Source organism: Angustibacter aerolatus, from assembly GCF_054776675.1.
The window spans coordinates 1-57,671 of the sequence record NZ_BAAHBM010000005.1 but is presented as its reverse complement, the minus strand read 5'-3'; the positions used below and the strand labels follow the sequence as shown (position 1 = coordinate 57,671).

At 74.2% G+C, this 57,671-nt stretch carries 55 protein-coding genes and 1 riboswitch (1 of these 56 running past the window's edge); of the genes, 48 read left to right on the top strand and 7 right to left on the bottom strand.

The window, feature by feature from the left end:
* From ACYVI6_RS02470 to aroB, 18 genes are all read left to right on the top strand, one after another.
* Window positions 1–713, top strand: the 3' portion of a protein-coding gene (locus tag ACYVI6_RS02470) for a shikimate dehydrogenase (protein ID WP_460444849.1). The gene continues 124 nt to the left of window position 1, outside the view; only the last 713 of its 837 coding nucleotides appear in the window; its start codon lies beyond the left edge, outside the window; the stop codon is at window positions 711–713.
* Window positions 714–800: 87 nt separating this feature from the next.
* Window positions 801–2,468 (top strand): GspE/PulE family protein, encoded by a 1,668-nt coding sequence (locus tag ACYVI6_RS02465; protein WP_460444848.1) that lies wholly within the window; start codon window positions 801–803, stop codon window positions 2,466–2,468.
* Between the two features lie 101 nt (window positions 2,469–2,569).
* Complete coding sequence (locus tag ACYVI6_RS02460; RefSeq protein WP_460444847.1) at window positions 2,570–3,811, top strand: type IV pilus twitching motility protein PilT; 1,242 nt, start codon at window positions 2,570–2,572, stop codon at window positions 3,809–3,811.
* Window positions 3,812–3,821: 10 nt separating this feature from the next.
* Window positions 3,822–5,042 (top strand): type II secretion system F family protein, encoded by a 1,221-nt coding sequence (locus ACYVI6_RS02455; protein WP_460444846.1) that lies wholly within the window; start codon window positions 3,822–3,824, stop codon window positions 5,040–5,042.
* Between the two features lie 223 nt (window positions 5,043–5,265).
* Window positions 5,266–5,700 (top strand): type II secretion system protein, encoded by a 435-nt coding sequence (locus ACYVI6_RS02450; RefSeq protein ID WP_284287176.1) that lies wholly within the window; start codon window positions 5,266–5,268, stop codon window positions 5,698–5,700.
* A 112-nt stretch (window positions 5,701–5,812) separates the two neighbouring features.
* Window positions 5,813–6,247: a type II secretion system protein gene (locus tag ACYVI6_RS02445; protein ID WP_284287175.1), complete on the top strand. Its 435-nt coding sequence runs from the start codon at window positions 5,813–5,815 to the stop codon at window positions 6,245–6,247.
* Between the two features lie 55 nt (window positions 6,248–6,302).
* On the top strand, window positions 6,303–6,725 hold the full coding sequence (locus ACYVI6_RS02440) for a type IV pilin protein (RefSeq protein ID WP_460444845.1): 423 nt from the start codon (window positions 6,303–6,305) through the stop codon (window positions 6,723–6,725).
* 148 nt (window positions 6,726–6,873) lie between these two features.
* Window positions 6,874–8,178: a carboxypeptidase-like regulatory domain-containing protein gene (locus ACYVI6_RS02435; protein WP_460444844.1), complete on the top strand. Its 1,305-nt coding sequence runs from the start codon at window positions 6,874–6,876 to the stop codon at window positions 8,176–8,178.
* On the top strand, window positions 8,178–8,945 hold the full coding sequence (locus ACYVI6_RS02430; protein ID WP_460444843.1) for a PulJ/GspJ family protein: 768 nt from the start codon (window positions 8,178–8,180) through the stop codon (window positions 8,943–8,945). Before ACYVI6_RS02435 ends, ACYVI6_RS02430 begins: the two co-directional genes overlap by 1 nt.
* A 61-nt stretch (window positions 8,946–9,006) precedes the next feature.
* Complete coding sequence (locus tag ACYVI6_RS02425) at window positions 9,007–10,788, top strand: hypothetical protein (RefSeq protein ID WP_460444842.1); 1,782 nt, start codon at window positions 9,007–9,009, stop codon at window positions 10,786–10,788.
* Between the two features lie 40 nt (window positions 10,789–10,828).
* Window positions 10,829–11,629 carry a prepilin peptidase gene (locus ACYVI6_RS02420; protein WP_460444841.1) on the top strand — a complete coding sequence of 267 codons (801 nt, stop codon included), beginning with the start codon at window positions 10,829–10,831 and terminating at the stop codon, window positions 11,627–11,629.
* Between the two features lie 124 nt (window positions 11,630–11,753).
* Window positions 11,754–12,812 (top strand): type IV pilus assembly protein PilM, encoded by a 1,059-nt coding sequence (gene pilM / locus ACYVI6_RS02415; protein ID WP_460444840.1) that lies wholly within the window; start codon window positions 11,754–11,756, stop codon window positions 12,810–12,812.
* On the top strand, window positions 12,809–13,519 hold the full coding sequence (locus ACYVI6_RS02410) for a PilN domain-containing protein (protein ID WP_460444839.1): 711 nt from the start codon (window positions 12,809–12,811) through the stop codon (window positions 13,517–13,519). The genes pilM and ACYVI6_RS02410 overlap by 4 nt, the downstream gene beginning before the upstream one ends.
* Before the next feature lie 4 nt (window positions 13,520–13,523).
* Window positions 13,524–14,180: a type 4a pilus biogenesis protein PilO gene (pilO, locus tag ACYVI6_RS02405; protein WP_460444838.1), complete on the top strand. Its 657-nt coding sequence runs from the start codon at window positions 13,524–13,526 to the stop codon at window positions 14,178–14,180.
* A gap of 13 nt (window positions 14,181–14,193) precedes the next feature.
* A complete protein-coding gene (locus ACYVI6_RS02400) occupies window positions 14,194–14,943 on the top strand; it encodes a flagellar basal body-associated FliL family protein (protein ID WP_460444837.1) in 750 nt (249 codons plus the stop codon).
* 85 nt (window positions 14,944–15,028) lie between these two features.
* Window positions 15,029–16,222, top strand: a complete 1,194-nt coding sequence (aroC, locus tag ACYVI6_RS02395; RefSeq protein ID WP_460444836.1) for a chorismate synthase — start codon at window positions 15,029–15,031, stop codon at window positions 16,220–16,222.
* Window positions 16,222–16,728: a shikimate kinase gene (locus ACYVI6_RS02390; RefSeq protein ID WP_460444835.1), complete on the top strand. Its 507-nt coding sequence runs from the start codon at window positions 16,222–16,224 to the stop codon at window positions 16,726–16,728. The genes aroC and ACYVI6_RS02390 overlap by 1 nt, the downstream gene beginning before the upstream one ends.
* Window positions 16,725–17,804, top strand: coding sequence for a 3-dehydroquinate synthase (gene aroB / locus ACYVI6_RS02385; RefSeq protein WP_460444834.1), 1,080 nt, complete (start codon window positions 16,725–16,727; stop codon window positions 17,802–17,804). Before ACYVI6_RS02390 ends, aroB begins: the two co-directional genes overlap by 4 nt.
* 70 nt (window positions 17,805–17,874) lie before the next feature.
* Here aroB and ACYVI6_RS02380 read toward each other — a convergent pair whose 3' ends face one another.
* Entirely contained in the window at window positions 17,875–20,064 is a 2,190-nt protein-coding gene (locus ACYVI6_RS02380) for a hypothetical protein (protein WP_460444833.1), read from the bottom strand.
* Window positions 20,065–20,312: 248 nt separating this feature from the next.
* On the opposite strand from ACYVI6_RS02380, the gene efp reads away from it, so the two are divergent.
* From efp to ACYVI6_RS02365, 3 genes are read left to right on the top strand one after another with little or no spacing between them, the layout of a single operon-like run.
* The gene (gene efp / locus ACYVI6_RS02375; RefSeq protein ID WP_460444832.1) at window positions 20,313–20,873 is read left to right on the top strand and encodes an elongation factor P; all 561 of its coding nucleotides are present in this window, start codon (window positions 20,313–20,315) and stop codon (window positions 20,871–20,873) included.
* A gap of 10 nt (window positions 20,874–20,883) precedes the next feature.
* Window positions 20,884–21,291 carry a transcription antitermination factor NusB gene (nusB, locus tag ACYVI6_RS02370; RefSeq protein WP_460444831.1) on the top strand — a complete coding sequence of 136 codons (408 nt, stop codon included), beginning with the start codon at window positions 20,884–20,886 and terminating at the stop codon, window positions 21,289–21,291.
* 60 nt (window positions 21,292–21,351) lie between these two features.
* Window positions 21,352–22,575 (top strand): site-2 protease family protein, encoded by a 1,224-nt coding sequence (locus tag ACYVI6_RS02365; RefSeq protein WP_460444830.1) that lies wholly within the window; start codon window positions 21,352–21,354, stop codon window positions 22,573–22,575.
* A gap of 54 nt (window positions 22,576–22,629) precedes the next feature.
* On the opposite strand, the gene bldD is transcribed toward ACYVI6_RS02365, so the two are convergent.
* Window positions 22,630–23,136, bottom strand: a complete 507-nt coding sequence (gene bldD / locus ACYVI6_RS02360) for a transcriptional regulator BldD (protein ID WP_460444829.1) — start codon at window positions 23,134–23,136, stop codon at window positions 22,630–22,632.
* 275 nt (window positions 23,137–23,411) lie between these two features.
* Here bldD and pyrR point away from each other — a divergent pair, with 275 nt between their 5' ends.
* The 21 genes from pyrR to ACYVI6_RS02255 all read left to right on the top strand — a co-directional run bounded on the left by pyrR (window position 23,412) and on the right by ACYVI6_RS02255 (window position 45,893).
* Entirely contained in the window at window positions 23,412–23,990 is a 579-nt protein-coding gene (gene pyrR, locus ACYVI6_RS02355; RefSeq protein ID WP_460444828.1) for a bifunctional pyr operon transcriptional regulator/uracil phosphoribosyltransferase PyrR, read from the top strand.
* Window positions 23,987–24,961, top strand: coding sequence for an aspartate carbamoyltransferase catalytic subunit (locus ACYVI6_RS02350; RefSeq protein ID WP_460444871.1), 975 nt, complete (start codon window positions 23,987–23,989; stop codon window positions 24,959–24,961). The genes pyrR and ACYVI6_RS02350 overlap by 4 nt, the downstream gene beginning before the upstream one ends.
* Entirely contained in the window at window positions 24,958–26,283 is a 1,326-nt protein-coding gene (locus tag ACYVI6_RS02345) for a dihydroorotase (protein ID WP_460444827.1), read from the top strand. The genes ACYVI6_RS02350 and ACYVI6_RS02345 overlap by 4 nt, the downstream gene beginning before the upstream one ends.
* Window positions 26,280–26,789, top strand: a complete 510-nt coding sequence (locus ACYVI6_RS02340) for a PH-like domain-containing protein (RefSeq protein WP_460444826.1) — start codon at window positions 26,280–26,282, stop codon at window positions 26,787–26,789. Before ACYVI6_RS02345 ends, ACYVI6_RS02340 begins: the two co-directional genes overlap by 4 nt.
* On the top strand, window positions 26,786–27,901 hold the full coding sequence (carA, locus tag ACYVI6_RS02335; RefSeq protein WP_460444825.1) for a glutamine-hydrolyzing carbamoyl-phosphate synthase small subunit: 1,116 nt from the start codon (window positions 26,786–26,788) through the stop codon (window positions 27,899–27,901). The genes ACYVI6_RS02340 and carA overlap by 4 nt, the downstream gene beginning before the upstream one ends.
* Window positions 27,901–31,200 (top strand): carbamoyl-phosphate synthase large subunit, encoded by a 3,300-nt coding sequence (gene carB / locus ACYVI6_RS02330; protein WP_460444824.1) that lies wholly within the window; start codon window positions 27,901–27,903, stop codon window positions 31,198–31,200. Before carA ends, carB begins: the two co-directional genes overlap by 1 nt.
* Window positions 31,201–31,202: 2 nt before the next feature.
* Window positions 31,203–32,291, top strand: a complete 1,089-nt coding sequence (locus tag ACYVI6_RS02325; protein WP_460444823.1) for a quinone-dependent dihydroorotate dehydrogenase — start codon at window positions 31,203–31,205, stop codon at window positions 32,289–32,291.
* Window positions 32,288–33,148 (top strand): orotidine-5'-phosphate decarboxylase, encoded by an 861-nt coding sequence (gene pyrF, locus ACYVI6_RS02320; RefSeq protein ID WP_460444822.1) that lies wholly within the window; start codon window positions 32,288–32,290, stop codon window positions 33,146–33,148. The genes ACYVI6_RS02325 and pyrF overlap by 4 nt, the downstream gene beginning before the upstream one ends.
* A 211-nt stretch (window positions 33,149–33,359) precedes the next feature.
* Window positions 33,360–33,680 carry an integration host factor, actinobacterial type gene (gene mihF, locus ACYVI6_RS02315; RefSeq protein WP_460444821.1) on the top strand — a complete coding sequence of 107 codons (321 nt, stop codon included), beginning with the start codon at window positions 33,360–33,362 and terminating at the stop codon, window positions 33,678–33,680.
* Window positions 33,677–34,249, top strand: a complete 573-nt coding sequence (gmk, locus tag ACYVI6_RS02310) for a guanylate kinase (protein ID WP_460444820.1) — start codon at window positions 33,677–33,679, stop codon at window positions 34,247–34,249. Before mihF ends, gmk begins: the two co-directional genes overlap by 4 nt.
* A gap of 87 nt (window positions 34,250–34,336) precedes the next feature.
* A complete protein-coding gene (rpoZ, locus tag ACYVI6_RS02305) occupies window positions 34,337–34,600 on the top strand; it encodes a DNA-directed RNA polymerase subunit omega (protein ID WP_460444819.1) in 264 nt (87 codons plus the stop codon).
* Window position 34,601: 1 nt separating this feature from the next.
* Entirely contained in the window at window positions 34,602–35,876 is a 1,275-nt protein-coding gene (coaBC, locus tag ACYVI6_RS02300; RefSeq protein ID WP_460444870.1) for a bifunctional phosphopantothenoylcysteine decarboxylase/phosphopantothenate--cysteine ligase CoaBC, read from the top strand.
* A 46-nt stretch (window positions 35,877–35,922) separates the two neighbouring features.
* A complete protein-coding gene (gene metK, locus ACYVI6_RS02295) occupies window positions 35,923–37,128 on the top strand; it encodes a methionine adenosyltransferase (protein ID WP_460444818.1) in 1,206 nt (401 codons plus the stop codon).
* A 489-nt stretch (window positions 37,129–37,617) separates the two neighbouring features.
* Entirely contained in the window at window positions 37,618–39,642 is a 2,025-nt protein-coding gene (locus tag ACYVI6_RS02290; RefSeq protein ID WP_460444869.1) for a primosomal protein N', read from the top strand.
* 64 nt (window positions 39,643–39,706) lie between these two features.
* Window positions 39,707–40,654: a methionyl-tRNA formyltransferase gene (gene fmt, locus ACYVI6_RS02285; RefSeq protein WP_460444817.1), complete on the top strand. Its 948-nt coding sequence runs from the start codon at window positions 39,707–39,709 to the stop codon at window positions 40,652–40,654.
* A gap of 413 nt (window positions 40,655–41,067) precedes the next feature.
* Window positions 41,068–42,414: an RsmB/NOP family class I SAM-dependent RNA methyltransferase gene (locus ACYVI6_RS02280; protein WP_460444816.1), complete on the top strand. Its 1,347-nt coding sequence runs from the start codon at window positions 41,068–41,070 to the stop codon at window positions 42,412–42,414.
* An 89-nt stretch (window positions 42,415–42,503) separates the two neighbouring features.
* Complete coding sequence (gene rpe, locus ACYVI6_RS02275) at window positions 42,504–43,160, top strand: ribulose-phosphate 3-epimerase (RefSeq protein WP_460444815.1); 657 nt, start codon at window positions 42,504–42,506, stop codon at window positions 43,158–43,160.
* Window positions 43,161–43,261: 101 nt separating this feature from the next.
* Window positions 43,262–43,390, top strand: a riboswitch (FMN riboswitch).
* Between the two features lie 151 nt (window positions 43,391–43,541).
* Window positions 43,542–44,252: a nicotinamide mononucleotide transporter family protein gene (locus ACYVI6_RS02270; RefSeq protein WP_460444814.1), complete on the top strand. Its 711-nt coding sequence runs from the start codon at window positions 43,542–43,544 to the stop codon at window positions 44,250–44,252.
* Window positions 44,253–44,274: 22 nt separating this feature from the next.
* On the top strand, window positions 44,275–44,538 hold the full coding sequence (locus tag ACYVI6_RS02265) for a phosphoribosyl-ATP diphosphatase (RefSeq protein WP_460444813.1): 264 nt from the start codon (window positions 44,275–44,277) through the stop codon (window positions 44,536–44,538).
* Window positions 44,539–44,589: 51 nt separating this feature from the next.
* The gene (hisG, locus tag ACYVI6_RS02260; RefSeq protein WP_460444812.1) at window positions 44,590–45,438 is read left to right on the top strand and encodes an ATP phosphoribosyltransferase; all 849 of its coding nucleotides are present in this window, start codon (window positions 44,590–44,592) and stop codon (window positions 45,436–45,438) included.
* Window positions 45,435–45,893: a PH domain-containing protein gene (locus ACYVI6_RS02255; protein WP_460444811.1), complete on the top strand. Its 459-nt coding sequence runs from the start codon at window positions 45,435–45,437 to the stop codon at window positions 45,891–45,893. Before hisG ends, ACYVI6_RS02255 begins: the two co-directional genes overlap by 4 nt.
* 4 nt (window positions 45,894–45,897) lie before the next feature.
* Here the strand turns inward: ACYVI6_RS02255 and ACYVI6_RS02250 are convergent, their stop codons facing one another.
* Genes ACYVI6_RS02250 through ACYVI6_RS02240 form a run of 3 tightly spaced genes read right to left on the bottom strand, consistent with a single transcriptional unit; the run spans window position 45,898 to window position 48,737 of the window.
* Window positions 45,898–47,103: an MFS transporter gene (locus tag ACYVI6_RS02250; RefSeq protein WP_460444810.1), complete on the bottom strand. Its 1,206-nt coding sequence runs from the start codon at window positions 47,101–47,103 to the stop codon at window positions 45,898–45,900.
* Window positions 47,096–48,283: an FUSC family protein gene (locus tag ACYVI6_RS02245; protein ID WP_460444809.1), complete on the bottom strand. Its 1,188-nt coding sequence runs from the start codon at window positions 48,281–48,283 to the stop codon at window positions 47,096–47,098. Before ACYVI6_RS02245 ends, ACYVI6_RS02250 begins: the two co-directional genes overlap by 8 nt.
* Window positions 48,252–48,737 carry a uridine kinase family protein gene (locus tag ACYVI6_RS02240; protein WP_284287130.1) on the bottom strand — a complete coding sequence of 162 codons (486 nt, stop codon included), beginning with the start codon at window positions 48,735–48,737 and terminating at the stop codon, window positions 48,252–48,254. The genes ACYVI6_RS02245 and ACYVI6_RS02240 overlap by 32 nt, the downstream gene beginning before the upstream one ends.
* Before the next feature lie 109 nt (window positions 48,738–48,846).
* On the opposite strand from ACYVI6_RS02240, the gene ACYVI6_RS02235 reads away from it, so the two are divergent.
* Window positions 48,847–49,689, top strand: a complete 843-nt coding sequence (locus ACYVI6_RS02235) for a DUF4184 family protein (RefSeq protein ID WP_460444808.1) — start codon at window positions 48,847–48,849, stop codon at window positions 49,687–49,689.
* Window positions 49,690–49,698: 9 nt separating this feature from the next.
* Window positions 49,699–50,469, top strand: coding sequence for an imidazole glycerol phosphate synthase subunit HisF (gene hisF, locus ACYVI6_RS02230; protein ID WP_460444807.1), 771 nt, complete (start codon window positions 49,699–49,701; stop codon window positions 50,467–50,469).
* Window positions 50,470–50,504: 35 nt separating this feature from the next.
* Here the strand turns inward: hisF and ACYVI6_RS02225 are convergent, their stop codons facing one another.
* Window positions 50,505–51,137 carry a TIGR03085 family metal-binding protein gene (locus tag ACYVI6_RS02225; RefSeq protein ID WP_460444806.1) on the bottom strand — a complete coding sequence of 211 codons (633 nt, stop codon included), beginning with the start codon at window positions 51,135–51,137 and terminating at the stop codon, window positions 50,505–50,507.
* A gap of 53 nt (window positions 51,138–51,190) precedes the next feature.
* Between ACYVI6_RS02225 and ACYVI6_RS02220 the strand changes: the two genes are divergently transcribed.
* Complete coding sequence (locus ACYVI6_RS02220; RefSeq protein WP_460444805.1) at window positions 51,191–53,149, top strand: ABC transporter ATP-binding protein; 1,959 nt, start codon at window positions 51,191–51,193, stop codon at window positions 53,147–53,149.
* Window positions 53,150–53,205: 56 nt separating this feature from the next.
* Entirely contained in the window at window positions 53,206–54,999 is a 1,794-nt protein-coding gene (locus ACYVI6_RS02215; RefSeq protein ID WP_460444868.1) for an ABC transporter ATP-binding protein, read from the top strand.
* A gap of 4 nt (window positions 55,000–55,003) precedes the next feature.
* On the opposite strand, the gene ACYVI6_RS02210 is transcribed toward ACYVI6_RS02215, so the two are convergent.
* Window positions 55,004–55,534 carry a DinB family protein gene (locus tag ACYVI6_RS02210; protein WP_284287121.1) on the bottom strand — a complete coding sequence of 177 codons (531 nt, stop codon included), beginning with the start codon at window positions 55,532–55,534 and terminating at the stop codon, window positions 55,004–55,006.
* A gap of 65 nt (window positions 55,535–55,599) precedes the next feature.
* On the opposite strand from ACYVI6_RS02210, the gene hisI reads away from it, so the two are divergent.
* Window positions 55,600–56,046 (top strand): phosphoribosyl-AMP cyclohydrolase, encoded by a 447-nt coding sequence (gene hisI, locus ACYVI6_RS02205; protein WP_460444804.1) that lies wholly within the window; start codon window positions 55,600–55,602, stop codon window positions 56,044–56,046.
* Entirely contained in the window at window positions 56,043–57,590 is a 1,548-nt protein-coding gene (locus ACYVI6_RS02200) for an anthranilate synthase component I (protein ID WP_460444803.1), read from the top strand. Before hisI ends, ACYVI6_RS02200 begins: the two co-directional genes overlap by 4 nt.
* Window positions 57,591–57,671: the final 81 nt, after the last annotated feature.

Sequence of the window (57,671 nt, the reverse complement as noted above, 5' to 3'; positions counted from 1 at the left end):
CGGCCCTGCACGCGTTCGTCACCGGGCTCGACGACGAGTGGGCCGGCCTGTCGCTCACGATGCCGCTGAAGCGCCTGGTGCAGCCGCTGCTCGACGCGGTGGACGAGCCGGCGCGGGTGACCGGGTCGGTGAACACCGTGGTGCTGTCGCCCGGACGCCGGACCGGCTCGAACACCGACGTCCACGGGGTCGTCGCGGCGCTGGCCGAGGGCGGGGTGACGGCGCTGGCGCCGGGGGAGTCGGTGGTGCTCGGCGGCGGTGCGACGGCGGCCTCGGCGGTCGCCGCGCTCGTGGGCCTCGGTGATCGCGCCCCGGTGCTCGCCGTCCGCGACCCCGCGCGAGCGGGCACGGCGGCCGCCGTGGCGCAGGCCCTGGGTGGCCGCGCACGGGTCGTGACGTCGGCCGAGGCGCCGGCGCTGCTCGGCACGGCCCGGGTCGCGGTGAGCACCGTGCCGGCCGCCGCCGCCGCGGCGACCGCCGACCTGGTGCGTGCCGCCGGACCGCTCGGCGGGGTGCTGCTCGACGTCGTCTACGACCCGTGGCCGACCACCCCGGCGGGCGCGTGGCAGCAGGCGGGGGGCACGGTCGTCGACGGCTTCGCGATGCTGCTGCACCAGGCCGGCCGGCAGGTCGCGGCCATGACCGGCCGCGAGGTGACGGGCGACGTGCTCACCGCGATGCGGGTCGCGGGCCGGCGCGCCCTCGACGGCTGACCGCGGGGTCGTTGCCTCCTCAAGGCTCGGCCCGGGACGGCCGATAGGCACACCGGAGTCGTCCGACCAACGCCGGAGGGTGCGCGAATGCAGCTCGTCGACATCCTGCTCGCCGACGGGCTCGTCGACGAGCGGCAGCTGGACGCTGCGTACGAAGAGCACCAGCGACAGGGCCGCAGCCTCGGCCGCGTGCTCGTCGAGCACGGCGTCATCACCGAGGCGCAGCTCGTGGCGGCCCTCGCCCAGCAGATCGGCCTGCCGTTCGTCGACCTGCAGGAGGTGCAGGTCGACGCCTCGGCGACCGCCCGCGTCCCCGGCGCGGTCGTGCGCCGGCACACCGCCATGCCCATCGGCTACGGCGACGACGGCAAGCTGCTGGTCGCGATGGCCGATCCGGGCAACGTCTTCGCGCTCGACGACTTCCGGCAGATGACCGGGCTCGACGTGCGGCCCGTGGTGGCCACCCGCGGCGACCTGCTGGCGGCCATCGACCGGTACTACCGGGCGGACGCCGACCTCGACGACCTCACCACCGCCCTCGGCGGTGACGCCGCCGAGGAGGAGGAGCTCAGCAAGGTCAAGGAGATCGTCGACGACGCGCCGATCGTCAAGTACGTGAACCTGCTGATCATGCAGGCGATCCAGGACCGCGCCTCCGACATCCACCTCGAGCCCAGCGAGCACGACCTGCGCGTGCGGTACCGCATCGACGGCGTCCTGCACGAGGTCATGCGCTCGCCCCGCGCGATCCAGTCCGGCGTCATCTCGCGGCTGAAGATCATGGCCGACATCGACATCGCCGAGCGGCGCGTCCCGCAGGACGGCCGGCTGTCGGTGAACGCGAACGGCCGCAAGATCGACCTGCGCGTGGCCACGCTGCCGACGGTGTGGGGCGAGAAGGTCGTCATGCGCATCCTCGACAACTCGACCGCGAGCCTCGACCTGGCCGACCTCGGCTTCAGCGCCGCGAACTACGAGCGGTTCTCGAAGAGCTGGGTGAAGCCCTACGGCATGATCCTGGTGACCGGGCCCACCGGGTCGGGCAAGTCGACGACGCTCTACGCCACGCTGAACATCGTCAACAAGCCCGAGGTCAACGTCATCACCGTCGAGGACCCGGTCGAGTACCGGTTGCCGGGCATCAACCAGGTGCAGGTGAACGTGAAGGCGGGCCTGACCTTCGCGGCCGCGCTGCGCTCGATCCTGCGCTCCGACCCCGACATCGTGCTGCTCGGCGAGATCCGCGACCACGAGACCGCGCAGATCGCCGTCGAGGCGTCGCTGACCGGTCACCTGGTGCTGTCGACGCTGCACACGAACGACGCGCCGTCCGCGATCACCCGGCTGACCGAGATGGGCATCGAGCCCTTCCTGGTCGGCTCGGCGCTGGACTGCGTGCTGGCGCAGCGGCTCACCCGCAAGCTGTGCTCGCGGTGCAAGGAGGCCTACGTGCCGGACGCGCAGGACCTGCTGCGCGTGGGGTTCCCGTTCGACCCGCTCGACTCGCTGCCGCAGCTGTACCGGCCGGTCGGCTGCTCGTCGTGCTCGCGCACCGGCTACAAGGGCCGGGTCGCGCTGCACGAGGTGATGAGCGTGGGGGAGCAGATCGAGCGGCACACCGTCGACCGCGCCTCGGCCGCCGTCATCGGCGCCACCGCGCGCGAGGAGGGCATGTCGACGCTGCGCCAGGACGGCTGGCTCAAGGTGCTCGAGGGCGTCACCAGCATCGAGGAGGTCCTGCGCGTCGTCGCCTGACGACTGCGCGGGTCCGCTCTCAAGATCGTCCGCAGGCAGGCCGATGACCTGCTGAAGCAACCGTGCCGGACGCCGCCTGCGTCCGTCCTGAGGGGAGTGCCGTGAGCACCATCGGGCAGCCGTACGTCCCGGAGCAGTTCGCGTTCAAGGGCGTCGAGGAGTCCCACGTGCCGTTGACGACGGGTCCGCTGCCGGCGGCGCCGACCGTGGCGATGATGGCCCCGCAGGTCGCCTCCTCGGCCTACAAGCGCGCGTCGACGGAGCAGTCGAGCGAGCAGGACGTGCCGATCAACGAGCTGCTGATCGACATGATCGCGACCGGCGCCTCCGACCTGCACCTCACCTCCGGCGCCCCGCCCATGGTGCGCACGAAGGGCGAGTTGCGGCCGCTCGGCGAGCACGAGGTCATGACGCCGCCGGTGCTGCAGCGCTCGATCTACGCGATGCTCTCGCAGAAGCAGCGCGAGCGGTTCGAGAACGAGCTCGAGCTGGACTTCGCCTACTCGGTGCCCGGCCGCGCGCGCTTCCGCGTGAACGTGTACCGCCAGCGCGAGGCGCTCGGCGCCGCCTTCCGCCTCATCCCGTACGAGATCAAGGGTCTCGAGGACCTCGGCGTGCCGCCGTCCGTCAGCAACTTCGCCGGGCTTCCGCGCGGCATGGTGCTCGTCACCGGCCCGACCGGCTCGGGCAAGTCGACCACCCTCGCGGGCATCATCGACCTGGCCAACCGCACCCGGCACGAGCACATCATGACCGTCGAGGACCCCATCGAGTTCCTGCACCGGCACAAGGGCTGCCTGGTCAACCAGCGCGAGGTCGGCGAGGACACCAAGTCCTTCTCGAACGCGCTGAAGCACGCGCTGCGGCAGGACCCCGACATCATCCTGGTCGGCGAGATGCGCGACCTCGAGACCATCGGGGTCGCCCTCACCGCCGCCGAGACCGGCCACCTCGTCTTCGCCACCCTGCACACGCAGGACGCCGCGCAGACCATCGACCGCGTCATCGACGTCTTCCCCTCGGAGCAGCAGCAGCAGGTGCGGGTGCAGCTCGCCGGCGCCATCCAGGGCGTCGTCTGCCAGACGCTGTGCAAGACCCGGGACGGCCGCGGCCGCGTCGTCGCGACCGAGGTGATGGTGGCGACCCCCGCCATCCGCAACCTCATCCGCGAGGGCAAGACCCACCAGATCTACAGCTCGATGCAGGCCGGCGCGAAGCACGGCATGCACACCCTCGACCAGCACCTGGCCGAGCTCGTGCGCACCAACCAGATCACGTACGAGCACGGCCTGGAGAAGTGCCACCACGTCGAGGACTTCAACCGCCTGCTCGGCCGGATCTAGGGAACGCGCCATGTCGACACTCACGTTCGAGTACGCCGTCCGCGACCGGGCCGGCAAGCTCGTCAAGGGCACGCTCGAGGCCGAGAACCAGGGCCAGGTCGTGCAGAAGCTCAAGACCATGGGCTACGCCCCGGTCAGCATCACCAAGACGAACTCCGGCATGAACAAGGAGATCACCCTCCCCACCCTGGGGAACCCGGTGAAGCTCAAGGACCTGGCGGTCATGGCCCGCCAGTTCGCGACGATGATCAACTCCGGTCTGTCGCTGCTGCGCGCGCTGACGATCCTCGCCGACCAGACGGAGAACAAGCCGCTGCGCGAGGCCCTGGCCTCGATCCGGGCGGACGTCGAGGGCGGCACCTCGCTGTCGTCGGCCATGGCCAAGCTCCCGAAGATCTTCCCGCCGCTCATGATCAACATGTGCCGGGCCGGCGAGGTCGGCGGCTTCCTCGACACCGTGCTGCTGCAGATCGCCGCCAACTACGAGGCCGAGGTCAAGCTGCGCGGCAAGATCAAGTCGGCCATGACCTACCCGACCGTGGTGTTCTGCATCGCGATCGTGGCCGTCATCGGCATGCTGCTGTTCATCGTGCCGATCTTCGCCAAGATGTTCACCGACCTCGGCGGCGAGCTGCCGGCACCCACCAAGGTGCTGGTGCTGCTGAGCTCGGTGGCGAAGGTCGGTGCGCCGGTCGGCATCGTGGCCCTGATCGTCTTCAGCATCCTGTGGCAGCGCATCAAGCACAAGGACGGCGTGCGCATGTTCGTCGACCCGCTGAAGCTCAAGATGCCGGTCTTCGGCACGCTGTTCAGCAAGGTCGCCCTGAGCCGCTACACCCGCAACCTCGGCACGATGCTGCGCTCCGGCGTGCCGATCCTGCAGGCCCTCGACATCGTCGGCGAGACCAGCGGCAACATGGTGCTGGTCAAGGCCTCTCGCGACGTCCAGGAGAGCGTGCGCCGCGGCGACTCGCTGAGCCAGCCGCTCACCGAGCACTCGGTGTTCCCGCCGATGGTGGTGCAGATGCTCGCCGTCGGTGAGGACACCGGCGCCATGGACACCATGCTGCACAAGATCTCGGACTTCTACGACCAGGAGGTCGAGGCGACGACCGAGGCCCTCACCAGCCTCATCGAACCGCTCATGATCGCGGTGCTCGGCGGCATCATCGGGTCGATGATCATCGCCCTCTACATGCCCATCTTCAAGGTGTTCGACCTCATCAAGTAGCGCTCCGCAGCACCTGCCGGCACCCACGAGGGGTGACGGGCCACCCGGCCCGTCACCCCTCGTGCGCGTTGCGGCCGGCGCTGCGCCGAACGGGGAAAAGTTCCCGGATCCGGGGCTCAAGTCCTGGCCCCAGCCACCGAAACACTATCTGTCAGCGAGCCACCGACCCGACACCGGATGCGGGAACACAAGGTCGGCTCAAGAACTTGAAGGAGAGCAGCAGATGCTCGCTCGCATCCGCAAGGCCCAGGAGGAGAACGAGGGCGGCTTCACCCTCATCGAGCTCCTGGTCGTCATGATCATCATCGGCATCCTGGCCGCGATCGCCATCCCGGTCTTCCTGTCGCAGCGCGCCAAGGCGCAGGACACCGCGACGAAGGCCGACGTCTCCACGCTCGGCAAGGAGATCGCCACCTACTTCGTCGACGGCACCGCCACCCCGACCATCGCCCTGACCGCCGGCCGCTACGTGGTCAACGGCACGGACGCCGGCAAGGTGTCGAACGGCGTCGTCGCCAAGCAGATCAGCCCCACCGGCATGACCTCCGCCGCCTGGTGCGTCGGCCTCACCAACCCGAACGGCGCCACCAAGGACTACAAGTACTCGGCGCAGAACGGCCTCGAGTCGGGCAACTGCACCAGCCCGACCGCTCCGTGACGCACTGAGCGACAGCTCACCCCGAGGGCGGGCACCGCACACGCGGTGCCCGCCCTTCGTCCGTCCCGCCCCGCACCACCCGCCCCGCAACAGTTCCCGTCAGGAGAAGCCCGTGCTGGCCCGCATCCGCAAGGCCCAGGAGGAGCGTGAGGGTGGCTTCACCCTCATCGAGCTCCTGGTCGTCATGATCATCATCGGCATCCTCGCGGCCATCGCGATCCCGGTCTTCCTGTCGCAGCGCGCCAAGGCGCAGGACACCGCGACGAAGGCCGACGTCTCCACGCTCGGCAAGGAGATCGCCACCTACTTCGTCGACGGCACCGGCGTCCCCACCATCGCCATCACCGCCGGCCGCTACGTCGTGAACGGCACGGACGCCGGCAAGGTCTCCAAGGGCGTCGTGTCCGCGCAGATCGTCAGCACCGGCATGACGCAGAAGGCCTGGTGCGTCGGCCTGACGAACCCGAACGGCTCGCAGAAGGACTACGAGTACTCGGCGCAGAACGGCCTCGAGGCCGGCACCTGCACCAGCCCGACCGCTCCCTGACCGACGCACCACCCGACCTGCTCCGCACCGACCCGTCACCGACCGGAGGACCGCCGTGATCACCAGCATTCGCCGTCGCCAGGGCGACGAGGGCTTCACGCTCATCGAGCTCCTCGTCGTCATGATCATCATCGGCATCCTCGCCGCGGTGGCCATCCCGGTGTTCCTGTCGCAGCGCGCCAAGGCGCAGGACACGGCGACGAAGGCCGACGTGTCGAAGCTGGGCAAGGAGCTGGCCACCTACTGGATCGACGGTGCCGCGGCGCCGACGGTGACGGTGGCCGCCGGGCGGTACCTGGTCGGCACGAACGACGTCGGCAAGGCCAGCAACAGCGTGACGGTGAAGACCACGAACGTGGTGGACTCGGCGCACTGGTGCCTGGCGCTGCAGAACACCGCCGGCTCGACGCAGGTCTGGAAGTACTCGGCTCGCAGCGGGCTCGGCAGCGGTGACTGCGCGGCAGCCGACGTCGCCTGACGACGCGCCACCAGCGGGGCCCCGTCCGGTCGGACGGGGCCCCGCTGCGCTTCCCGGGTGAGGGCGGTTCAAGCCGAGGGGGCACCGAGCCGATGACCGGTCGGAGCGCAGGTGCACCAGCACCCGCGCGCAGTCCCTGGAGGAAGACGTGCTGCTGCCACCTGACGTCCGCGAGGACGACGGCTTCAGCCTCATGGAGGCGGTCGTCGCGCTGCTGGTGCTCGCCGTGACCGCCGTGAGCGTCGCCGGCCTGCTGACGAACACGCTGGACGCCGCGCGCGGCAACACGCAGCGCACCGCGGCGTCGGAGGTGGCCGGCAACGTGATGGAGGCCGTGCGCAACCAGTCGGCCGACGACATCCCGGACGGCCGCACCGTGATCGGCAACCAGTTCGTCGACGGCACGCAGTACAACGTCGTGCAGGACGCGGCCTACGTGCCCGCGGCCGGCGGCGCCACCTGCGCCGGCGGCGGCGCCCCCGCCTACAAGCGGGTCGCGGTGACCATCTCGTGGCTGCAGGACGGCCGCACCCGCACCATGCGCAGCGACACCCTGCGGGCCCTCACCTACGGCAACGACGCCCTGACCGGCGGCGCCGTCGCGGTGAAGGTGCTCGGCTCCGACGGCAAGGGCCAGCCCGGCCTGCCGGTGACCCTCGCGCCGAGCCCCACCGGTCCCGTGGTCGGCACCAGCACGACGGACGACGACGGCTGCGTGGTCTTCGCCGGCCGCACCGCCGGCAACTACCGGGCGACCGTGACCACCGGCGGGTACGTCGACGTGGACGGCAACAGCATCGCCTCCAGCGGCGAGTTCGGCATCGTCGGCGGCCAGACGACGTCGACGACGATCACCTACGAGAAGGCGGCCGCGCTGGCCGTGTCGCTGAGCGGCGCGCAGGACGCGACCGCGACCGTGCCGGCCCTGCTGCCCATGACGATGTACAACACCGACCGCTGGTCGGGCACGCAGTACCGCGTCTACCGCGACTGCACGATCGTCGGCGGCGCGCTCTGCTTCACCGGCAACGCCGGGCCGACCCCGCCGCCGAACACGGTGCGCAGCACCGCCGGCCTGTTCCCGGCCAACTACAAGTTCTGGCCCGGCAGCTGCACCGACGCGCAGCCGACCTCGTCGGTGAACGTGCTCGTGGGGGGCGCCGACGTCACCAACGCCGCGCTGCCGCTGGCGACGGTCAAGGTCACCAAGCAGAGCGCCGGCTCGGTCTACGCGGCGCACGCCGTCGAGCTGGCCGCCCTGGGAGGGCGCTGCACCTCGGGCGAGGTCATCGCACTGGGCACCATGACGGCCAACCAGACCAAGGTCTTCGCCCTCCCGGACGGGAAGTGGACCCTGCAGACGGCGACCACGGTGCCGGTCAACCCGTCGGGGTCGCAGACCAAGGACCTCAAGGCGACCGACAGCTCGATCCCGACCGTGACGGTGCCGTGATGACCCGACCCGGCACCCACCGCGCCCTCCGCCCCAGTTCGGCCGACGACCGCGGCACGTCGCTCACGGAGCTGCTGGTGAGCATGCTCATCACCAGCATGATCATGGCGCTCACCGGCACGGTCGTGGTGACCACGCTGAGGCAGCAGCAGACCGCGGTGGCCAAGACGAACGCCAGCGCGAGCCTGCGCATCACCATGGAGGCGCTGACCCGCGACCTGCGGGTGGCCTCGCCGCCCGACGCGGTGACGAACGCGATCACCTCCGCCGGCCCGCGCGAGATCATCTTCTTCAGCGCCCGAGGCGCCTACAACGAGACCACCAAGGTCATGCCCGCGCCGACGAAGGTGCGCTACTGGATCGACCCGACGGGCGGTTGCCTGCGCCGGACGATGGTGGCGGCCGGCGGCACGCCCGCCGCCCCGACGTACCCGAGCGACACCTCGGTGCGCGCGATGGCCGGCACCTGCCTCTCGCCCGGCCGCTACAACCCGACCACCTCGACGCTGTTCAGCTACTGCGGCGTGACGTCGGGGACCGACCCGTGCCTCAAGGCCGACGGCGTCACCTCGACGGTCGTCGTGCCGAGCACGGCCGAGGCCGGGGCGCTCGGCTCGGTGCTCAGCGCCACCCAGGAGAACCAGGTGGCCGACGTGCGCATCGCCATGCAGGTGCAGGACGCCGCGAACACGCGGGTCGGCGCGGCGACGACGACGCGCGACGTGGTGCTGATCAACCGCGCGACGGCGCTGCAGGGCCAGGGCTGACGCGATGACGGGTTCGACGGGTTCGACCAGATCGAGCGGTTCGACGGAGACGAGGACGACGATGCGACGTGGTGTGCTGATCGAGCTGCGCCGGCGCGTGGCAGGCACCGGGCGCGACGACGAGGGCATCGCCCTGCTCAGCGTCATGGGCAGCATGCTGATGCTCACGCTGTTCCTGCTCGCCACCCTGAGCTTCACGCTGCAGAACCTGAAGCCGAGCCGCAACGGCCAGGACGGCGTCACCGCGCTGGCCGCCGCGCAGGCCGGCATCGACGACTACGTCTCCCGCCTGAACACGACGCCGGGCTACTGGCGCCTGGGCAACGTCGACGCGACGAACCAGGCGCTGCCCAACGGCCGGCTCGGGAACTACGCGGGTATCAAGGTGCCGGGCGCCGACACCCAGACCACGACGTACAAGTACCAGGTGCTGAGCAACGGCAGCGACGTCGCCAGCCAGGGCGTGGTGCGCCTGCGGTCCACCGGCACCAAGGGGTCGCAGTCGCGCACGCTCACTGCGTCGCTCGCCCCCAACGGGTTCCTCAACTACATCTACCACACCAACTTCGAGACGCTCGACCCGTTGCTGTTCACCGGCAACGGTGACGCGCGTCGCAGCACCTGCGCCCAGTACTGGTACAAGGGCCGGCCCGATTCGGGCAACGGCGCCTGCACCGACATCGGCTTCGGCGGTGGCGACGTCATCAACGGCCCGATCCACACCAACGACTCGATCCTGATGAACGGCGTGGCGACCTTCGCCAACGCGCAGACCGAGACCAGCTGGAACGCGGCGCGCTCGATCACCGGCCGCACGCCGCCGAGCGCCACCACGCTGTACCGCAACAGCCCGGCGCCCAGCGGCAACAAGCCGTACTACGCGCCGGTGCTGCAGATCCCGGCCGACAACACCTCGCTGAAGGACATCGCCGACCCGACGAACCCGGCGTACAGCCAGCAGGGCTGCGTCTACACCGGTGCCACCCGCATCACGTTCACCGGCAGCACCATGACCGTGTACAGCCCGAACACCAAGGGCTCGACCGTGCCGCTGCGCTGCTACAACGTGAACGCCGCCGACAAGACCGCCCCGCAGACCGGCCTGGCCATCCCGCCGGTCATCTACGTCGACACGCTCTCGGGGAGCTGCGGCAACGCGGGTGGTTCGCAGCTGAACGGCTTCAAGTCGCCGTACGCCGGCACGGAGTACGTCGGCACCGGCGTCGACAACTTCTCGCTCGCGTCGGCGGACTTCATCGGGCCGACGTACAAGTGCGACTCCGGCAACGCCTTCGTGAGCGGCGAGCTGAACGGCGCCACCACACTGGCCGCGGCCCAGGACATCGTGGTCGTCGGCGACATCACCTACAGCGACACCACCAGCTCGAGCGACGACGTGCTCGGCCTCATCCCCGGTCACTTCGTCTGGGTGTGGCACCCGGTCGCGGCCTGCACCACCAACGGGCAGAGCGGCTGCTCGGCGCAGACGACCATGCAGTCGCAGCTGCCGGTGCAGCAGTACGGCTACCGCAACCTGCTGCCGACGCCGATCAGCAACATCAGCGCGGCGATCCTGGCCGTGGACGACAGCTTCATCACCCAGAACTACCGGCTCGGCCCGGTGCTGTCGACGAACGCCGCGACGAAGCTCAACGTCTTCGGCGCCATCGCCCAGCAGTTCCGTGGCACGGTGGCCACCACCAGCAACGGCATCGCGGTGACCGGGTACATCAAGAACTACGTCTACGACGCGCGGTTCCAGCACGGCATGCAGCCGCCGTACTTCCTGCAGCCGTCCGGTGCGGTATGGAGCGCGACGTCGGTCTCCGACGACCTGAGGTGACCGGCGCTGCCGCCGGCCAGCGCTCGATAGGGTCGGCGGCATGACCGTGCTGCTCGCCGTGCTGTGCGGCGTCCTGGGCCTGGCCATCGGCTCGTTCCTCAACGTGGTGGTCTGGCGGGTGCCGCGCGGCGAGTCCGTCGCGCACCCGCCGAGCGCCTGCCCGCGCTGCGGCCACCCGATCCGCCCGCGCGACAACGTGCCGGTGCTCGGGTGGCTGCTGCTGCGGGGGAGGTGCCGCGACTGCGGCGAGCCGATCAGCGCCCGCTACCCGGTCGTCGAGGCGCTCACCGGCCTGCTCTTCGCCGCCGTGGCGGTGCGCTTCGGTCTGGCGTGGGAGCTGCCGGCGTTCCTCTTCCTCATGGCCATCTCGGTGGCGCTCACGCTCATCGACATCGACGTGCAGCGGCTGCCGTTCGCCATCGTCAACCCGTCGTACGTGGTGACGGTCGTGCTGCTCGGCGGTGCTGCGCTGCTGGGCGACCACCACCGGGCCGGCGTGCGCGCACTGGTTGGCGCGGTGCTGATGGGTCTGGCCTACTACCTCCCCGAGCTGCTGTACCGGCTGGTGCGCGGGCGCAGCGGCATGGGCGGCGGCGACATCCGCTTGGCGCCCCTGCTCGGTGCCTACCTCGGCTACCTCGGCTTCGACGTCCTCGTGGTCGGCTGGTTCCTCGGGTTCCTCTTCGGTGCCCTGCAGGGCGTCCCCACGATGCTGGTGCGGCGCAGCGGGTGGGCGACGCGCATCCCGTTCGGGCCGTTCATGTTCCTGGGCGCCTGGGTCTCGGTGTGGGCCGGCCACGCGATCGGCGACCTCTACCTGCGGCTGACCCTCGGCGGCTGACCCGCGCAGGGCAACTTGCGATCTTCGCTCAAGCAACGACGCCTGGGCACCGATCAATGCCACTGAAGGGACCTCGGAGTGAGGTCCTCCCCGCGACGAGGGTCGCACCGGAAGGGGTTTCACGGTGGCTGGACGGACCACGATCGGGCTCGACGTCGGCACATCCGGCGTCCGCGCCGCCGAACTGTCGTTCGGCAAGCGTGGGGTGACCCTCGAGAAGTTCGGGCAGGTCGCCCTGCCGGAGGGCGTCGTGCGCGACGGCGAGGTCGCCGACCCCGCGCAGCTCACGCACGCCGTGAAGCAGCTGTGGGCGGCCACCGGCTTCTCGCACAAGAAGGTCGCCCTCGGCATCGCCAACCAGCGCGTCGTCGTGCGCCAGGTCGAGCTGCCCTGGCTGCCGGCCAAGGAGCTGCGCGAGGCGCTGCCCTACCAGGTGCAGGACTTCCTGCCGATGCCGGTCGACCAGGCGGTGCTCGACTTCCACCCCGTCGAGGACCTCACCAGCCCCGGCCAGCCCCGCATGGTCCGCGGCATGCTCGTCGCCGCCGTCCGCAGCGTGGTGCTGACCAACGTGAACGCGGTGCAGCGCGCCGGCCTCTCCGTCACCGGCGTCGACCTCACGTCGTTCGCGGTGCTGCGCTCGATGGCCGAGCAGGGCGCCGCCGACTCCGACGTCGTCGCGCTCGTCGACATCGGCGCCAAGGTCACCAACATCGTCGTCCACCGCGCCGGCGTGCCGCTGCTGGTGCGCATCCTGCTGCTCGGCGGCCAGGACGTCACCGACGCCGTGGCCGACGCGGTCGGGCTGCCCTCGGCGCAGGCCGAGGCGCTCAAGCAGATGCCGCAGGCCACCGGCCGCCCGCACGACGAGCTCGTCACCGCCGGCCGCGCCATCGACGACAGCGCCGCGGTGTTCGTCGACGAGGTGCGCAGCTCGCTCGACTACTTCAGCTCGACGAACGGCGGCGCCGGCAGCGTGCAGCGGCTCGTCGTCACCGGCGGCGGCTCGCGCCTGAGCGGCCTGGTCGAGCGCCTCGAGGCGGCCACCCGCCTGCCCGTCTCCGTCGGGAACGCCCTGCAGTCGGTCGAGCTCGGCCGCACCGGGCTGTCCGACGAGCAGCTGTCCTTCGTCCAGCCACTGGTCGCTGTGCCGGTGGGTCTCGCACTTGGAGCCGACCGATGAGCCAGGCCGACCAGCTGGCCGTCGCCAGCATCCAGCTGACCACCTTCCGACCGGCGCAGGTCAACCTGCTGCCGCCGGAGGTCGTGTCGGCTCGCACCCTGAAGAAGGTGCAGGCCGGCCTCGGCGGCGGCCTCGTGCTCCTCGTCGTCGCCCTCGGTGGCGGGTTCGTCCTGGCCAACCAGGACCGCGCGCACGCCGCCGACGACCTCGCCGTCGAGCAGACGCACACCCAGCAGCTGCTGAACGACCAGCAGAAGTACGCCGACGTGCCGCGGACCATCGCGGCGATCGAGTCGGCCGAGATCAGCCGCGAGACCGCGATGTCGCAGGACGTCGAGTGGTACCGCCAGCTGACGAACTTCGCGCTCTCGGTGCCGTCGGACGTCTGGTTCCGCAACGTCTCGTTCGCGCTGACCAGCGCGACGGCGGCGCCGGCGGCGACCGCGGCGACCACCGGCGTCCCCACCACGACGACGGCCGGCTCGGCAGCACCCATCGCGACGATCTCCGTCGAGGGCAGCGCCCTCGAGCACGTCGACGTCGCCGCCTGGCTCGACACGCTGGCCCGCCAGCCGGGTGTCGTCGACCCGACCTTCAGCCAGAGCACCCAGCGCCTGGTCGGCAAGAAGACGGTCGTCGACTTCACCTCGAGCGCGACCGTGACCTCCGAGGACCTCTCGCACCGCTACGACCGGAAGCAGGGCTGACGGCATGACCTCGACCAGGACGTGGAGCCTCGGCGCCGCGGTGCTCGCGCTGCTGCTGGTGGTGGCAGCGTGGTTCCTGCTGATCTCCCCGCAGCGCTCGCAGGCCGCCGAGCTGCGCTCCCAGACCGCGCAGCAGCGCGATCACAACCAGTCGATCGAGCTCAAGACGGCGCAGCTCAAGGCGCAGTACGCGTCGCTGAGCGACCGCGAGAAGGACCTCGCGGTCATCCGCCGCCAGCTCCCCGACAGCGCCGCCCTGCCCTCGCTCATCCGCGACCTCTCGGTGCAGGCCGGAGTCGCCGGTGTCGACCTGGTCAGCGTGACGCCGGCCGCCCCCACCCCGTACACCCCGGGTGCGGCAGCGGGCGCTGCGACCACCACCGCAGCCGCCCCGGCCACCGGCCTGCAGGCCATCCAGACCGGCGTCGTGGCCAGCGGCACCTACGCCGAGCTGAACCTGTACCTGATGAAGCTGCAGAAGTCGATCGCCCGGGCGTACCTGCTCGACACGGTCTCGCTGGCCCCGCTCGACGGCGCCGCCTCGACCAGCGACCAGCTGCAGATGACGCTGAGCGGGAAGATCTTCGTCCTCGCCTCGGACGCCGTGTCCACCACCACCACGAGCACCGGCGCGTCGGCGCCGGCCGGCTCCGCCAGCTGATCGGGGTCCAGGCATGTCCATCATGAGCAACCACTCGCCCGAGCCCGAGCCGGCCGTCGAGGCCGCGCCCGAGGGGTCGAGCCGCAAGACCCTCTTCATGGTCGGCGGCGGGGCCGTCGCCCTCGGTGTCGTCGCCGCCATGGCCTTCGTGCTGGTCGGCGGCGGCGACGGAGACGCCACCGCGTCCGGGCCGCTGGTGCTGCCGCAGCCCGGCAGCACCGCTGCACCCACCGCCGGTGCCACCGACGACGTCGACGACCCGATCCCCACGGCCACCCGGCAGAAGGCCCGCGACCCGTTCAAGGCGCTCGTCGTCGAGGCCGCCGGCACCGGTGCCGCGAAGGCGGGCGGCGGCAGCACCGGCGGATCGACGTCGACCGCGACGTCGACCGCGACGTCGACGGCCACCTCGGTGGTCGTGGCCACCGGGTCCGCGAGCCCCTCGGTGAACGTCCCGGTGGTGCAGCCGAAGCCGGACACGAAGCCGAAGCCCGACACGAAGCCGAAGCCGGGCACCAAGCCCAAGCCGTCGGCCGCCAAGCCGAAGCTGATCCTGCAGTCGGTGGACGAGGACAACCAGGGCGCGACCGTCACCATCGACGACAAGAACCACCGCCGCTCGGAGTACACCGTGAAGCCGAACGAGGACTTCGCGACCTACTTCAAGCTGCTCCGGCTCAGCGACGGGCAGTGCGGCGTCCTGCAGTACGGCGACGAGGTCGTCGGCGACCTGTGCGAGGGCGACTCCTTCACGGTCGACTGACCCGCACGCCCCCGCCACCGGCCCGCACCGTCTCACGGTGCGGGCCGGTGGCGTGCCCGGGCAGGGCCGCTGCGAGACTGCGGGCATGCTGCGTTGGCTGACCGCCGGTGAGTCCCACGGACCGGCCCTCGTCGCCGTGGTCGACGGCGTGCCGGCGGGCGTCGCCGTCACGACGTCCGACCTGGCCGGGGCCCTGGCCCGGCGTCGGCTGGGCTACGGCCGCGGCGCGCGGATGTCGTTCGAGCAGGACCAGGTCGAGCTGACCGGCGGGGTGCGGCACGGTCGCACGCAGGGTGGGCCGGTGGCGATCCGCGTCGGCAACACCGAGTGGCCGAAGTGGCAGCAGGTGATGTCGGCCGACCCGGTCGACCCCGAGGTGCTGGCCGGTCTGGCGCGCAACGCGCCGCTCACCCGGCCGCGTCCGGGGCACGCCGACCTCGCCGGCATGCAGAAGTACGGCTTCGACGAGGCGCGTCCGGTGCTCGAGCGGGCCAGCGCCCGCGAGACGGCCGCTCGCGTCGCGCTCGGCGCGGTCGCCGCGGCGCTGCTGCAGCAGGCGTACGGCATCCGGCTGGTCTCGCACACCGTGGCGATCGGCGGTGCCGGGGTGGCCGACGACGCGCCGCTGCCCGGCCCCGACGACGTCGCCGCGCTCGACTCCGACCCGGTGCGCGCGTTCGAGGCCGCCGGCTCGGCGGCGATGGTGGCCGAGGTCGACGCCGCGCACGACGACGGCGACACGCTCGGCGGCGTCGTCGAGGTGCTCGCCTACGGCGTGCCGCCGGGTCTCGGCAGCCACGTGCACTGGGACCGCCGGCTCGACTCGCGGCTGGCTGCGGCCCTCATGGGCATCCAGGCCATCAAGGGCGTCGAGGTCGGTGACGGGTTCCGCACGGCGGCCCGGCGCGGGTCGCAGGCGCACGACGAGATCGAGCGCGTCGACGGGGTCATCACCCGGCGCAGCGGGCGCGCGGGCGGCACCGAGGGCGGCATGACCACCGGGCAGCCGCTGCGCGTGCGGGCCGCCATGAAGCCGATCAGCACCGTCCCGCGGGCGCTGGACACCGTCGACGTCGCCACGGGGGAGGCCACGCAGGCCCACCACCAGCGGTCCGACGTCTGCGCGGTGCCGGCCGCCGGCGTCGTCGTCGAGGCGATGGTGGCGCTCGTCGTCGCCGAGGCGTGCCTGGAGAAGTTCGGCGGCGACTCGCTCGCCGAGACCGCCCGCAACCACGACGCCTACCTGGCGAACGTGCCCGACGCCCTGCGGACCTGGTGATGGCGCCCCGCGTGGTGCTGGTCGGGCCGCCCGGCGCCGGCAAGTCGACCGTCGGCCGGCTGGTCGCCGCCCTGCTCGACGAGCCGTTCACCGACACCGACGACGTCGTGGTCGAGCGGGCCGGACGCAGCATCGCCGACGTCTTCGTCGAGGACGGCGAGCCGGTGTTCCGCGACCTCGAGCGGGCCGCCGTGGTCGACGCCCTCGACGGCGAGGGCGTGGTGTCGCTCGGCGGTGGCGCGCCGCTCGACCCGCGCACCGAGATCGACCTGCGTCCGCTGGTCGTCGTGTTCCTCGACGTCGCGGTCGCCGACGCGTCGAAGCGCATCGGGCTGGGTCAGCACCGACCGCTGCTCGCGCTGAACCCGCGGGCGACCTGGAACAAGCTCATGCAGGACCGCCGTCCGGTCTACGAGCGGGTGGCGTCGTTCGTCGTCGACACCGCGGGCCGCGAGCCGGACGACGTCGCCGCCGAGGTCGTGCAGCGGCTGCGGGCCGAGCGGTGAGCGTGCCGACGCGCATCACCGTCGAGGGCGACGCGCCCTACGACGTCGTGGTGGGGGAGCACCTGCTCACCGAGCTGCCCGGCCTGCTCGGCGCCGGCGTGCAGCGGGTGCTGGTGGTGCACCCCGCGGCGCTGCGGACGACGGGCGAGGCGGTGCGCGACGACCTGGCAGCGCAGGGGTTCGAGGCGTTCGCGGCCGAGGTGCCCGACGCCGAGGAGGCCAAGCACGCCTCGGTGGCGGCGTTCCTCTGGGGCGTGCTGGGGCAGGCCGGGTTCACCCGCAGCGACGCGGTGGTCGGCGTCGGCGGGGGAGCGGTCACCGACCTGGCGGGCTTCGTCGCCGCGACCTGGCTGCGCGGCGTCCGGGTGGTGCAGGTGCCGACCACGCTGGCCGGCATGGTCGACGCAGCCGTCGGCGGCAAGACCGGCATCAACACCGCGGAGGGCAAGAACCTGGTCGGTGCGTTCCACCCGCCGGCCGGGGTGCTGTGCGACCTCACGACGTTGGAGACGTTGCCGCGCAACGACTTCGTGGCCGGACTGGCCGAGGTGGTCAAGTGCGGCTTCGTCGCCGACCCGGCGATCCTCGACCTCGTCGAGGCCGACCCGCAGGGCGTCACCGCCTGGGACGCGCCGAGCACCCGCGAGCTGGTCGAGCGCAGCGTGCGCGTCAAGGCCGACGTCGTCGGGCGCGACCTGCGCGAGTCCGGGCCGCGCGAGGTGCTCAACTACGGGCACACGTTCGGGCACGCCGTCGAGCACGTCGAGCGGTACGAGTGGCGGCACGGTGCGGCAGTGAGCCTCGGCATGGTCTACGTGGCCGAGCTCGCCCGTCTCGCCGGCCGCCTCGACGACGCCACCGCCGAGCGGCACCGCACGGTGCTCACCTCGCTCGGCCTGCCCACCACCTACCGGCAGGACCGCTGGGACCAGCTGCTCAGCGCGATGCGCCGCGACAAGAAGACCCGCGGCGACCTGCTGCGCTTCGTGGTGCTGACCGGCGTCGGCCGCTGGCAGCGCCTGGAGGGACCCGACCCCGCGCTGCTGCAGGCCGCGTACGCCGAGCTCGCGCCCTAGAGCCGTTCTCCCGCAACGCGACGAGGGCCGGACCGTGACCGGTCCGACCCTCGCCTCGTGATGACCGTCGTCAGCTCACGCTGACCTGGTCGACCGACGCCCACTTGCGGGTGCCGCTGGTCGCCTTCGCCGACAGCGTCACGGTGTGCAGGCCGGTGCTGAACTTCTTGCTGAAGACCGTGCCGCAGCCGCTGTAGGAGCGGTACAGCGAGACCTTCGTGGTGACGCCGTCGACCGTGACCCACAGCTGACCCGAGGTCGGCGTCTTGCAGGCCTTCACGGCGATGGTGCCGCCGTAGACCGACAGGGAGGCCGTGGACCGCTTGGCGGTCGACAGGTCGTCGGCCGTGCGGCGGTACGTGCCGCCCCAGGCGTCGCTCGCCGTCGAGGTGGTCCACGACCGGTCACCGCTGGTGAACTTCAGCGGCGAGGCGGTCTGGTTGTCGTCCGCCGTCGTCTTGGCGCGCACCGTGGTGGACGGCACGGTGACCGGCTTGTCGGCCCGGTCGCGCACCGCGCTGGTCGCCCACAGCTTGTAGTACTGACCCGGCACCCAGGAGGCGCTGGGGGTGAAGCGGTACTGCAGGTCGTTGACCTTCGTGATCGTGCCGGGCACCTTGGCGCCGGCGGCGGTCTGCACGCCGAGCGTGCTGCTCGTCGCACCGGTCACCGGCTCGCTGGTGACGATCGGCAGGTACGCCCGGCCGGCGAAGTTGCCGCTGGTGGCCGGTCGCAGCGACGGCGCGCCGCGGTCGATGACGAACTCGCGCGAGTCGGCGCTCCACGGCAGCGGACGGCTCGTCTCCGAGACGCCGCGGACGTGCGCGGTGTAGACGCCTTCGGGCAGGCCCGTGGTGTCGACGGTCAGGTGGCTCGTGCTCTCGCCGTACGCCGACACGCGGTCGGTGACGGACGTCGAGGCCGGGTCGCCGGTGGCGACGTCGGTCAGCTGCACCTCGTAGGAGCGTGCACCGACGCGGGGCGCGGGCTGGCCGGCGACGAAGCGCGTGCCCTGGGTCTGCAGGTTCCAGATCACGTTCACGGCGCTGCCGTCCGCCTTCGCCAGGGCGGAGACGACGGAGGTGTCCGTGGCCGCGGCCTTGCGGATGCGGTGCACCGGGGCCGGTGCGCTGCACTTCACGAAGCAGGCCTGCACCGTCCAGTACTTGCCGGTGCTGTTGAGCGCCAGGTCGGAGACGGACGCCAGGCTGGTGCCCTGCGTCTCCCAGACGACGTCGGAGTCCTTGAAGTCGCTGGTGCGCGACAGGTACACGCGGTACTTGAAGGCGTAGGGCACGGCCGACCAGCTGAGCACCGGCGAAGCCGTCGTGACCACGTCCATCGCGCTGCTCGCGCCGGTTGCGGTCGGGCCGACGGTCAGGCCGCTGGGCACCGCGGGCACCGTGTCGGTGGGGTTCGGCACGGTGTAGGTCGGCGTCACCAAGGTGTCGACCGACCAGTTGCTGCACTCGGGCGTCGCGTCGTAGACCGGCGGCTTCATGCCGATCGGCACGGTGATGATGCCGCCCTCGTCGTCGGCGTCCGAGTCGGTCCAGACGCCGGTGCAGCCGACCGACGGGTTGACGAAGGCGGTCTCACGGGTGTCGACGGCGCCGTCGCGGGCGCGCACCCGCCAGTAGTAGTCCTGCCCGAGGATCCACTTGGTGCCCAGGGAGGTCGCGGTGGCGTCGCCGGTGCTGTCGGCCGCGTAGGCGCAGTCGCCCTCGCCGCCGGGGGCCGGGTCCTGCTCGGCGCCGGCGCTGACGCCGTACGGCGTGAAGACGGTGTTCGTGGTGTAGCAGATCCAGTGCTTCTTGCGGCCGGACTCGACGTCGCCGTAGTCGCCGAAGGGGGAGTCGCTGATCTCGACCTCGTAGAACGAGGCGTCCTTCACCGGGTTCCACGACATCACCGGGAGCACGCCGTCGTGCCGGGTGAAGGTGCCGGTCGGCACCGCGTCCCAGCCCTTCTCGAACGCGGCGAACGACGACCACGAGCCGCGGGTCGGCACGCTGGCCCGGACGCGCCAGGTGTACTCGCCGCGGGGGATCGACGTCGGCACGGTCCACCGGGTGGCGCCGACGACCGACTGCGACACCACGGTGTCGTCGGAGTCGACGACCTGCAGGTCGTACGACGTCGCGCCCGGCACGGCGGCCCACTTGAGCTCGAGGTTCTTCAGCCTCGTGGCGGTGGTGTCCGGCGTCAGCGCCGTCGGTGCGGCGGTCGTCGCGGCGAACGCGGCTCCGGGTGCGGTCACGGCCAGGCCGCCGAGGGCGACCGCGGCAGCGGCTCCCCAGGCAGCGACCCGGGTCGCTCGGCGGCGGTGTGTCACGTGGGCTCCCCACTCCAGAGGACGCCCTGTGCGCCGCTCTCGACCACTTGTGTCGGCTGCCCGTGCAACCGCTTGAGGGACGCCCCGTGCTGCTGGGCCGATCAGGTGACCCGGCGCCGACCGCTAGAGTGGACGGCGATCAGTGACGTGCGTGACAGAGAGAACGGACCGCAGTGGCCTCCACGAACGACCTCAAGAACGGCATGGTGCTGAACATCGACAACCAGCTCTGGTCGGTGGTCGAGTTCCAGCACGTCAAGCCGGGCAAGGGCCCCGCCTTCGTGCGCACCAAGCTGAAGGCCGTGCTGTCCGGCAAGGTCGTCGACCGCACGTTCAACGCCGGCACCAAGGTCGACACCGCGAACGTCGACAAGCGCGACATGCAGTACCTGTACAAGGACGGCGACGACTTCGTCTTCATGGACAGCAGCGACTACGAGCAGACGACCGTCTCCGCGGCCACCGTCGGCGACGCCGCGAAGTTCATGCTGGAGAACCAGGACGTCACGGTCGCGCTGCACGACGGCACCCCGCTCTACGTCGAGCTGCCGACGTCCGTCGTGCTGGAGATCACCTACACCGAGCCGGGCCTGCAGGGCGACCGCTCGACCGGCGGCACCAAGCCCGCCACGCTCGAGACCGGCGCCGACATCGCGGTGCCGCTGTTCCTCGAGACCGGCACCAAGGTCAAGGTCGACACCCGCACGGGCGACTACCTCGGCCGCGTGAGCTGACCGGTACCCCGTGGCAGCCCGCACGAAGGCGCGCAAGCGCGCCGTCGACGTCCTCTTCGAGGCCGACCAGCGCGGCGTCCCGGCCGTGACGGTGCTCGCCGACCGGCTGGCGCAGTCCGACCCGCCGGTCAACGACTACACCGTCGTGCTCGTCGAGGGCGTCGTCGCCGAGCGCGAGCGGCTCGACGAGCTCATCTCCACCTACTCCCAGGGCTGGACGCTCGAGCGGATGCCGGCGGTCGACCGCTCGGTGCTGCGGCTCGGCGCGTGGGAGGTGCTCTACAACGACGACGTACCCGACCCCGTCGCCGTCAGCGAGGCCGTCGAGCTGGCCCGCAGCCTGTCGACCGACGAGTCGCCCGGCTTCGTGAACGGTCTGCTCGGCCGCATCCTCGAGCTCAAGCCGACGCTCACCTAGCGGGTTCGGTTGGTCGGGTCCTGACTTCAGGAAGGACCCGGCGGAGCCGATGGACCGGTCGTGCCTCAGCAGCCCGACCCGATCGTGGTGGGCCCGTTCGCAACCGGGGTCGTCAAGGCAGCCGTCCAGGTCGTCGGCATCGTGATCTGGGTCCACGTCTACCACCTCGTGGTCCTGTTCCCGGCTCCGCTCGACGTGTACGAGCCGTCGGCCGCCGAGTGGGCCCTGGCGGTCTCGATCGCGCTGCTCGGGATGCCGCTGTGGGTGGGTTGGCACGAGGCGGGGCACGCCATCGCATGTCGGCGTCGCCGCGTCGAGGTGCGGCGGGTGCGGGTCGGGGGCGGGCCACGGCTGGTCGGGCTGCGGGTGGGCGGCATCCCGGTCGACGTGCACCTGTTCGCGTCCCAGGGCGGGATCACGGAGCACGCGCTCCCTGGCCACCCTCGCAACGCACTGGCCGTCGTCCTGGCGGGACCGCGCGCCACGGGGCTGCTCGCGGTCCTCGCCGCGGTCCCGGCGCTGCTGGGTCCCTCGCGCGTGGGTGGTGCAACGGCCGCGGTCTGCTTCGCCACCGCCGTCGAGAACGTGCTGCTGCTCGTCCGCAACCGCATCTCGGAGAACGGCGTCGGCCCGTCCGACGGCGCGCAGGCCTTCCGGCTGCGTCAGCGGCTGCGGGAGTCCTCCGACCTGCCGATGACGCTCGCGGATGAGGCCTCAGAGCTCCGGCGCACCGGAGGCGACGGGGCGGCCGGCGCGGTCGAACAGCTCGCCGAGCGGCTGCCCGACCAGCAGCGCCCGTGGGACCGCACCATCGCCAGGCTGCACGTGCTGGTCGACGCCTGCCGTTGGCACGAGGCGGCCGATACCGCGGGAGAGCTCGCGGGCCTGGCGCCGGACGACGCAGTGCGCCGGAAGGTGGCACGCACCTGGGCCACCTGCGTGGTGGCCGGCGTGCTGGTCGAGGGCATCAGGCCGCCGGACGACGTCCGGACGCTGGCCGCGGCGATGCTGTCGGACGGCGGCGTCGACGTCGACGGGCTGCCCGTGGAGCCGTGGCTCCCGCTGTTGCATCTCGTGTGCGGTGACCCAGCCCGAGCGGAGACGCAGGCTCGGGCCGTCCGCCCCGCCGCCCCCGGTGTGCTGCACCCGCTCCTCGACGGCGCACTCGCGATGGCGCACGGGCGCGCGGGCGACCGTGGTCTCGCGGCGCGGTACGCCGAGCAGGTGCCGCCGGGCCACTGGCTCGTACCCGTGGTCGCGGCTGCCCTCGCCACCACCGCCTGAGACGACGAACGGCCCGCCCCCGTGAGGGAGCGGGCCGTTCGTGCGTGCGAGGGGCTAGAGCGCGCCGGCCGAGCCGTCGACGGCGCGGCGGGCGTCGGGGTCGAGCACGCCCCAGCCGATGAGCTCCTCGGCCAGCATCGCCGGCGGCATGTCGTAGATGACGGCGAGCGTGCGCAGGTCGTCCTGGCGGATCGACAGCACCTTGCCGTTGTAGTCGCCGCGCTGCGACTGGATCGTCGAGGCGTAGCGGGCGAGGGGCCCGGCGCGCTCGGCGGGCACCGAGCTGAGCCGCTCGAGGTCGATCACCAGGCGCGGCGGGGCCTCGACGACCGAGCCGCTGCCGGCGTCGGGCAGCAGGGCCGAGACCGGCACGCCGTAGAAGTCGGCCAGCTCGGCGAGGCGCTGCACCGTCACGGCGCGGTCGCCGCGCTCGTACGACCCGACCACGACCGCCTTCCAGCGACCTTGCGAGCGCTCCTCGACGCCGTGCAGCGACAGGCCCTGCTGGGTGCGGATGGCCCGCAGCCTCGACCCGAGCGAGCGTGCGTAGTCCGACGACATCGTGGTCACTCCTCGTCATGCCCCCACGGCGGTCCCGACGCCGTCCGGCCGATCTGGCCTGGTCCCATGATGCTCACGCTGCGTCACGACGACGTCAAGCGGATCGCGGCGACACAGAGTGACGTTCACCCGGACGGCGGTCACCCCGCCTCGTCCGGCCGGTGCACTCTACGCGGTCACTGTGCGGTAGGTTGCGATACGCGAGTTCCTTTCAGAGCCGTCCCGTGAGGCGGCGCGAGAGCCGTCCGGTGAGGCGGGGGAGGAGGGCGCAGCCGATGGCTGCCCGCACGGTGCTGGAGGCACCTCAGATCCAACGCGTGCTCACGCGCATCGCCCACGAGGTGATCGAGCACAACCGCGGTGCCGAGGGCCTGGTGCTGCTGGGCGTCCCGCGCCGCGGCGTCCCGCTCGCGCAGCGGCTGGCCGGCCGGATCGCCGACGTCGAGGGCACCGAGGTGCCCTGGGGCGCGCTCGACATCACGATGTACCGCGACGACCTGCGCTCGCACCCGGTCCGCGCCCTCGAGCGCACCGAGATCCCCGAGGGCGGCGTCGACGGCCGCACGGTCGTGCTGGTCGACGACGTCCTCTACAGCGGGCGCACCATCCGCGCCGCGCTCGACGCCCTGCAGGACGTCGGCCGCCCGCGCGCCGTCCGCCTCGCCGTGCTGGTCGACCGCGGCCACCGCGAGCTGCCGATCCGCGCCGACCACGTGGGCAAGAACCTGCCGACGTCGAGCGGCGAGCGGGTCGACGTGCTGCTGCGCGAGCTCGACGGCGTCGACGAGGTGCGGATCAGCAAGCCGGACGCCGGCACCGCGATCGACGGCTCGGGCGACGAGGCGGGCGCCTGATGCGGCACCTGCTCTCGAGCGCCGACCTCGACCACGAGCGCGCCGTGCTGGTGCTCGACACCGCCGAGCAGATGGCCGCGACCCAGCTGCGGCAGATGAAGAAGCTGCCGACGCTGCGCGGCCGCACGGTGGTCAACCTGTTCTTCGAGGACTCCACCCGCACCCGGGTCTCGTTCGAGGCCGCGGCCAAGCGGCTCTCGGCCGACGTCATCAACTTCTCGGCCAAGGGGTCGAGCGTGTCGAAGGGCGAGAGCCTGAAGGACACCGCGCTCACCCTGCAGGCGATGGGTGCAGACGCCGTGGTGATCCGGCACGGCGCGAGCGGCGCGCCGCACCAGCTCGCGGGCAGCGGCTGGATCGACGGCGCGGTGGTCAACGCCGGCGACGGCACCCACGAGCACCCCACCCAGGCGCTGCTCGACGCGTTCACGATGCGTCACCACCTGGTGGGTGACGGCGTCCCCGGGGCAGCCACGGGGCGTGACCTCGCGGGCCGGCACGTGGTGATCGTCGGTGACGTCCTGCACAGCCGCGTCGCGCGCAGCAACGTGCTGCTGCTGCGCACGCTCGGTGCCACCGTGACGCTGGTCGCGCCGCCGACGCTGCTGCCGCAGCGGGTCGACACCTGGCCGTGCGAGACGTCGTACGACCTCGACGCGTCGCTCGAGCGGGCCGACGCGGTGATGATGCTGCGGGTCCAGCGCGAGCGCATGAACGCCGCCTACTTCCCCAGCGCCCGCGAGTACTCGCGCCGGTACGGGCTCGACGCCCGCCGGCTCGACCGGCTGCAGCCGCACGCGATCGTGATGCACCCCGGCCCGATGAACCGCGGTCTCGAGATCAGCGCCGACGCCGCCGACAGCGCCCGCTCGACGATCGTCGAGCAGGTCGCGAACGGCGTCTCGGTGCGGATGGCGGTGCTGTACCTGCTGCTGGCCGGCAGCGACGAGCGAGTCGAGGGAGTGGCGTGAGCGACGGAACCGGTGCGGTCGAGACGGTGCTGCTGCGCGGGGTGCGGCCGCTGGGCGGCGACCCGGTCGACGTGCGGCTGGCCGACGGGCTGGTGGCCGAGGTGGGCACCGGCCTCGACGCCGGCGGCGCGCGGGTGGTCGACGGCGACGGGCTGATCGCGCTGCCGGGGCTCGTCGACCTGCACACGCACCTGCGCGAGCCGGGCCGCGAGGACGCCGAGACCGTCGAGTCGGGCACCCGCGCGGCGGCCGTGGGCGGGTTCACGGCGGTGCACGCCATGGCCAACACCGACCCGGTGGCCGACACCGCCGGCGTCGTCGAGCAGGTGTGGCGGCTGGGCCGCGAGGCCGGCTGGGTCGACGTGCACCCCGTGGGTGCGGTGACCGTCGGCCTGGCGGGGGAGCGGCTCGCCGAGCTCGGCGCGATGGCCGACAGCGCCGCCCGGGTGCGGGTGTTCAGCGACGACGGGCACTGCGTCGACGACGCGGTGCTGATGCGCCGGGCGCTGGAGTACGTGAAGGCGTTCGACGGCGTGGTCGCCCAGCACGCGCAGGAGCCCCGCCTCACCGCCGGCGCGCAGATGCACGAGGGCGAGGTCTCGGGCGTGCTCGGGCTCACCGGGTGGCCGGCCGTGGCGGAGGAGGCGATCATCGCCCGCGACGTCCTGCTCGCCGAGCACGTGGGGTCGCGGCTGCACGTCTGCCACGTGTCGACCGCCGGGTCGGTCGAGATCCTGCGCTGGGCGAAGGGTCGCGGCGTCGACGTCACCGCCGAGGTCACCCCGCACCACCTGCTGCTGACCGACGAGCTCGTGCGCAGCTACGACCCCCGCTACAAGGTGAACCCGCCGCTGCGCGCCGCCTCCGACGTCGAGGCGCTGCGCCTGGCGCTGGCTGACGGCACCATCGACGCCGTCGCCACCGACCACGCACCGCACGCCGCCGAGGACAAGGACTGCGAGTGGCAGGCGGCCGCCATGGGCATGACGGGCCTCGAGACCGCGCTGTCCGCGGTGCAGGAGGCGCTCGTCGACACCGGGCTGCTCGACTGGGCCGGCGTCGCCGACCGGATGTCGGTGCGCCCTGCGCGCATCGGCCGCCTCGACGGGCACGGCCGCCCGCTCGCCGTGGGCGAGCCGGCCAACGTGACGCTGGTCGACCCGTCCGCCCGCTGGCAGGTCGACCCGGCCGCGCTGCAGACCGCGAGCCGCAACACGCCCTTCCGGGCCCGGGAGATGCACGGCCGGGTGGTCGCGACCTTCCTGCGCGGGCGGCCGACCGTGCTCGACGGCGCACCCGTCGACCCCGGGGCGCGCCCGTGAGCCGGCCCGCGTCGGTCGCCGTCGTGCTGGCGCTGATCCTCGTCGTGTGGGGCCTGATGTGGCTCGGCTGGCGGGGGCGCACCCGCCGGCAGGGCCAGGGCGACGCCCCGGCCGCGCCGTCCGACGAGCTGCTGCAGCCGGCCGAGCGCGAGGGCGGCGAGGCGACCTACGTCTCCACGGTGCTCGCCGGCGGCGCGCTCGCCCGGGTGACCGCGCACGGGCTCGGCACCCGCTCGGCCGCCCGCCTGCTGGTCGCCCCCGAGGGCGTCGTGCTGGCCCGCGCCGGGGCCGCCGACGTGCTCGTGCCGGCCGCCGACCTGCGCGCCGTCCACGACGAACCGTTTCAGGTCGGCAAGGTCGTCCCGCGTCGTGGACTGCTCGTCCTCGACTGGTCCCTCGGTGCCACGCTGGTGAGCACCGCCGTCCACCTGCGTCACGCCGCCACCCGACCCGACCTGGAGGCCGCCATCACCGCCCTGCTCCCGACGACCGGGCCCCGCTCGTGACCGGCGCGCTGCTCGTCCTCGAGGACGGTCGGGTCTTCCGCGGCGAACCGTACGGCGCCGTGGGCGAGCGGGTCGGCGAGGCCGTGTTCTCCACCGGCATGACCGGCTACCAGGAGACGCTCACCGACCCCAGCTACTTCGGGCAGGTCGTCGTGCAGACCGCGCCGCACATCGGCAACACCGGCGTGAACGACGAGGACGGCGAGTCGAGCCGCATCTGGGTGCGTGGCTACGTGGTGCGCGACCCCTCACCGCGCCCGTCCAGCTGGCGCTCGCGCCGCTCGCTCGGCGACGAGCTCGCCGCACAGGACGTCGTCGGCATCAGCGGCGTCGACACCCGCGCCCTCACCCGGCACCTGCGCGAGCGCGGGGCCATGCGCGCCGGCGTCTTCAGCGGCCCGGCCGCCGAGCGCGCCGTCGACAGGCTCGTCGAGGTGGTGCGGGCCGCGCCGCAGATGGCCGGCGCGGCGCTCGCCGACGAGGTGTCGACGCGCGAGGCGTACGTCGTGCCCGCCGTGGGAGAGAAGCGGTTCACCGTCGCGGCGCTCGACCTGGGCATCAAGACGATGACGCCGGTGCGGATGGCCGAGCGCGGCATCGAGGTGCACGTGCTGCCCTCGACCGCCGGGCTCGACGACGTGCTCGCGGTCGCGCCGGACGGCGTGTTCTTCAGCAACGGCCCGGGCGACCCGGCGGCCGCCGACGGACCGGTGGCCCTGCTGCGCGAGGTGCTCGACCGCCGGCTGCCGTTCTTCGGCATCTGCTTCGGCAACCAGCTGCTCGGCCGCGCGCTGGGCTTCGGCACGTACAAGCTCGGGTACGGCCACCGCGGCATCAACCAGCCGGTGATGGACCGTCGCACCGGCAGCGTCGAGGTGACCGCGCACAACCACGGGTTCGCCGTCGACGCGCCGCTCGAGGGCACGGCGTCCACGCCCTTCGGCGTGGCCCGGGTGAGCCACGTCTGCCTGAACGACGACGTCGTCGAGGGCCTCGAGCTGGTCGACGGCCCGGCCTTCTCGGTGCAGTACCACCCTGAGGCCGCGGCCGGCCCGCACGACGCCGCGTACCTGTTCGACCGCTTCACGGACCTCATGGGGGAGCAGGCCTGATGCCGCGCCGTACCGACATCGAGAGCGTGCTGGTGATCGGGTCCGGCCCGATCGTCATCGGCCAGGCCGCGGAGTTCGACTACTCCGGCACCCAGGCCTGCCGCGTGCTGCGCGCCGAGGGCATCCGCGTGGTGCTGGTGAACTCCAACCCGGCCACGATCATGACCGACCCGGGCATGGCCGACGCCACGTACGTCGAGCCGATCACCCCCGAGGTCGTCGAGGCGATCATCGCCAAGGAGCGGCCGGACGCCGTGCTGGCGACCCTGGGCGGGCAGACCGCGCTGAACTGCGCGATCGCGCTGCACGAGCGCGGCGTGCTGACCAAGTACGACTGCCCGCTGATCGGCGCGAACGTCGAGGCGATCCAGCTCGGCGAGGACCGCGAGCTGTTCAAGGGCGTCGTCGAGCGCTGCGGCGCCGAGTCGGCCCGCTCGAAGACCGCGCACACCGTCGACGACGCGCTGGCGGTGGCCGACGAGCTCGGCTACCCGGTCGTCGTCCGGCCCTCGTTCACCATGGGCGGGCTGGGGTCGGGCTTCGCCTACGACGCCGACGACCTGCGCCGGATGGCGGGCGCCGGGCTGCACGCGTCGCCGACCACCGAGGTGCTCCTGGAGGAGTCCATCCTCGGCTGGAAGGAGTACGAGCTCGAACTGATGCGCGACCGCAACGACAACGTCGTGGTGGTCTGCTCCATCGAGAACCTCGACCCGATGGGCGTGCACACCGGCGACTCGATCACCGTGGCCCCTGCGATGACGCTCACCGACCGCGAGTACCAGCGGCTGCGCGACATCGGCATCGCCGTCATCCGCGAGGTCGGCGTCGACACCGGCGGCTGCAACATCCAGTTCGCGGTGAACCCGGACGACGGCCGCATCATCGTCATCGAGATGAACCCGCGGGTGTCGCGGTCGTCGGCGCTGGCCTCGAAGGCCACCGGGTTCCCGATCGCCAAGATCGCCGCGCGCCTCGCCGTCGGCTACACGCTCGACGAGGTGCCGAACGACATCACCCAGGAGACCCCGGCGTCCTTCGAGCCGGCACTCGACTACGTCGTGGTGAAGGTGCCGCGGTTCGCGTTCGAGAAGTTCCCGGCGGCCGACGCCTCGCTCACCACCACGATGAAGTCGGTCGGCGAGGCCATGGCGATCGGCCGCAGCTTCACCGAGGCGCTGCAGAAGGCGCTGCGCTCGGTCGAGCGGGCCGGGTCGACGTTCCACTGGGACGGCGAGCCCGGCGACGTCGACGCGCTGCTCGAGACCGCGAAGGTGCCGACCGACGGCCGCATCGTGACCGTGCAGCAGGCCCTGCGCGCCGGCGCGAGCGTCGAGCAGGTGCACGAGGCCACCGGCATCGACCCCTGGTTCCTCGACCAGATGGCGCTGATCGAGCAGCTGGCCGCCGAGGTGCGCGACGCCGACGAGCTGACGCCGGGCCTGCTGCGCCGGGCCAAGCGGCACGGGTTCAGCGACCGCCAGCTCGGCGGGCTGCGCGGCCTGCCCGAGGCCGTGGTGCGCGGGGTGCGCGGGGCGCTGGGCATCCGCCCGGTCTACAAGACCGTCGACACCTGCGCCGCCGAGTTCGCCGCGCGCACGCCGTACCACTACTCCAGCTACGACGAGGAGACCGAGGTCGCGCCGCGCGAGCGCCCCGCGGTGCTCATCCTCGGGTCGGGCCCGAACCGCATCGGCCAGGGCGTCGAGTTCGACTACTCCTGCGTGCACGCCAGCTTCGCGCTCTCGGACGCCGGCTACGACACGATCATGCTGAACTGCAACCCCGAGACGGTCTCGACCGACTACGACACCAGCGACCGGCTGTACTTCGAGCCGCTCACGCTGGAGGACGTGCTCGAGGTCGTGCACGCCGAGCAGCAGGCCGGGCCGCTCGCCGGCGTGGTCGTGCAGCTCGGCGGCCAGACGCCGCTCGGCCTGGCCCGCGCGCTGGCCGACGAGGGCGTGCCGATCGTCGGCACCAGCCCGCAGGCGATCGACCTCGCGGAGGACCGCGGCGCCTTCGGCCGGGTGCTCGCCGAGGCCGGGCTGCCGGCGCCGAAGCACGGCACCGCGTACAGCGCGGCCGAGGCGCTCGAGGTGGCCCGCGGCATCGGGTACCCGGTGCTGGTGCGCCCGTCGTACGTGCTGGGCGGCCGCGGCATGGAGATCGTCTACGACGACGACACGCTGAGCGCCTACGTCACCCGCGCGACCGTCGCCTCGCCCGAGCACCCGGTGCTGGTCGACCGGTTCCTCGACGACGCCATCGAGATCGACGTCGACGCGCTGTACGACGGCGAGGAGCTCTACCTCGGCGCCGTCATGGAGCACATCGAGGAGGCCGGCATCCACTCCGGCGACTCGGCGTGCGCGCTGCCGCCGGTGACCCTGGGCTGGAGCGAGCTCGAGCGGGTGCGCACCTCGACCGAGGCCATCGCGCGCGGCGTCGGGGTGCGGGGGCTGCTGAACGTGCAGTTCGCCCTGGCCGCCGACGTGCTCTACGTGCTCGAGGCCAACCCGCGGGCCAGCCGCACCGTGCCGTTCGTCAGCAAGGCGACCGCCGTGCCGCTGGCCAAGGCGGCGGCCCGCATCATGCTCGGCACGAGCATCGCCGACCTGCGCGCCGAGGGCCTGCTCCCGGCGTCCGGCGACGGCACGCACCTGCCCGACGCCTCGCCGGTGTCGGTGAAGGAGGCCGTGCTGCCGTTCAAGCGGTTCGTGACGCACAAGGGCCTCGTCGTCGACACCGTGCTCGGCCCCGAGATGCGCTCGACCGGCGAGGTCATGGGCATCGACGAGGACTTCGGCCGGGCGTTCGCCAAGAGCCAGACCGCGGCGTACGGCGGGCTGCCGACCGGCGGCACCGTGTTCGTGTCGGTCGCCAACCGCGACAAGCGCGCGATGATCTTCCCGGTGAAGCGGCTCGTCGACCTCGGGTTCACCGTGCTGGCCACCGAGGGCACCGCGCAGGTGCTGCGCCGCAACGGGGTCGAGAGCACCGTCGTCCGCAAGTACAGCGCGGGCACCGGCGCCGACGGCGAGCCGACCGTCGTGCAGCGCATCCTCGACGGCGAGATCGACATGGTGGTGAACACGCCGTCCGGCCGGGCTGCGCGCGCCGACGGCTACGAGATCCGCGCCGCCACGACGTCGATGGACAAGCCGATCATCACCACGGTGCAGCAGCTGGCTGCGGCGGTGCAGGGCATCGAGTCCGAGCGCGTCGGCACCATCACGGTGCGCTCGCTGCAGGAGCACGCGGTGCAGCTCGCCGGCCTCGCCGCCGACAGGGCGTGACCGTGGCGCGGCCGGAGCTCTACCGCGACGTCGCCCGGCCGCTGCTCTTCCGGCTGGACGCCGAGCGCGCGCACCGGCTGACGCTGGGCGGGCTCGCCGCGGCCTCGGCGGTCGTGCGGCCGGCTCGCCGTCGTCCGCTCCCGGGCCTGCGGGTCATGGGCATCGGGTTCCCGTCGCGGGTCGGGCTCGCCGCCGGGCTCGACAAGGACGGCGTGGCGCTGCGGGCCTGGCCGCTGCTCGGGCTCGGCTTCGTCGAGGTCGGCACGGTCACCGCCGTCCCGCAGCCGGGCAACCCGCGGCCGCGGGTGTTCCGGATGCCCGACGGCGGCGCGCTGGTGAACCGCATGGGCTTCAACAACCACGGCGCGCAGGCGCTCGCCGCCCGGCTCGACCGGCTCACCGCGCGCGGGCCGCTGCCGGTGCCGCTCGGCATCAGCCTCGGCAAGTCGAAGGTGACGCCGGTCGACGACGCCGTCGACGACTACCTGTTCTCGTTCCGGCTGCTGCAGCGGCACGCCGACTACGTCGCGGTGAACGTCAGCTCGCCGAACACGCCGGGGCTGCGCTCGCTGCAGGACGCCGGTGCTCTGCGCCGGCTGACCGAGGCCCTGGTCACCGAGGCCGCGCGCACCTCGCCGCTGCACCCGGTGCCGGTCGTGGTGAAGGTCGCGCCCGACCTCACCGACGACGCGCTCGGCGAGCTGGTCGACGTCTGCCTCGAGACCGGCGTGGCCGGCGTGGTCGCCACCAACACCACGCTCACCCGGCCCACGAGCGTCGCCGCGCACCCGGTGTCGGCGCAGGCGGGTGGGCTGTCGGGACGGCCGCTGACCGCGCGGGCCGCCGAGGTCGTCGCCCTGGTGCGCGACCGGGCCGGCGACGCGCTCGCGGTCATCGGGTCGGGTGGCGTGATGGACGTCGACGACGCCCTCGCGCTCAGCGACGCCGGCGCCGACCTCGTGCAGGTCTACACCGGGCTGGTCTACGGCGGCCCCGCGCTCGTGCGGCGCATCGCCGCCGAGCTCGACGAGGACCCGCGCGAGGGCCGCTGGGACGACGAGGACGACGAGAGCGACGAGGGGGACGCGTGAGGCACTTCGGGCTGCGGCTGCAGGAGGCCACCGACCGGCTGGGAACGCTCTGCGTGGGCGTCGACCCGCACCCGCCGCTGCTCGCCGAGTGGGGGCTGCCGGACGACGCGGACGGCCTCGCGCGGTTCGCCGACGCGTGCGTCGAGGCGTTCGCCGGGCAGGTCGCCGTGGTGAAGCCGCAGAGCGCGTTCTTCGAGCGGCACGGGTCGCGCGGCGTCGCGGTGCTCGAGCGGTTGCTGGCCGACCTGCGCGGCACGGGCACGCTCTCGTTGCTGGACGTCAAGCGCGGCGACATCGGCTCGACGATGCAGGCCTACGCGGACGCGTACCTGCGCGACGACGCGCCGCTCGCCGCCGACGCGATCACCGTCTCGCCGTTCCTCGGCGCCGGCTCGCTGGCCCCGGCGCTCGACCTGGCGCGGGCCACCGGCCGCGGGGTGTTCGTGCTGGCGCTGACGTCGAACGCCGAGGGGCCCGGCGTGCAGCACGCCGTGCCGGCCGGCGGGGGCAGCGTCGCCGGTGACGTCGTCGCCACCGTGGCCGCGCGCAACGCCGGCCTCGACGGCGTCCCCGCGAGGCCCGGTGACGTCGGGCTGGTGGTGGGCGCCACCGTCGGCGACGCCGTCCAGCGACTGGGCCTCGACCTCGCGGCGTCCGGTGCGCCGCTGCTGGCACCGGGCCTGGGTGCCCAGGGCGCCACCGTCGACGACCTGGCCGGCGTCTTCGGTGCCGCGGCGCACCTCGTGCTGCCCACCAGCAGCCGCGACCTGCTGCGCCACGGGCCGACCCCGGGGCCCCTGCGCGAGGCCGGTCAGGCGCTGGCCGCGCGCTGCAGCGCCGCGCTCCGGCACCCCTGACCCTCGGCCCGCGAACCTCGCTCACCACCCAGGTGAGGTGCCCGCGTCGTCGCGCGCACCGACCGCCTCGTGACCGCCCGTGACCGCTCCTGAAGAGGTGCCCCGACCCTCGTTGCCGGGTCGCCGGGGGAGTCGCTAGGTTGCCCAGCGACGCCGAGTGCGCCCACACCCGACCAGACGATGAGCACCACCCGAACCCGAGGTGACGCACGTGGCCCTGCCGCCCCTGACCGCCGACCAGCGCGCGCTGGCGCTCGAGAAGGCCAAGGCCGCCCGCCGCGAGCGCGCCGAGGTGAAGAACCGGCTGAAGAACAGCCAGGGGTCGCTGGCCGACGTCGTGCACGAGGGCCAGTCGAACGACGTCATCGGCAAGATGCGGGTCTCCGCGCTGCTCGAGGCGATGCCCGGCGTCGGCAAGGTGCGCGCCCGGCAGCTGATGGACGAGCTGGGGATCAGCGAGGGCCGGCGGGTGCGCGGGCTCGGCGCCAAGCAGGTCGCGGCCCTCGTCGAGCGGTTCGCGCCGGCCTCGTGAGCGATCCGCAGCAGCAGCACCGCCTCACCGTGCTGGCCGGGCCCACCGCCGTCGGCAAGGGCACCGTCTCGGCGACGGTCCGCGCCCGGTTCCCGCAGATCTGGCTGTCGGTGTCGGCCACCACCCGACCGCCGCGCCCGGGCGAGACCGACGGCGTGCACTACCTGTTCGTCGACGACGACCGCTTCGACGAGATGGTCGCCGCCGGCGAGCTGCTCGAGTGGGCGGTCGTGCACCGGCGCGCCCGGTACGGCACCCCGCGGCGCCCGGTCGAGGAGGCGCTGGCGGCCGGCCGGCCGGCGCTGCTCGAGATCGACCTGCAGGGTGCCCGGCAGGTGCGCGCCTCGATGCCCGATGCGCGGTTCGTCTTCCTCGCGCCCCCGTCGTGGGACGAGCTGGTGCGCCGCCTGGTGGGCCGGGGCACCGAGACGCCAGAGGAGCGCGAGCGCCGGCTGAGCACGGCCCGCGACGAGCTGGCCGCCGAGCCCGAGTTCGACGTGACCATCGTGAACGACGACGTGGAGCGCGCCGCGGGCGAGCTGGTGCGGCAGATGGGCATCGAGGTCTGACCCGCTCGGCGGATTCGGTGGCTGTCGGCACCGTCTGTCACACTGGACGACGGATCCGAACGCACGTCGAGTGAATCGAGACTGCCCGTGCCTGGCACGACCCCCGCCCCCGAGGGCATCACCAACCCCCCGATCGACGACCTGCTCAAGATCGCCGACTCCAAGTACGCCCTGGTCATCTACGGCGCCAAGCGCGCCCGTCAGATCAACGCGTACTACTCCCAGCTCGGCGAGGGCCTGCTGGAGTACGTCGGCCCGCTGGTCGAGACCCACGTGCACGAGAAGCCGCTCAGCATCGCCCTGCGCGAGATCAACGAGGGCCTGCTGACCTCCGAGCCCACCGAGGTCTGACCTGACCGGCTCGGCCCCCCGCGTCGTCCTCGGCGTGGGGGGCGGCATCGCGGCGTACAAGGTCGCCTCGCTGCTGCGGCTGCTCACCGAGAGCGGCCACGACGTGCGCGTCGTCCCGACCGGCTCGGCGCTGCAGTTCGTCGGCGCCCCCACGTGGGCGGCGCTGTCCGGCCACCCGGTGCACACCGAGGTGTGGGACGACGTCCACGAGGTGCCGCACGTGCGGATCGGCCGCGAGGCCGACCTCGTCGTCGTCGCACCCGCCACGGCCGACCTGCTCGCCCGGGCCGCGCACGGCCGCGCGGACGACCTGCTCACCAGCACGCTGCTGACGGTGACCTGCCCCGTCGTGATGGCCCCGGCGATGCACACCGAGATGTGGCTGCACCCGGCGACCCAGGCCAACGTCGCGACGCTGCGCTCGCGCGGCGTCGTCGTGCTCGAGCCGGCCAGCGGTCGCCTCACCGGCGCCGACACCGGTCCCGGCCGGCTGCCCGAGCCCGAGGCGGTGTTCGCCGCGGCGACCGCCGTGCTGCGGCGCGGGGGAGCGGCTCCCGACCTGGCCGGCGTCCGCGTCGTCGTCAGCGCGGGCGGCACCCGCGAGCCGCTCGACCCGGTGCGCTACCTGGGCAACCGCTCGTCCGGCAAGCAGGGGTACGCGCTGGCCGCCACCGCTGCCGCCCGCGGTGCCGACGTCCGGCTGGTCAGCTCGGCGTCCTTGCCCGACCCCGCCGGCGTGCGGGTGCTCCGGGTCGAGACGGCCGAGCAGCTGCGGACGGCGATGGTCGAAGCGGCCGCCGACGCCGACGTCGTCGTGATGGCCGCCGCGGTCGCCGACTTCCGCCCCGCCGCCGTGGCCGAGCACAAGATCAAGAAGTCCGGCGACCCCGGCGACTCGAGCGCGCCGACCGTCGAGCTGGTGCGCAACCCCGACGTCCTCGCCGAGCTCGCCGCGCACCGAGGGGTGCCCGGCCAGGTGGTCGTCGGCTTCGCCGCCGAGACCGGTGACGCCGACGGCGACGTGCTGCACCACGGCCGCGCCAAGCTGACCCGCAAGGGCTGCGACCTCCTCGTCGTGAACGAGGTGGGCGTCGACCGCACCTTCGGCGCCGACACCAACGCGGCCACGCTGCTCGACCGCGACGGTGGCGAGCACCCGGTGCCGCTGGGGTCGAAGGCGGCGCTCGCCGACGCGGTGTGGGACGCCGTCGTGCCCCGTCTCATCCCTCGCGACACCCCCGCGTCCGGTGCAGACCGTCCGCACCCGCTTGGGTAGCATCCCCGCCAGAGCCGAGCCAGCAGCCGCTGCACCGAGGAGTCACGTGTCGTCGCTTCGCCTGTTCACGTCCGAGTCCGTCACCGAGGGTCACCCCGACAAGATCTGCGACCAGATCAGCGACTCCATCCTCGACGCCATGCTCGAGCAGGACCCCCGCAGCCGGGTGGCCGTCGAGACGATGGTGACCACGGGGCTCGTGCACGTCGCCGGCGAGGTCACCACCAGCGGCTGGGTCGACATCCCGCGGATCGTGCGCGACACCGTGCTGCGGATCGGCTACGACTCCTCCACCAAGGGCTTCGACGGCGAGTCGTGCGGCGTCGAGGTGTCGATCGGCGCCCAGTCCGCCGACATCGCCCAGGGCGTCGACGAGGCCTACGAGCAGCGCACCGGCGAGACGCACGACCAGCTCGACCTGCAGGGCGCCGGCGACCAGGGCCTGATGTTCGGCTACGCCAGCGACGAGACGCCGCAGCTCATGCCGCTGCCGATCTTCCTCGCCCACCGCCTCGCCGAGCGCCTCACCTCGGCCCGTCGCGACGGCGCGCTGCCGTACCTGCGCCCCGACGGCAAGACCCAGGTGACCATCGGCTACGACGGCGACCGCGCCGTGCGCCTCGACACCGTCGTGCTCTCCACGCAGCACGCGGCGAACATCTCCCTCGAGGGCATGCTCGCCCCCGACATCGAGACCCACGTCGTGAAGCCGGTGCTCGCCGAGCTCGACCTCGAGCTCGACACCTCCGACCTGCGCCTGCTGGTGAACCCCACCGGCCGCTTCGAGATCGGCGGCCCGATGGGCGACGCCGGCCTCACCGGCCGCAAGATCATCGTCGACACCTACGGCGGCATGGCCCGCCACGGCGGCGGCGCCTTCAGCGGCAAGGACCCCTCGAAGGTCGACCGCTCTGCCGCGTACGCGATGCGCTGGGTGGCCAAGAACGTCGTCGCCGCCGGCCTCGCCACCCGCTGCGAGGCGCAGGTCGCCTACGCCATCGGCAAGGCGCACCCGGTCGGCCTGTACGTCGAGACGTTCGGCACCGAGACCGTCGACGCCGCCCGCATCTCCGACGCCATCCGCGAGGTGTTCGACCTGCGCCCCGCCGCGATCATCCGCGACCTCGACCTGCTGCGTCCGATCTACGCCCGCACCGCGGCCTACGGTCACTTCGGCCGCACCGACGCCGACGGCTTCACCTGGGAGCGCACCGACCGCGTCGACGCGCTCAAGGCAGCCGTCGGCGCCTGACCCGCTCGCCCGGAGCCGGCACCCGCCCCTGGTGCCGGTTCCGCCGGAGTCCTCTGAAGCGCGCCACGTGAAGTCGGCCCGCGCACCGTTCGAGGGGTGTGCACGCCCAGGGAACGGTGCCGCTGCCACAGGGAGCGCCACCCGGACGGCGTGCGGCAGCACGCCGCGGCCCCGCCCCTGGCGCCGTGCCCGCTGCTGCAGCGGGCCACGTGAAGTCGGCTCGCGCACCGTTCGAGGGGTGTGCACGCCCAGGGAACGGTGCCGCTGCCACAGGGAGCGCCACCCGGACAGCGCCGCGGCCGCGCGACCCTGGTGGAACCGCTGCGGCGGCACCCGGGCGGCCCGTCGTCCACAGGCGCGACCCGGGCGGCGGCACCTGACGGTGGCGTCGGGTAGGAATGACGCGTGACCGAGGCGGCAGGCGACGAGCAGCTCGCGCTGGTGCCTGCCCAGGTGCGGGCAGCCGCCAGACCGCGGTTGCCGAAGCCCGTGCCCGGTCCGGCGGCGGTCGACCCCGTCGCCGAGGTGGTGGTCGACGTCGGGCTGCCGCACCTCGACCGCCCCTTCGAGTACCTCGTGCCCGAGCCGATGTCGGACGCCGCCGTGCCCGGAGCGCGCGTGCGGGTGCGGTTCGGCGGCCAGGACCTCGACGGCTTCGTCGTCGCGCGCCGCGCTGAGGCCGAGCACGTCGGACGGTTGGCCCCGCTGCGCCGCGTGGTCTCGCCCGAGCCGGTGCTGGGGCCCGGGCTGCTCGCGCTGTGCCGCGCGGTGGCCGACCGCTGGGCCGCGTCGCTGCCCGACGTCGTGCGCCAGGCGGTGCCGCCGCGGCACGCGCAGGCCGAGGCGCAGCACGCCGACGACCCGCCGGCCGAGGTGCCGTCGCGGCCGGGGCCCGGTGCGTGGGCGCGGTACCCGGCCGGGCCGGCCTTCCTCGACCGGCTGGCCGGGGGCCAGGCGCCGCGCGCGGCCTGGACGGCGACGCCGAGCGCCGACGAGCCGGCAGGTGACTGGCCGGCGGCGTTCGCCACCGCCGCGCTGACCGCCGCCGCGTCCGGGCGCGGTGCCCTGATGGTGCTACCCGACCGGCGGGACGTCGACCGGGTCGAGCAGGCGCTGGAGGGGCTGGCCCCGGCCGGCAGCTGGGTCGCGCTCACCGCCGACCTCGGCCCGCGGGCCCGGTACGCCGCCTGGCTGCGGGTGGCCCGGGGTCAGGTGCGGGTCGTCGTCGGCACCCGCGCAGCCGCGCTCGCGCCGGTGCACGATCTCGGGCTGGTGGCGTGCTGGGACGACGGCGACGACCTGCACGCCGAGCCGCGCGCGCCCTACCCGCACGTGCGCGAGCTGCTGGTGCTGCGCGCCGAGGCGTCGGGCGCCGCCGCGCTGCTCGGCGGCTTCGCGCGCACGGCCGAGGTGCAGCAGCTGCTCGACCAGGGATGGGCCCAGCCGGTCGAGGCGCCGCGTTCGGCGCTGCGGTCGGCGGCCCCGCGGGTGCAGCTGACCGGCGAGGGACCGGAGCCCGAGCGAGACCCCGCAGCGGCCAGCGCCCGGCTGCCGTCGCTCGCGTGGCGCACGGCGAAGCAGGCGCTCGAGGTCGGGCCGGTGCTGGTGCAGGTGCCGCGTCGCGGCTACGTGCCGGCGGTCGCCTGCCGCACCTGCCGCACCCCGGCGCGGTGCCCGGCCTGCCACGGACCGCTCGCCCTGCCCGACGCCGGCGGCGCCCCCGTGTGCCGCTGGTGCGGGCGCGCGGCCGTCGACCGCAGCTGCCCCGAGTGCGGCGACCGCGCGCTGCGGGCCCTCGTCGTCGGTGCCAGGCGCACCGCCGAGGAGCTGGGCCGCGCCTTCCCCGGGGTCCCCGTGCGCACGTCGGGCGGCGGCAGCGTGCTCGGCCACGTCCCGGGTGCCCCGGCGCTCGTGGTCAGCACACCGGGTGCCGAGCCCGTCGCCGAGGGCGGGTACGCCGCGGCGCTGCTGCTCGACGCCTGGGCGCTGCTCGATCGGGCCGACCTGCGTGCCGGCGAGGAGGCGCTGCGCCGCTGGCTGGGCGCTGCGGCGCTGGTGCGCGGCTCGGGTGCCGGCGGTCAGGTGGTGCTGGTCGCGCCGGCCGGGCTGCCACCCGTCGAGGCTCTGGTGCGCTGGGACCCGGGCTGGCACGCCGCGCGCGAGCTGGCCCTGCGCCGCGAGCTGGGCTTCCCCCCGGCGGCCACCGTGCTGACGCTCACCGGTGACCCCGAGGCGGTGCGGTCGCTGCGCTCGGTCACCCCGCTCGAGCCGCTCGACGGCGCGGGCGAGGCGCTCGGCCCGGTGCCGCTCCCGGCGTCCGGCGCGAGCGGTCCGGGCCGGGGGAGACCCGGTCCGCCGGCCGACGACGAACCGGCCGTGCGGGTGCTGCTGCGCACCGACGAAGGGCACGCGGCGCAGCTCGTGCGCGCCGTGCGCGGCGGCGTCGCGGTGCGCAGCGCCCGCAAGGCGGCGGGCAGCGTGCGGGTGCAGCGCGACCCCCTCGACCTCGTGTGACCGTGCCGGGGCGGTGACGCCCCCTCCTAGACTCGAGCCCCCACCCCTCACCGATCGGAGCCACGTGCGCCTGCTGTTCGCCGGGACGCCTGACGTCGCCGTGCCGTCCCTCCGGGCGCTGCTCGACTCCGCCCACGAGGTCGTCGCGGTGCTGACCCGTCCCGACGCACCGGCCGGGCGCGGCCGCCGGCTGCTGCCGTCGCCCGTGGCCGAGGTCGCGCTCGAGGCGGGCATCGAGGTGCTGCGGCCGCCGACGCCGCGCGACCCCGGGTTCCTCGAGCGGCTCACCGAGCTGGCGCCCGAGTGCTGCCCGGTCGTCGCGTACGGCGGGCTGGTGCCGCAGCCGGCGCTCGACGTCCCGGCGCACGGCTGGGTGAACCTGCACTTCTCCCTGCTGCCCGCGTGGCGCGGTGCCGCCCCCGTGCAGCACGCGCTGCTGGCGGGCGACCCGGTGACCGGCGCGTCGACCTTCCGGCTCGAGCGCGGGCTCGACACCGGGCCGGTCTACGGCGTGATGACCGAGGCGGTGCGGCCCGACGACACCAGCGGCACCCTGCTGGCCCGGCTCGCCGGCGGCGGTGCGGGCCTGCTCGTCACCACCCTCGACGGCATCGCGGACGGCTCGCTGCAGGCGCGGCCCCAGCCGGCCGAGGGGGTCAGCCTGGCCCCGAAGCTCGAGGTCGCCGACGGCCACGTCGACTGGACGGCGACCGCCGAGCAGATCGACCGCCGGGTGCGGGCGTGCACCCCTGCCCCAGGTGCCTGGACGACGCTCGGCACCGACCGCCTGAAGCTCGGTCCGGTGCAGCCGGTCGAGGCCGCGGACGCGGAGGCGCTGGCCGCGGGCTGCGTGCGGGTCGGACGGCGCGACGTGCTGGTGGGCACGGCGACCCGGCCGGTGCGGCTCGGCACGGTGCAGGGCCCAGGCAGGAAGCCGGTGGCCGCGGCCGACTGGGCGCGTGGCGTGCGCGACCTCGACGGCCGCGTGCTCGGTGAGCCGGTGCCCGCATGAGCGAGCGCGACGGCCGCGACGCCCGAGGCGCCGGTGGGCGCGGCCAGGGTTCGCGCGGCGGCGACTCGCGCGGGGCCGGCCCCGCCGGTGGACCCGGTGGACCTGGCGGGCCCCGAGGTGCCGGCGGCTCCGGCGGTCGAGGGGCCTCCGACGCTGGCGGGTCCGGTGGAGCCGGTGGAGCCGGTGGAGCAGGTGGAGCAGGTGGCGCAGGCGGCGCAGGCGGCGCAGGCGGCGCAGGTCGTGCGGGTGGTGGTGGGGTCGGGGCAGGGCGCACTGGTGCCGGCGCTCCTCGTGCTGGCGGTGCCGGCGGCGCACGGTCGGGCGGGGCACCAGGTCGTCCGCAGCGCTCGCGGCAGCGTCCGGCGGAGCGGGCCCGGCGCACCGACCCGGCGCGGCAGGCGGCGTTCGAGGCGGTGCGGGCGGTCGACGAGCGCGACGCCTACGCGAACCTGGTGCTGCCCGAGATCCTGCGCGAGCGGCGCCTCAGCGGGCGCGACGCCGCCTTCGCCACCGAGCTGGTCTACGGCACGCTGCGGCTGCGCGGTCGCTGGGACGCGGTGCTGGCGGCGTGCGTCGACCGGCCGCTCGCCGACCTCGACCCCGCCGTGCTCGACGCGCTGCGCATGGGCACCCACCAGCTGCTCGGCATGCGCGTGCCGGCGCACGCGGCGGTGGGGGAGAGCGTGGCGCTGGTCCGCTCCGCGGTGGGGGCGGGGGCCGCGGGCCTCACGAACGCGGTGCTGCGCAAGGTCGGCGCCGACGACGAGGCCGGGTGGCTGGCGCGGGTCGCGCCACCGGTCGCCGACGGGCTCGCCGAGCACCTCGCCGTGGTCAGCAGCCACCCGCTGTGGGTGGTGCGGGCGCTGCGCGAGGCGCTCGCCGGGCGCGGTGCGAGCGACGTCGACGACGAGCTGCGGGCGCTGCTCGACGCCGACAACGACCGTCCGCTCGTCACGCTGGTCGCCCGACCCGGCCTGAGCGACGTGGGCGAGCTGCTCGAGGCCGGGGCGCAGCCCGGGCGGTGGTCGCCGACGGCGGCGGTGCTGCCGTCCGGTGACCCCGGCGGGCTGAACGCCGTGCGGCACGGACGCGCCGGCGTGCAGGACGAGGGCAGCCAGCTCGTCGTGCTGGCGCTGGCCGCGGCCCCGCTCGACGGCCCCGACGCCACCTGGCTCGACCTGTGCGCCGGGCCGGGCGGCAAGTCGGCCCTGCTCGGTGCGGTGGCCGCCGGGCGCGGTGCGCGTCTGGTCGCGTGCGAGGTCTCGGAGCACCGAGCCGCCCTCGTGCGCCGGGCCGTGCAGACGCTCGGACCGGCGGTCGAGGTGCGGCACGTCGACGGGCGCACGATCGGCACCGACGAACCCGCCCGCTACGACCGGGTGCTGGTCGACGCGCCCTGCACGGGCCTGGGCGCGCTGCGGCGGCGACCCGAGGCGCGCTGGCGGCGGCGTCCGGCCGACGTCGGCGAGCTCGGGCCGCTGCAGCGCGAGCTGCTCGGCTCCGCGGTCGATGCCGTGCGCCCCGGCGGCGTGGTCGCCTACGTCACCTGCTCGCCGCACGTGGCCGAGACCCGGTTCGTGGTCGACGACGTCGTGCGCCGCCGCGGCGACCTCGAGCTCCTCGACGCCGGACCGCTGCTCCGCGACGCCACCGGCGAACCCGTGCCCGGCACCGGGCCCGGGCCGACGGCGCAGCTGTGGCCGCACCGGCACGGCACCGACGCCATGTTCCTCGCGCTGCTGCGCCGCACCGACGGCTAGGCGACGAGCGGTCCAGGCGCTGCAGCACCCGGCCGCGGTGGCGCGCCCCGAGCGGCCGCGCCCGGCGTCGCTGCCCTAGATTCGAGCGCGTGCAGATCTCGCCGAGCATCCTGTCCGCCGACTTCGCGAACCTCGAGGCGGAGCTCGGCCGGATCGCCACCGCCGACTGGGCGCACGTCGACGTCATGGACGGGCACTTCGTGCCGAACCTGACGCTGGGCCTGCCCGTCGTCGAGGCGCTCGCCCGGGTGACGCCGGTGCCGATCGACGCGCACCTGATGATCGACGACCCCGACCGGTGGGCTCCGGCGTACGCGGAGGCGGGAGCGCGCAGCGTCACGTTCCACGCCGAGGCGGCCGCCGCGCCGGTGCGGCTCGCCCGCGAGCTGCGGGCCCAGGGAGCGCGCGCTGGGCTCGCGCTCAAGCCGGCGACCCCGATCGAGCCCTACGCAGACCTGCTGCCCGAGGTCGACATGGTGCTGGTCATGACCGTCGAGCCCGGCTTCGGCGGCCAGTCCTTCCTCGACGTGGTGCTGCCGAAGATCCGCCGCACCCGGCAGGCGATCCGCGACCGCGGCCTCGACGTGTGGCTGCAGGTCGACGGCGGGGTGTCGGTCGACACCATCGAGCGCGCGGCGGACGCCGGTGCCGACGTCTTCGTCGCCGGGTCCGCCGTCTACGGCGCGGACGACGCCGCCGGCCAGATCGCCCGGCTGCGCGAGCTCGCCGCCACGCACGCGCACTGACGCGCCGGACTCGCTGCACCGCGGCGGGACCGGGGGGCGAGACGCCGCGGAGGGGGTGTCGCAGCCGTCGGCCGGGGGATCTATGCTCGGCCCGTAAGCACACGCGTGCTCCGGGGTCGGTGCAATTCCGAACCGGCGGTGACAGTCCGCGACCCGACCGCAGCCAGCGGTCGGTTGACCTGGTGGAACTCCAGGACCGACGGTGAGAGTCCGGATGGGAGGAGCCGCGCGGCGTGCGCCGACCGTCGTGCGTCGGTGCCGTCGCGGCCGTCGTGCGCGCCGCGGACCCACGTGCACCGCGGTGCGAGTCGGCGTCCCCTCCCGTGCCGCCACCCCGGCGTGCGCACCGGGAACGACGGCGAGGCGAGAGGCACGACGACCATGAGCTGGGCGAGCACGCTCTACGAGGCGCACCTGACCATCAGCGGGCACGAGATCACGTACCGCGAGATCGTCGGCAACCTGTTCGGACTGGCGTCCGCGGTCGGTGGCATGCGCCGCCGGGTGTGGGCGTGGCCGGTCGGCATCGTCGGCAACGTGCTGCTGTTCACGGTCTTCGTGGGCACCGCGCTGGGCAGCGAGCAGGGCGGCACGCCGCTCTACGGGCAGGCCGGCCGGCAGGTCTTCTTCATCATCACGAGCGTCTACGGCTGGGTGGTCTGGCGGCGCAGCAGGCGCGCGGCCGCAGACGCGCCGGCGGTGCGGCCGCGCTGGGCGAACGGTCGCGAGCGGCTGGCCTACCTGGTGACGGCCGGCCTCCTGGTCGTCTTCTGCTACTGGCTGTTCCAGCAGATCGGCGCCGGCTTCCCGGCCCCGTGGTGGTACTACGTCGCCGACTCCTGGATCTTCGTCGGCTCGATGCTCGCCACCTTCGCGATGGCCCGCGGCTGGGTCGACTTCTGGCTGTGCTGGATCGCCGTCGACCTGGTCGGCGTGCCGGAGCTGATCCACTTCCAGTACTACCCGTCGGCGGTGCTGTACGCCGTGTACGCCGTGTTCGTGATCTGGGGCTTCGTGGTGTGGCGCAGGGTCGCCCGCGACGCCGCGCCGGCGCTCGGCCTCGGCGACCCGGTGGCGCAGGCCACCTCGTAGCGCCCCGGTAGGCTCGGCGCTCGTGAAGACCTTCGACGACCTGTTCGCCGAGCTGTCGGTCAAGGCGACCGAGCGGCCCGAGGGGTCGCGCACCGTGGCCGAGCTCGACGCCGGCGTGCACGCCATCGGCAAGAAGGTCATCGAGGAGGCCGGCGAGGTCTGGATGGCCGCCGAGCACGAGAGCGACGAGCGGACGGCCGAGGAGATCAGCCAGCTGCTCTACCACCTGCAGGTGCTCATGCTGGCCCGCGGGCTGAGCCTGGCCGACGTCTACGCGCATCTGTGAGCGGTGGCCCCGCGCCCTCGCCCACCTCGTAGACCCACCCCAGGAGCACCCGTGCTGCGCATCGCCGTCCCCAACAAGGGCTCGCTCGCCGAGCCCGCCGCCGCCATCCTGCGCGAGAGCGGCTACCGCCAGCGCAGCAGCAGCCGCGAGCTGCGGCTGAGCGACCCGACCAACAACGTCGAGTTCTTCTTCCTGCGCCCGCGCGACATCGCGGTGTACGTGGGCGGCGGCACGCTCGACGTCGGCGTCACCGGCCGCGACCTGCTGCTCGACTCCGGCGCCGACGCCGAGGAGGTCATGTCGCTCGGCTTCGGCGCCTCGACCTTCCGGTACGCCGCGCCGCCCGGCACGGTCACCGACGTCGACGCCATCGCCGGGCGCCGGGTCGCGACCTCGTACCCGGGGCTGGTGCGCGCGCACCTCGCCGAGCGCGGCGTGACCCCGGCCGACGTGGTGCGGCTCGACGGCGCGGTCGAGACGTCGGTGGGGCTGGGCGTCGCCGACCTCATCGCCGACGTCGTCGAGACCGGCACCACGCTGCGCGGCGCGGGGCTGGAGGTCTTCGGCGAGCCGATCCTGCGCTCGGAGGCGGTGCTGGTGCGCCGGGCCGGCAGCGAGCGCGACCCCGCCGTCGAGGTGCTGCAGCGCCGGCTGCAGGGCGTGCTCGTCGCCCGGCAGTACGTGATGGTCGACTACGACGTGCGGGTCGAGCTCGTGGAGCGGGCCTGCGAGCTGACGCCGGGTCTCGAGTCGCCGACGGTCAGCCCGCTGCACGACCGCGGCTGGTGCGCGGTGCGCGCGATGGTGCCGCGGGCCGGCACGAACGCGATCATGGACGAGCTCTACGACCTGGGCGCCCGCGCCATCCTGGTGACCGACATCCTCGCCTGCCGCCTGTGAGCCCCGACGCCGGCCGGGTGGGCGACCCGTACGCCGTGCTTCGGCCGCGCCGCGGCCGGGCGGTCGCGATCGGCATCGCCGTCGCGTCGCTCGTGGTGTTCGGCGGCCTCGCGCTGGTGCTGCCGGCCACCGGCGACTGGAGCGCCGTCGACTCGGCGCTGCTCGCGGGGTTCGGGCTGCTGCTCGTGGCGATGATGTGGCGGTTCGCCACGCTGCGGGCCGACCCGTCGCCGTCCGGGCTGGTCGTGCGCAACGTGCTGGTGACCACGACGGTGCGGTGGGCGCAGATCGAGCGGGTGCGCTTCGGCGGCGGCGACCCGTGGGTGCTGCTCGACCTCGACGACGGCGTCGAGCTGGCGGTCATGGCCGTGCAGAAGGCGGACGGCGAGCACGGACGTCGCGAGGCCGGCCGGCTGGCGGCCCTCGTGCAGGCGGGCCGCGAGCGGCAGGCCTGACGGCTCAGGGGGTCTGCGGCCGCCGCGGGTGCAGCCGGGTGGCGACGACGAACCACGGCACGGCCAGTGCGGCGAGCACGGCGTAGGGCACCGTGTAGCCACCGGACGCGTCGCGCAGCACGCCGAGCAGCACCGGCCCGACCGCGGCCGTCGAGTACGACAGCAGGAAGGCCATCGCCGACAGGCGCGCGCTCGCGGCGGGGTCGGCGGCGTAGTCGACCATCAGGATGAGGCCGGTGCCGAAGCCGGACCCCAGGCCGAGCCCGCTGACCCCGGCCCACACCCACGGCGCCAGGTCGGGTGCGAGCAGCAGCCCGAGGATGCCGACGAACACGCACGCCACCGAGGGCACCAGCACCCACCGGCGGTCGGGCACGCGGTCGGCGAGCGCGGGTCCGGCGACGCCGGACAGGATCTGCGTGGCGCTCCACACCGACAGCAGCAGCCCGGCGCGGCCGGCGCTCCAGCCGCGCGCCTCGTACGACGCGGGCAGCCACGCCAGCAGGCTGTAGAACTGCAGCGACGACAGGCACATCGAGCCCGCCACCAGCCACGCGCTGCCGTGCCGCCAGGGCAGCGCCACCCGGCGTCCGGGCTCGGGCACGTGCCGCGACGAGCGGACCACCGGCGCCCACGCCGCGACGGCGACCAGCGCGGGCACCGCCCACACCGAGAGGGACGCGGGCCACGAGCCGAGCGCGTCGGCGAGCGGCACCGCGAGGGCGGAGGCCGCGGCGGCCCCACCCATCATCGACAGCATCACCACGGCGGTCGCCGCCCCGGCCCGGCCGGCGAAGCGCGACTTCACGAAGCCGGGCAGCAGCGTGCCGCCGACCGCGACGCCGAAGCCGGCCACCAGCGTGCCGAGGTAGAGCAGCGGCAGGTGCTCGCCGCCGAGCCGCAGCCCGCTGCCCACCGCCAGCGCCGCGACGGCCAGCCAGATCGCGACCTCGCGTCCCCAGCGGTGCGCGATGCGCTGCGCCACCGGCGCGAACAGCCCCATGCAGAGCACCGGCAGGGTCGTGAGCGCGCCGGTCCAGCCGCGCGAGACGTCGAGGTCGGCGCCGATGCGCTCGACGAGCGGCGGCACGGCGGTCAGCGCCAGCCGGAGGTTGAGGGCGACGGCGACCACCCCGAGCACGAGCACCGCCCGGGCGGGCGCGCGGGTGCCGGCGTCGGGTGCCTCGGTGGCGGTCAGCGGCTCAGTCATCGACCGGCTCCTCGGGGTCGGGCACGACGTCGGGGCCGGGACCGACCAGCGACTGGGCGCCGGCGTAGTCGAGGCCGGTGCACTCCAGCAGGTCGACGACGATCGAGCGCAGCTGGGCGAGCACGACGTCGGCCGACAGCCCGTGCCCGGTGGCCACCAGCGCCGAGTCCGCACCGACCCGCACCAGGCGCTCGCGGGCGGGGTCCGGGCCGCGGTGCTGGCGCAGGTCGTCGGCGATGCCCGCGGTGGCGGTGGCCAGCGCGTCGAGCAGCCCGAGCGTGCGGTCGGGCAGCGGCTCCCGCCGTCGCACCACGACGGTCACCCGCCGCAGCAGCACGCGGGCGTTGCGCACACCGCGGTCGAGCGGGTCGGCGAGCTGCGCGACGACCTGCACGTCGTCGCGGTGCTTGCGGCGGAACGGCGACGACTGCGCGACGCTCAACGCGTCGGCCGCGGTGTCGCGGACGGCGGCGACGAGCGCGTCGCTCTCCCGGGCCCGCGCCAGGGTGCGGTACGCCAGCTCGACGTCGCCCTCGCGGACGGCGCGGGCGGCGTCGGTCAACCAGCCCGAGAGCTCGTCGAGCGCCCGACCGGCGGCCTCCCGCGGGCGGCGCAGCGGCGTGCCGGGCTCGAGCCCCGCGACCGCGAGCGCGGTGACGCCGCCGCACACGGCGTCCTCCCAGCGCCCGAGGCCGTACGACGCGCTGGGAGGTGCCAGCGCCAGGATGATCGCCGACTGCACGCCGGCCTGCGTGGTCATGAGCGGCCCGGCGTCGAGCAGCACGGCGATCGTCATGGCGACCGCCACGACCAGGGCGATCTGCCACGGTCCGGACCCGACGAGCTGCACGCTGACGTCGCCGAGGAAGACGCCGACGGCCACGCCGACGGTGATCTCGGCGACCCGGCGCAGCCGCTGCCCGTAGCCCAGCCCGAGCCCGACGATGGCCGCGACCGGCGCGAAGAACGGCTGCGGGTGGTCGAGCACGGTGCGGGCCAGCACCCAGGCGACGCCGGCGGCGACGGCGCACTGGAGCACGTGCGGCAGCAGCCGGCGCAGCCGCGTGACCCGCGTGCGCAGCGACGGCGGGCGGGTCAGCGCGCGCAGTCGCTCGGTGAGCTGCCGGTCGATCGGCTCGTCGGGCCCGTCACCCGCGGAGGACGACGTCCGCGCGCTCACGCGTGCCCTCCCGTCGGTGGTGCACCTGCTCGGCGGCGGCCCACTGCCGCCAGTGCGGACGGTAGCCGACGCCGTCGCGGCGCATCGCCCGCCCGTAGCGCTCGGCCTCGGGTGCCTCGACCCAGAGGAGCACGTCGAGGTGCGTCGCGCACGCCCGGGCGCCCGCCCCCACGCCCTCGAGCACCACGACGTCGCGGCGCGGGGCGGTGTGCCACTCGGCGTACCGGCCGGCGACCCAGTCGAACCGCCGCCACCTGGCCGGCCGCCCGTCCGCCAGCGGGGCCAGCGCCCACGCGACCACCCGCGGCACCGAGGCCTCGAGCCCGCCCCAGCCCGGGTACACGTCGTCCAGCCGGATCACCGCGGCGCCGAGCGCGGCGGCCAGCCGGTCGGCCAGCACCGACTTGCCCGACCCGCTCGGCCCGTCGACCCCGATGACGAACGGCCGGCTCACCCCTCGACCCTAGGCGCGGTGGGCGGCCCGTGTGAAACGTCGGTGAGGGTCGCGGGCGGGGCCGGCGCAGCGGACGTCGGGAACCGCCGCCCGCACCCAGACTGGGCGGGTGCCGTTCACCGTCTCGCACGTCGCCGTCGTGCTGCCGGCCCGCTGGCTGCCGGCGCGGCTCGTGCTGCCCGCAGCGCCCCTGGTGACCGGCGCGATGGTGCCCGACCTGCCGATGTTCCTGGGCAGCAGCCTGCGCTCGACGACGCACGCGTGGAGCTCGGTGCCCACCCTCGACGCGGCGCTCGCCGTCGGCACCGCGCTGCTGTGGACGCTCGGGCTGCGCGACCTCGTGCAGCGGCTGGCGCCCGGCCTCGCGGCCCGCTGGCACCCCGCACCGCTCGGCCGCGCGTCGGCCGGGGGCACGGCGCTGCGCTGGTACCTCGCCGGGCTGGTCGGCTCCGCCAGCCACCTGGCCCTCGACGCGTTCACCCACGAGGGGCCGTTCGTCGAGCGGATCCCGCTGCTCGCGCACCGCGTCGGGCCGTTCGAGGTGGCCGGCTGGCTGCAGTACGGCCTCAGCGCCGTCGGGCTCCTCGTGCTCGCGGTGTGGGCGCTGCGCTGGTGGCGCACCACCGAGCCGCGCCACGAGGTGCTGCCGCCCGGCGTCCCGGCCCTGCGCACCGGGCCGGTGCTGGCGCTCGCCGGCGGCCTGCTCGCGCTCGGCACGGTGGTGGGACTGGCGCAGGGGCTCGACGCGGCGCGCGACGCGGGGCCCGGTAGCCACCACCTGTGGCAGCTGCAGCTGCTGTCGGCCCGCGGGGCGTTCGCCGGCGGCGGCGTGGTGCTGGCCGGGGTCTCCGCCGTCGCGGTCTGCTGGCGGGTCGGCCGGGCGACGGGCAGGTGGCCGGAGCCCGCACCCAGTGCCCGGCCGCTGCCCGAACCCGCCGGCCGCCGTCGATAGGCTCGCCGGGTGAGCCTCGCCGTCCGCGTCATCCCCTGCCTCGACGTCGACGCCGGGCGCGTCGTGAAGGGCGTGCGCTTCGAGGGGCTGCGCGACGCGGGCGACCCCGTCGAGCTGGCCCGCCGCTACGACGCCGAGGGCGCCGACGAGCTGACGTTCCTCGACGTCACCGCCTCCAGCGACAGCCGCGAGACGACGTACGAGGTGGTCTCGCGCACCGCCGAGCAGGTGTTCATCCCGCTGACGGTCGGCGGCGGGGTGCGCACGGTCGCCGACGTCGACCGGCTGCTGCGCGCGGGGGCCGACAAGGTGGGCGTGGCGACCGCGGCCGTCGCCCGGCCCGAGCTGGTGGCCGAGGTGGCCGACCGCTTCGGGGCGCAGGTGCTGGTGCTCAGCCTCGACGTGCGCCGCTGCCCGCCCGGCACCGAGACCGACTCCGGCTACGAGGTGACCACGCACGGCGGCCGTCGGGGCACCGGGCTCGACGCGGTGGCGTGGGCGGCGCGGGTCGCCGAGCTCGGCGCCGGCGAGATCCTGCTCAACGCGATGGACGCCGACGGCACCCGCGCGGGCTTCGACCTGCCGCTCGTCGGCGCGGTCAAGGCCGCGGTCGCGGTGCCGGTGATCGCCAGCGGGGGAGCGGGCAGCGCGCGGCACTTCGCCGAGGCGGCGGACGCCGGAGCGGACGCGGTGCTCGCCGCCAGCGTCTTCCACTTCGGCGACCTGTCGGTGCGCGACGTCAAGCGCGCGCTGGCCGACGCCGGTCACCCGGTCAGGTAGCCGCCAGGTCGGGCAGCCGCCACCCGGTCGGGTGGCTACCGGCCGCTGGTCGAGCTGCGCAGCTGCTCGACCGCCGCGCCGGCGCCGTCGAGCTCGACCCGCGCGACCCGGCGGCGGCCGAAGGCGAACAGCACGACCTCGGCCACCGCGCCCTCCACCCGCACCACCGGGTGCCCGCGGTGGGCGACGATGCGGGGCAGGCCGGGTGCGACGAGCTCGACGCCGACCGGTGCCGTCCGCAGCGCCAGCCGGCCGACCACCTTCGTCGCTGACCACAGCGCCCGCTCCAGGTCCGGGTCGAGCTCGCGCGGCGCCCAGTCGGGCTGGGCGCGCCGCACGTCCTCGTGGTGCACGAAGAACTCCGCGGTGTTGATCGCCTCGTCGAGCGGGCCCAGCCGCAGCGGGCTCCACGCGGGCGGCCCGCTGCGCACGTCCTCCACCAGGTCGGTCCAGGGTCGGCCGGCCAGCGCCTCCTGCCCCCGCTCGGCGCGCTCGCGCAGCGGCGGCACCAGCATCGCCGCCTGCAGGTCGGGGCGGCGGTCGCGCACCACGAGGTGGGTGGCCAGGTCGCGCGTCAGCCAGCCCTCGCACTCGGTCGGCTGGTCGGGGCCGACGGCGAGCAGGGTGTCGCTCAGGGCCTGGCGCTCGGACTGGGCGTAGCGGCTCATGCGCAGAGCCTCGCACCAGGCGCTGTCGGCGGCACGTGAGAGGCTCTTGGCTCGTGCCCAGCCAGACCCTGCAGACCCAGCCGTACACCGTCCGCAGGGGGCTGTACGTGCTGGGTCAGGGCATCCGGCGGTCACCGAAGGCGTTCGCGCTCGCGGTCGTCGGCAGCGCGCTCTACGGCGTGATGACGGCCGGCACGGCCTGGGCGCTGGGCCGGGTCACGGCCGACGTCGTCGAGCCCGCCTTCCGCGCGGGCACGGTCACCGCGGGGCAGCTGGCCCGCGGCGGCGGGCTGATGGCGGCGGTCGCCGTGCTGCTGACGATCGGCGTCGTCGTGCGCCGCGTCGCCGCCGGGTTCACCGTCTACGACCTCGGCGCGATCTACCGCCGCCAGGTCACCGCACAGTACCTGCGGCTGCCGCTCGCCTGGCACGGCCAGCACCCGACCGGGCAGCTGCTGTCGAACGCGAACGCCGACGTCGAGGCCACCTGGCAGGTGTTCGCGCCCACGCCGATGGCGATCGGCGTCGTGGTGATGCTGCTCGTGGCCGCGATCTCGATGCTGTCGGCCGACCCGGTGCTCGCCGTCGTCGGCTTCTGCGTCTTCCCGGCGGTCTTCGTCGTCAACCTGCTCTACCAGCGCGTGATGTCGCCGCGGGTGACGCAGGCGCAGGCGCTGCGGGCGGACGTGTCGGACGTCGCGCACGAGAGCTTCGACGGCGCGCTGGTCGTGAAGTCGATGGGCCGCGAGCAGGCCGAGACCGACCGGTTCGCCGTGGTCTCGCACCGGCTCCGCGACGCCAACGTGGCCGTCGGTCGCACCCGCGGCACCTTCGACCCGGTCATCGAGGCGCTGCCCAACCTCGGCACCCTCGTGGTGCTGGGCGTCGGCACCTACCGCGCGGCGAGCGGGAGCACCGACACCGCCGACGTCGTGCAGGTCGCCTACCTGTTCTCGCTGCTGTCGTTCCCGGTGCGCGCGCTGGGCTGGGTGCTGGGCGAGCTGCCGCGCAGCGTCGTCGGCTGGGACCGGCTGCAGGCCGTGCTGACGGCGAGCGGCGGGCTGCGGCACGGCGACCGCACGCTGTCGTCCGGCGGCGCGGCCGGGCTGCGCCTCGACGGCGTCGAGTACGCGTACGTCGAACCCGACGGCACGCAGGTGCCGGTGCTGCGCGGCGTCGACCTCGAGGTGCCACCCGGCCGCACCGTCGCCGTCGTCGGCGCCACCGGCTCGGGCAAGTCGACCCTCACCACGCTGCTCGTGCGGCTGGCCGACCCCGACGCCGGGCGCGTGCTGCTCGACGGCGTCGACCTGCGCGAGGTCGTCGAGGGCGGGGTGTCGGCGACCGCGGCGCTGGTGCCGCAGCAGTCCTTCCTCTTCGACGACACCGTGCGCGGCAACGTGACCCTCGGCGACGACGCGCTCGAGGACCCCGACGACCGGCGGGTGTGGGCGGCGCTGCGGCTCGCCCGGGCCGACGGGTTCGTCGCGGCCCTGCCGCGCGGGCTCGACACGCGCGTCGGCGAGCGCGGCGCCTCGCTGTCGGGCGGGCAGCGGCAGCGGCTCTCGCTGGCCCGGGCGCTGGTGTGGACCTCGGCGCTGCTGGTGCTCGACGAGGCCACCAGCTCGGTCGACACCGCCGTCGAGCAGCAGATCCTCGCGGGCCTGCGCCGGGGTGCGGACGGCGCCGGTGCCGACGGCAGCACGGTGCTCGTCGTCGCCTACCGCAAGGCGACGATCGCGCTGGCCGACGAGGTCGTCTTCCTGCGCGACGGGCGGGTGCGCGACCACGGCACGCACGCCGAGCTGAGTGCGCGCGACGCGGCCTACCGCGACCTGGTCGACGCCTACGAGCGGCAGGCGGCCGACCGCGAGGCGGCTCGGCTCGACGAGCTCCGGGACGCCGCCGGGCCCGACGACGCAGTGGCCGCCGGCCCCGCCGGCCCCGCCGGCCCCGCCGATGCCGCCGATCCAGTCGATCCCGTCGACGCGGACGAGCAGGTGACCCGGTGACGGCGCAGCCGGACGCACCGGTCGAGGAGCCCGACGGCGCCGTGGCCGACGACGAGGTGCTCGGTGCGGACGCCGGGCGGATCGGCGCGGCGGCCGCGCCCGGTGCGGTGCAGACGCTGCGGCGCGGCGTGCAGCTGTCGCCCGAGCTGCGGCGCGGCATCGGCTGGACGCTGCTGCTGGCGGCGGGCGCGACGGCCGGCCGCGTGGTCGTGCCGTTCGCGGTGCAGCAGACCATCGACCACGGCCTGCTGGCGGACGGCGGCCCCGACGCCTCCCGGGTCGGCCGGCTGCTGGTCGGGGGGGCGGTCGTCGTGGCCCTCACCGCGGTCTGCGCCTACCTGGCGAACGTGCGGCTGTTCCGGGCGACCGAGGCCGGGCTGGCGACGCTCCGGGTGCGCGCCTTCCGGCACGTGCACGACCTGTCGGTGCTGACGCAGAGCACCGAGCGCCGCGGCTCGCTGGTGTCGCGGGTGACCAGCGACGTCGACACCATCTCGAACTTCGTGCAGTACGGCGGGCTGCTGCTCGTGCTGTCGACGCTGCAGCTGACCATCGCGACCGTGCTCATGCTGGTCTACTCGCCGCTGCTGACCGGTGTGGTGTGGCTGTGCTTCCTCCCGGTGTTCCTGCTGGCGAAACCCATGCAGCGCAAGGTGTCGCAGGCCTACGGACTGGTGCGCGAGCGGGTCGGCGAGGTGCTGGCCGCGGTGTCGGAGTCGGTCGTGGGCGCGGCCACCATCCGGGCGTACTCGGTCGAGCGGCGCACCGCCCAGCGCGTCGACCACGCGGTCATGCAGCACCGCCAGGCCGCGGTGTCGGCGCAGGTGCGGGTGGCCACCACCTTCTCGTTCGGCGTCCTGGTGAGCGGCCTGGTGAGCGCGGTCGTCGTGGTGGTCGGCACCTGGCGGGGTGTGCACGGGCACGTGACGCTCGGCGAGCTGCTGGCCTTCCTGTTCCTGGTGCAGCTGTTCACCGGCCCGGTGCAGGTCGGCACCGAGGTGCTGAACGAGATGCAGAACGCGATCGCCGGGTGGCGTCGGGTGCTCGCCGTGCTCGACACGCCGGCCGACGTCGCCGACCCGGGCGCGGCCGGCACGCCGCTGCCGCGCGGGCCGATCACCGTCACCTTCGAGCACGTGTCGTACGCCTACCCGGCCGGCCCGACCGTGCTGCACGACGTCGACCTGAGCATCGCGCCGCGCAGCCGGGTCGCGATCGTCGGCGAGACCGGCTCGGGCAAGACCACCTTCGCCAAGCTGCTCACCCGGCTGATGGACCCGGCGAGCGGCCGCGTGCTGATCGACGGCGTCGACGTGCGGCAGGTGCCGTTCGAGACGCTGCGCCGCCGGGTGGTCATGGTGCCGCAGGACGGCTTCCTGTTCGACACCTCGCTGCTCGACAACACGCGGTTCGCCCGGCCCGGGGCGAGCGTCGACGACGTGGTGCTCGCCTACACCGAGCTGGGGCTGGCCGACTGGCTCGAGGGGCTGCCGCACGGCCTCGACACCGCCGTGGGGCAGCGCGGCGAGCAGCTGTCGGCCGGTGAGCGGCAGCTGGTGGCGCTGGCCCGCGCCTACCTGGCCGACCCCGACCTGCTGGTGCTCGACGAGGCCACCTCGGCGGTCGACCCGGCCACCGAGGTGCGCATCCAGCGCGCGCTCGACGGCCTCACCCGCGGCCGCACGTCCATCGCGATCGCGCACCGCCTGTCGACCGCGGCAGCAGCCGACGAGGTGCTGGTGGTCGACGCCGGGGTGGTCGTGCAGCGCGGCCCGCACGACGAGCTCGTCGCCGTGCCGGGGCCGTACGCCACGCTGCACGAGAGCTGGGTCGCGCAGCAGGGCATGTAGCTGCTCAGCCGGTGCCGACGTCCCAGGCGTGGTGCACCACGTCGTGCAGGTGGTACCGCGCCAGCGAGGTCACGGTGAAGCGCGAGCCGTTCGACCGGCGTCCGGGCCGCTCGACGTCGTCCGGCGTCAGCGACTCGAGTCGCACCGCGACCTGTTCGGCGCCCGCGACCAGGTCGCGGGCGACGTCGGCGGGCGGCTGCCCGGGGTAGTCGCCCGCGGCGGCCGCGGCGTCCTGGTCCCAGTCGGCGAACAGCGGGTCGTCCGCGCGCAGCATCTGCTCGTAGCGGCCGCCGAAGACCCGGTGCACGTCGCGCACGTGGCACGCGTACTCCAGCGGCGACCAGGTGCGCGGTGCCGGGCGCCGTGCGACGTCGGGACCGGTCAGCACGCCCGCCCACCCGGCCGCGTTCTCGCGCAGCGCCTGCGGCACCTGGGCGAGGGCCGTGCCGGCGGCGTCGAAGCCGCACTCGGGGCAGGGGCGCTCCAGCACCCACGTCCAGTCCTTGGTGTCCGGCGTCGCCGGGGGCAGCGTCATGCCCGGCAACCTAGCGACGTCACCCGGCCCCGGCACCGCCTGCCGGGGTCGGGCACGATGGGGCCGTGACGACCGTGCCCCAGCCCACCGCGCTCGACCCCGCCCTCGCGGCCCGCCTCAAGCGCGACGACGCCGGCCTGGTGTGCGCGGTGGTGCAGCAGCACGACACCGGCGAGGTGCTGATGGTCGGCTGGATGGACGACGAGGCGCTGGCCCGCACGCTCGGCACCGGGCGGGTCACCTTCTGGAGCCGCAGCCGGCAGGAGCTGTGGCGCAAGGGCGACACCAGCGGCCACGTGCAGCTGGTGCGCTCGGTGGCCCTCGACTGCGACGGCGACGCCCTGCTGGTGCGCGTCGACCAGGTCGGGCCGGCGTGCCACACCGGCAGCCGCACCTGCTTCGACGGCCGCGACCTCGGCGCCGTCGTCGGCCCCGACCTGGCCTCCGTCGACGCCGTCGACGCAGTCGACGCCGTCGACACCCTCGAGACCATGGTGGGGGAGCGGCCGTGAGCGTCGAGCAGCCCGACCTGACCTTCGGTCGCACCTGGCCCGACCGCGAGACGTTCCGCGAGCTGGCGCGCGACCGGCGCGTGGTGCCCGTGGTGCGCCGCCTGCTCGCCGACGCCGAGACGCCGCTCGGGGTGTACCGCAAGCTCGCCCACGACGCGCCGGGCACGTTCCTGCTCGAGTCGGCGGAGCACGGCGGCGTCTGGTCGCGGTACTCCATCGTCGGCGCGCGGGCGATCGCCACCCTCACCGAGCACGAGGGCGAGGCGCACTGGATCGGCACCCCGCCGGTCGGCCTGCCCACCTCGGGCGACCCCACCGCCGCGCTGCGCGACACCGTGGCGGCGCTGCGCACCCCGGCCCTGCCCGGCCTGCCGCCGCTCACCGGGGGCCTGGTGGGCGCGCTCACCTACGACGTCGTGCGGCGCTGGGAGCAGCTGCCCGACGGCAACGACGACGACCTCGGCCTGCCCGAGATCACGATGATGCTGGCCACCGACCTCGCGGTGCTCGACCACGCCGACGGCTCGGTGCTGCTCGTCGCGAACGCCGTGAACCACGACGACACCGACGAGCGCGTCGACGAGGCCTGGCAGGACGCCGTCGGGCGGCTCGACCGGATGACCGCCGAGCTCGCGCAGCCGGCGGTCAGCACGGTGGCGGTGCCCGGCGACGAGGACCCGAAGGTGCGCCCGCAGCTCTTCGAGCACGAGTACGGCGCGATGGTCGAGCGGGCCAAGGAGTCGGTGCGCGCCGGCGACGTCTTCCAGGTGGTGCCCTCGCAGCGGTACGAGCTCGACTGCTCCGCCGACGCGCTCGACGTCTACCGGGTGCTGCGCGCCTCGAACCCCAGCCCCTACATGTACCTGCTGCGGCTGCCCACGGTCGACGGCCGGCAGTACGACGTCGTCGGGTCGAGCCCGGAGGCGCTGGTCAAGGTCACCGGCCGCCAGGTGCTCACCCACCCCATCGCCGGCACCCGCCCGCGCGGCGCCACGCCCGAGCTCGACGCCGGGCACGCCGAGTCGCTGCTCGCCGACGACAAGGAGCGCTCGGAGCACCTGATGCTCGTCGACCTGGCCCGCAACGACCTGGCCAGGGTGTGCGACGCCGGCACCGTCGAGGTGCTCGACTTCATGCAGGTCGAGCGCTACAGCCACGTGATGCACCTGGTCTCGACCGTCGTCGGCCGGCTGCGCGACGACCGCACGGCGTACGACGCGCTGGTCGCCACCTTCCCGGCCGGCACGCTGTCCGGTGCCCCGAAGGTGCGCGCCATGCAGCTCATCGACGACATGGAGCGCACCCGCCGCGGCCTCTACGGCGGCGTCGTCGGCTACCTCGACCTCGCCGGCGACCTCGACATGGCGATCGCGATCCGCACCGCCGTGCTGCGCGACGGCACCGCCTACGTGCAGGCCGGCGGCGGCGTGGTCGCCGACTCCGACCCCGTGGCCGAGCACACCGAGTCGGTGAACAAGTCCATGGCGGTGCTGCGCGCCGTCGCCGCGGCCAACGGCCTGCACGCCGTGCGCGGCCGCCCGTGAGCACGGCGGCACCGGAGCCGGTGGGCTCGACGCGCACCGCCCGCGGACGTCGCGAGCGCACGCTCGCGGTGCTGCTGGCGC

Excerpts from the sequence above, each read along its gene's own strand:
- ACYVI6_RS02390 (WP_460444835.1), top strand. The coding sequence starts at position 16,222 with ATGGCGCCCCGCGTGGTGCTGGTCGGGCCGCCCGGCGCCGGCAAGTCG.
- ACYVI6_RS02210 (WP_284287121.1), bottom strand. The coding sequence starts at position 55,534 with ATGACGCTGCCCCCGGCGACGCCGGACACCAAGGACTGGACGTGGGTG.
- ACYVI6_RS02430 (WP_460444843.1), top strand. The coding sequence starts at position 8,178 with ATGACCCGACCCGGCACCCACCGCGCCCTCCGCCCCAGTTCGGCCGAC.
- ACYVI6_RS02425 (WP_460444842.1), top strand. The coding sequence starts at position 9,007 with ATGCGACGTGGTGTGCTGATCGAGCTGCGCCGGCGCGTGGCAGGCACC.
- bldD (WP_460444829.1), bottom strand. The coding sequence starts at position 23,136 with ATGTCGTCGGACTACGCACGCTCGCTCGGGTCGAGGCTGCGGGCCATC.
- carB (WP_460444824.1), top strand. The coding sequence starts at position 27,901 with ATGCCGCGCCGTACCGACATCGAGAGCGTGCTGGTGATCGGGTCCGGC.
- ACYVI6_RS02410 (WP_460444839.1), top strand. The coding sequence starts at position 12,809 with ATGAGCCAGGCCGACCAGCTGGCCGTCGCCAGCATCCAGCTGACCACC.
- pilO (WP_460444838.1), top strand. The coding sequence starts at position 13,524 with ATGACCTCGACCAGGACGTGGAGCCTCGGCGCCGCGGTGCTCGCGCTG.
- ACYVI6_RS02450 (WP_284287176.1), top strand. The coding sequence starts at position 5,266 with ATGCTCGCTCGCATCCGCAAGGCCCAGGAGGAGAACGAGGGCGGCTTC.
- ACYVI6_RS02455 (WP_460444846.1), top strand. The coding sequence starts at position 3,822 with ATGTCGACACTCACGTTCGAGTACGCCGTCCGCGACCGGGCCGGCAAG.
- ACYVI6_RS02250 (WP_460444810.1), bottom strand. The coding sequence starts at position 47,103 with ATGACTGAGCCGCTGACCGCCACCGAGGCACCCGACGCCGGCACCCGC.
- ACYVI6_RS02400 (WP_460444837.1), top strand. The coding sequence starts at position 14,194 with ATGTCCATCATGAGCAACCACTCGCCCGAGCCCGAGCCGGCCGTCGAG.
- ACYVI6_RS02225 (WP_460444806.1), bottom strand. The coding sequence starts at position 51,137 with ATGAGCCGCTACGCCCAGTCCGAGCGCCAGGCCCTGAGCGACACCCTG.
- aroC (WP_460444836.1), top strand. The coding sequence starts at position 15,029 with ATGCTGCGTTGGCTGACCGCCGGTGAGTCCCACGGACCGGCCCTCGTC.
- ACYVI6_RS02465 (WP_460444848.1), top strand. The coding sequence starts at position 801 with ATGCAGCTCGTCGACATCCTGCTCGCCGACGGGCTCGTCGACGAGCGG.
- ACYVI6_RS02270 (WP_460444814.1), top strand. The coding sequence starts at position 43,542 with ATGAGCTGGGCGAGCACGCTCTACGAGGCGCACCTGACCATCAGCGGG.
- pyrR (WP_460444828.1), top strand. The coding sequence starts at position 23,412 with ATGGCTGCCCGCACGGTGCTGGAGGCACCTCAGATCCAACGCGTGCTC.
- ACYVI6_RS02420 (WP_460444841.1), top strand. The coding sequence starts at position 10,829 with ATGACCGTGCTGCTCGCCGTGCTGTGCGGCGTCCTGGGCCTGGCCATC.